The sequence below is a fragment of the Arenimonas sp. genome, from assembly GCF_041919775.1.
Taxonomy (GTDB): Bacteria; Pseudomonadota; Gammaproteobacteria; order Xanthomonadales; family Xanthomonadaceae; genus Arenimonas.
In genome coordinates this window covers 54606-111563 of sequence record NZ_JAYRTE010000003.1, presented here as the reverse complement: position 1 = coordinate 111563, position 56958 = coordinate 54606, and the positions used below count along the sequence as shown (strand labels likewise).

General features: G+C 69.9%; 48 protein-coding genes (1 of these 48 cut by a window edge). 19 read left to right on the top strand and 29 right to left on the bottom strand.

All coding sequences use genetic code 11. The features are described from left to right. Positions 1–1200, bottom strand: partial view of an amidohydrolase family protein gene (locus ACE3TE_RS03165; protein ID WP_374602098.1) — the 5' portion only. The gene continues 384 nt to the left of window position 1, outside the view; 1200 of the gene's 1584 nt are visible here — the first part of the coding sequence; it begins with the start codon at positions 1198–1200; its stop codon lies beyond the left edge, outside the window. Between the two features lie 81 nt (positions 1201–1281). On the opposite strand from ACE3TE_RS03165, the gene ACE3TE_RS03160 reads away from it, so the two are divergent. Continuing rightward, the gene (locus ACE3TE_RS03160; RefSeq protein ID WP_374602096.1) at positions 1282–1824 is read left to right on the top strand and encodes a DUF4124 domain-containing protein; all 543 of its coding nucleotides are present in this window, start codon (positions 1282–1284) and stop codon (positions 1822–1824) included. A 96-nt stretch (positions 1825–1920) separates the two neighbouring features. Here ACE3TE_RS03160 and ACE3TE_RS03155 read toward each other — a convergent pair whose 3' ends face one another. Further along, complete coding sequence (locus ACE3TE_RS03155; RefSeq protein WP_374602094.1) at positions 1921–2697, bottom strand: SDR family oxidoreductase; 777 nt, start codon at positions 2695–2697, stop codon at positions 1921–1923. A 58-nt stretch (positions 2698–2755) separates the two neighbouring features. On the opposite strand from ACE3TE_RS03155, the gene ACE3TE_RS03150 reads away from it, so the two are divergent. Next, positions 2756–2992 (top strand): hypothetical protein, encoded by a 237-nt coding sequence (locus ACE3TE_RS03150; RefSeq protein ID WP_374602093.1) that lies wholly within the window; start codon positions 2756–2758, stop codon positions 2990–2992. A gap of 61 nt (positions 2993–3053) precedes the next feature. On the opposite strand, the gene sppA is transcribed toward ACE3TE_RS03150, so the two are convergent. Together sppA and ACE3TE_RS03140 are read right to left on the bottom strand one after the other, a co-directional pair. Next, on the bottom strand, positions 3054–4919 hold the full coding sequence (sppA, locus tag ACE3TE_RS03145; protein WP_374602091.1) for a signal peptide peptidase SppA: 1866 nt from the start codon (positions 4917–4919) through the stop codon (positions 3054–3056). A gap of 61 nt (positions 4920–4980) precedes the next feature. After that, positions 4981–6339, bottom strand: coding sequence for an MATE family efflux transporter (locus tag ACE3TE_RS03140; protein ID WP_374602089.1), 1359 nt, complete (start codon positions 6337–6339; stop codon positions 4981–4983). Positions 6340–6406: 67 nt separating this feature from the next. Between ACE3TE_RS03140 and ACE3TE_RS03135 the strand changes: the two genes are divergently transcribed. Beyond that, complete coding sequence (locus ACE3TE_RS03135; protein ID WP_374602087.1) at positions 6407–7729, top strand: DUF3667 domain-containing protein; 1323 nt, start codon at positions 6407–6409, stop codon at positions 7727–7729. Positions 7730–7736: 7 nt separating this feature from the next. On the opposite strand, the gene ACE3TE_RS03130 is transcribed toward ACE3TE_RS03135, so the two are convergent. Then, positions 7737–9221 (bottom strand): DUF3106 domain-containing protein, encoded by a 1485-nt coding sequence (locus ACE3TE_RS03130; protein ID WP_374602085.1) that lies wholly within the window; start codon positions 9219–9221, stop codon positions 7737–7739. Positions 9222–9672: 451 nt separating this feature from the next. Between ACE3TE_RS03130 and ACE3TE_RS03125 the strand changes: the two genes are divergently transcribed. After that, positions 9673–11862, top strand: a complete 2190-nt coding sequence (locus ACE3TE_RS03125) for a primosomal protein N' (protein WP_374602083.1) — start codon at positions 9673–9675, stop codon at positions 11860–11862. 17 nt (positions 11863–11879) lie between these two features. Here ACE3TE_RS03125 and ACE3TE_RS03120 read toward each other — a convergent pair whose 3' ends face one another. Beyond that, positions 11880–13502, bottom strand: a complete 1623-nt coding sequence (locus tag ACE3TE_RS03120; RefSeq protein ID WP_374602081.1) for a histidine kinase — start codon at positions 13500–13502, stop codon at positions 11880–11882. Between the two features lie 114 nt (positions 13503–13616). Here ACE3TE_RS03120 and ACE3TE_RS03115 point away from each other — a divergent pair, with 114 nt between their 5' ends. Beyond that, complete coding sequence (locus ACE3TE_RS03115; protein WP_374602080.1) at positions 13617–14237, top strand: response regulator; 621 nt, start codon at positions 13617–13619, stop codon at positions 14235–14237. Positions 14238–14298: 61 nt separating this feature from the next. Here the strand turns inward: ACE3TE_RS03115 and rpoH are convergent, their stop codons facing one another. The 6 genes from rpoH to rhlB all read right to left on the bottom strand — a co-directional run bounded on the left by rpoH (position 14299) and on the right by rhlB (position 20448). Beyond that, positions 14299–15174 carry an RNA polymerase sigma factor RpoH gene (gene rpoH / locus ACE3TE_RS03110; RefSeq protein WP_374602079.1) on the bottom strand — a complete coding sequence of 292 codons (876 nt, stop codon included), beginning with the start codon at positions 15172–15174 and terminating at the stop codon, positions 14299–14301. A gap of 124 nt (positions 15175–15298) precedes the next feature. Continuing rightward, positions 15299–16030 carry a uracil-DNA glycosylase gene (gene ung, locus ACE3TE_RS03105; RefSeq protein WP_374602077.1) on the bottom strand — a complete coding sequence of 244 codons (732 nt, stop codon included), beginning with the start codon at positions 16028–16030 and terminating at the stop codon, positions 15299–15301. Position 16031: 1 nt separating this feature from the next. Further along, on the bottom strand, positions 16032–16874 hold the full coding sequence (locus ACE3TE_RS03100) for a response regulator (protein ID WP_374602076.1): 843 nt from the start codon (positions 16872–16874) through the stop codon (positions 16032–16034). A gap of 1 nt (position 16875) precedes the next feature. Continuing rightward, entirely contained in the window at positions 16876–17859 is a 984-nt protein-coding gene (gene ftsX, locus ACE3TE_RS03095; protein ID WP_374602074.1) for a permease-like cell division protein FtsX, read from the bottom strand. Next, positions 17856–18542: a cell division ATP-binding protein FtsE gene (gene ftsE, locus ACE3TE_RS03090; protein WP_374602072.1), complete on the bottom strand. Its 687-nt coding sequence runs from the start codon at positions 18540–18542 to the stop codon at positions 17856–17858. The genes ftsX and ftsE overlap by 4 nt, the downstream gene beginning before the upstream one ends. A gap of 130 nt (positions 18543–18672) precedes the next feature. After that, positions 18673–20448: an ATP-dependent RNA helicase RhlB gene (gene rhlB, locus ACE3TE_RS03085; protein ID WP_374602070.1), complete on the bottom strand. Its 1776-nt coding sequence runs from the start codon at positions 20446–20448 to the stop codon at positions 18673–18675. 172 nt (positions 20449–20620) lie between these two features. Between rhlB and trxA the strand changes: the two genes are divergently transcribed. Both trxA and rho read left to right on the top strand, forming a co-directional pair. Continuing rightward, a complete protein-coding gene (gene trxA, locus ACE3TE_RS03080; RefSeq protein ID WP_188663255.1) occupies positions 20621–20947 on the top strand; it encodes a thioredoxin TrxA in 327 nt (108 codons plus the stop codon). Between the two features lie 155 nt (positions 20948–21102). Further along, positions 21103–22848 (top strand): transcription termination factor Rho, encoded by a 1746-nt coding sequence (gene rho / locus ACE3TE_RS03075; protein WP_374602265.1) that lies wholly within the window; start codon positions 21103–21105, stop codon positions 22846–22848. A 94-nt stretch (positions 22849–22942) separates the two neighbouring features. On the opposite strand, the gene ACE3TE_RS03070 is transcribed toward rho, so the two are convergent. Continuing rightward, a complete protein-coding gene (locus ACE3TE_RS03070) occupies positions 22943–23749 on the bottom strand; it encodes a hypothetical protein (RefSeq protein WP_374602069.1) in 807 nt (268 codons plus the stop codon). A gap of 86 nt (positions 23750–23835) precedes the next feature. Here ACE3TE_RS03070 and ACE3TE_RS03065 point away from each other — a divergent pair, with 86 nt between their 5' ends. Then, a complete protein-coding gene (locus tag ACE3TE_RS03065) occupies positions 23836–25653 on the top strand; it encodes a monovalent cation:proton antiporter-2 (CPA2) family protein (RefSeq protein WP_374602067.1) in 1818 nt (605 codons plus the stop codon). Positions 25654–25659: 6 nt separating this feature from the next. On the opposite strand, the gene ACE3TE_RS03060 is transcribed toward ACE3TE_RS03065, so the two are convergent. Continuing rightward, positions 25660–28953, bottom strand: coding sequence for an ankyrin repeat domain-containing protein (locus ACE3TE_RS03060; RefSeq protein ID WP_374602065.1), 3294 nt, complete (start codon positions 28951–28953; stop codon positions 25660–25662). Further along, positions 28946–29200, bottom strand: a complete 255-nt coding sequence (locus ACE3TE_RS03055) for a YcgL domain-containing protein (protein WP_374602063.1) — start codon at positions 29198–29200, stop codon at positions 28946–28948. Before ACE3TE_RS03055 ends, ACE3TE_RS03060 begins: the two co-directional genes overlap by 8 nt. 120 nt (positions 29201–29320) lie before the next feature. Between ACE3TE_RS03055 and ACE3TE_RS03050 the strand changes: the two genes are divergently transcribed. Next, positions 29321–31666: a prolyl oligopeptidase family serine peptidase gene (locus ACE3TE_RS03050; protein WP_374602061.1), complete on the top strand. Its 2346-nt coding sequence runs from the start codon at positions 29321–29323 to the stop codon at positions 31664–31666. 40 nt (positions 31667–31706) lie between these two features. Here ACE3TE_RS03050 and ACE3TE_RS03045 read toward each other — a convergent pair whose 3' ends face one another. Further along, positions 31707–32606, bottom strand: coding sequence for a pteridine-dependent deoxygenase (locus tag ACE3TE_RS03045; protein ID WP_374602059.1), 900 nt, complete (start codon positions 32604–32606; stop codon positions 31707–31709). Between the two features lie 68 nt (positions 32607–32674). Between ACE3TE_RS03045 and hemF the strand changes: the two genes are divergently transcribed. Continuing rightward, entirely contained in the window at positions 32675–33598 is a 924-nt protein-coding gene (gene hemF / locus ACE3TE_RS03040) for an oxygen-dependent coproporphyrinogen oxidase (RefSeq protein ID WP_374602057.1), read from the top strand. A gap of 354 nt (positions 33599–33952) precedes the next feature. Here the strand turns inward: hemF and polA are convergent, their stop codons facing one another. Continuing rightward, positions 33953–36703: a DNA polymerase I gene (gene polA, locus ACE3TE_RS03035; RefSeq protein WP_374602055.1), complete on the bottom strand. Its 2751-nt coding sequence runs from the start codon at positions 36701–36703 to the stop codon at positions 33953–33955. A gap of 108 nt (positions 36704–36811) precedes the next feature. Here polA and ACE3TE_RS03030 point away from each other — a divergent pair, with 108 nt between their 5' ends. From ACE3TE_RS03030 to ACE3TE_RS03020, 3 genes are read left to right on the top strand one after another with little or no spacing between them, the layout of a single operon-like run. Then, a complete protein-coding gene (locus ACE3TE_RS03030) occupies positions 36812–37156 on the top strand; it encodes a DUF2782 domain-containing protein (protein ID WP_374602054.1) in 345 nt (114 codons plus the stop codon). After that, the gene (locus ACE3TE_RS03025) at positions 37153–37662 is read left to right on the top strand and encodes a TRAP transporter small permease subunit (protein ID WP_374602052.1); all 510 of its coding nucleotides are present in this window, start codon (positions 37153–37155) and stop codon (positions 37660–37662) included. Before ACE3TE_RS03030 ends, ACE3TE_RS03025 begins: the two co-directional genes overlap by 4 nt. Before the next feature lie 2 nt (positions 37663–37664). Further along, a complete protein-coding gene (locus ACE3TE_RS03020) occupies positions 37665–39041 on the top strand; it encodes a TRAP transporter large permease subunit (protein ID WP_374602051.1) in 1377 nt (458 codons plus the stop codon). A 44-nt stretch (positions 39042–39085) separates the two neighbouring features. On the opposite strand, the gene ACE3TE_RS03015 is transcribed toward ACE3TE_RS03020, so the two are convergent. Beyond that, complete coding sequence (locus ACE3TE_RS03015) at positions 39086–40189, bottom strand: TRAP transporter substrate-binding protein (RefSeq protein WP_374602050.1); 1104 nt, start codon at positions 40187–40189, stop codon at positions 39086–39088. 154 nt (positions 40190–40343) lie between these two features. Then, positions 40344–42524 carry a DNA helicase II gene (gene uvrD / locus ACE3TE_RS03010; protein WP_374602049.1) on the bottom strand — a complete coding sequence of 727 codons (2181 nt, stop codon included), beginning with the start codon at positions 42522–42524 and terminating at the stop codon, positions 40344–40346. A 127-nt stretch (positions 42525–42651) separates the two neighbouring features. Here uvrD and ACE3TE_RS03005 point away from each other — a divergent pair, with 127 nt between their 5' ends. Continuing rightward, positions 42652–43122, top strand: a complete 471-nt coding sequence (locus tag ACE3TE_RS03005; RefSeq protein WP_374602048.1) for a hypothetical protein — start codon at positions 42652–42654, stop codon at positions 43120–43122. 90 nt (positions 43123–43212) lie between these two features. On the opposite strand, the gene ACE3TE_RS03000 is transcribed toward ACE3TE_RS03005, so the two are convergent. The 4 genes from ACE3TE_RS03000 to ACE3TE_RS02985 all read right to left on the bottom strand — a co-directional run bounded on the left by ACE3TE_RS03000 (position 43213) and on the right by ACE3TE_RS02985 (position 45906). Continuing rightward, on the bottom strand, positions 43213–43776 hold the full coding sequence (locus ACE3TE_RS03000; RefSeq protein WP_374602046.1) for a TIGR00645 family protein: 564 nt from the start codon (positions 43774–43776) through the stop codon (positions 43213–43215). 13 nt (positions 43777–43789) lie between these two features. Then, positions 43790–44005, bottom strand: a complete 216-nt coding sequence (locus ACE3TE_RS02995; protein ID WP_374602044.1) for a hypothetical protein — start codon at positions 44003–44005, stop codon at positions 43790–43792. Positions 44006–44081: 76 nt separating this feature from the next. Beyond that, a complete protein-coding gene (locus ACE3TE_RS02990; protein ID WP_374602043.1) occupies positions 44082–45125 on the bottom strand; it encodes a trans-acting enoyl reductase family protein in 1044 nt (347 codons plus the stop codon). A gap of 1 nt (position 45126) precedes the next feature. Continuing rightward, positions 45127–45906, bottom strand: coding sequence for an SDR family NAD(P)-dependent oxidoreductase (locus tag ACE3TE_RS02985; protein WP_374602042.1), 780 nt, complete (start codon positions 45904–45906; stop codon positions 45127–45129). Between the two features lie 113 nt (positions 45907–46019). Here ACE3TE_RS02985 and ACE3TE_RS02980 point away from each other — a divergent pair, with 113 nt between their 5' ends. The 3 genes from ACE3TE_RS02980 to ACE3TE_RS02970 are packed head-to-tail and all read left to right on the top strand — an operon-like array spanning position 46020 to position 49741. Beyond that, the gene (locus ACE3TE_RS02980; RefSeq protein WP_374602041.1) at positions 46020–46781 is read left to right on the top strand and encodes a glucose 1-dehydrogenase; all 762 of its coding nucleotides are present in this window, start codon (positions 46020–46022) and stop codon (positions 46779–46781) included. Positions 46782–46791: 10 nt separating this feature from the next. Continuing rightward, positions 46792–47478: a glutathione binding-like protein gene (locus tag ACE3TE_RS02975; protein ID WP_374602040.1), complete on the top strand. Its 687-nt coding sequence runs from the start codon at positions 46792–46794 to the stop codon at positions 47476–47478. Between the two features lie 7 nt (positions 47479–47485). Continuing rightward, entirely contained in the window at positions 47486–49741 is a 2256-nt protein-coding gene (locus tag ACE3TE_RS02970) for a DPP IV N-terminal domain-containing protein (protein WP_374602039.1), read from the top strand. Between the two features lie 48 nt (positions 49742–49789). Here ACE3TE_RS02970 and ACE3TE_RS02965 read toward each other — a convergent pair whose 3' ends face one another. The 5 genes from ACE3TE_RS02965 to xth all read right to left on the bottom strand — a co-directional run bounded on the left by ACE3TE_RS02965 (position 49790) and on the right by xth (position 53692). Then, on the bottom strand, positions 49790–50821 hold the full coding sequence (locus ACE3TE_RS02965) for a TraB/GumN family protein (RefSeq protein WP_374602038.1): 1032 nt from the start codon (positions 50819–50821) through the stop codon (positions 49790–49792). A 13-nt stretch (positions 50822–50834) separates the two neighbouring features. Continuing rightward, a complete protein-coding gene (locus tag ACE3TE_RS02960) occupies positions 50835–51854 on the bottom strand; it encodes a hypothetical protein (protein WP_374602036.1) in 1020 nt (339 codons plus the stop codon). Next, entirely contained in the window at positions 51851–52507 is a 657-nt protein-coding gene (locus ACE3TE_RS02955) for a hypothetical protein (protein WP_374602034.1), read from the bottom strand. Before ACE3TE_RS02955 ends, ACE3TE_RS02960 begins: the two co-directional genes overlap by 4 nt. A gap of 77 nt (positions 52508–52584) precedes the next feature. Then, positions 52585–52734: a hypothetical protein gene (locus ACE3TE_RS02950; RefSeq protein WP_374602032.1), complete on the bottom strand. Its 150-nt coding sequence runs from the start codon at positions 52732–52734 to the stop codon at positions 52585–52587. Between the two features lie 172 nt (positions 52735–52906). Next, positions 52907–53692, bottom strand: coding sequence for an exodeoxyribonuclease III (gene xth, locus ACE3TE_RS02945; protein ID WP_374602030.1), 786 nt, complete (start codon positions 53690–53692; stop codon positions 52907–52909). Positions 53693–53804: 112 nt separating this feature from the next. On the opposite strand from xth, the gene ACE3TE_RS02940 reads away from it, so the two are divergent. Then, entirely contained in the window at positions 53805–54341 is a 537-nt protein-coding gene (locus ACE3TE_RS02940) for a cytochrome b (RefSeq protein ID WP_374602028.1), read from the top strand. A 16-nt stretch (positions 54342–54357) separates the two neighbouring features. Then, positions 54358–55371, top strand: coding sequence for a low-specificity L-threonine aldolase (gene ltaE / locus ACE3TE_RS02935; protein WP_374602027.1), 1014 nt, complete (start codon positions 54358–54360; stop codon positions 55369–55371). A 99-nt stretch (positions 55372–55470) separates the two neighbouring features. On the opposite strand, the gene ACE3TE_RS02930 is transcribed toward ltaE, so the two are convergent. Next, positions 55471–56901, bottom strand: a complete 1431-nt coding sequence (locus ACE3TE_RS02930; RefSeq protein ID WP_374602025.1) for an MFS transporter — start codon at positions 56899–56901, stop codon at positions 55471–55473. Between the last annotated feature and the right edge of the window lie 57 nt (positions 56902–56958).

Sequence of the window (56958 nt, the reverse complement as noted above, 5' to 3'; positions counted from 1 at the left end):
GTAGCCCGAATCGCTGCCGACGGTGACGCGGCCTCCGCGGTTCTTGTAATCGTTCACGAAGGCCATCCAGCGCCGGTAATTGTCTTTCCACGCGGCCTCCTCTTCGCTGCCCCAGTCGAAGAAGAAGCTGCCGTGGTTGTGCCTGCTCGGCGTGAAGAAATCCCACAGGGCCGGGTGCGTGTACGCGGCATGCCATTCGGCGGTGCGCGCGCGCATCAGGTCGCGGGTGGCCTGGTAAATGGTGAAGGTCGGGTCGAGCGTGAAGCCGAGCTCGAGCAGTTCGCCGATCACCGCCTCGTAGCGCTCGCTGCCCTTCTCCGAGGCCTGCGCCCACAGCTTGCCGGCCTCGCCGAAGCGATGCTGTTCGTCCATGTAGTTGTAGCCGGCAGGGTACTGCTGCACGGTCTGGCCGTCGAACAGCGCTTCGGGCAGGCCGTACCAGTGCTCCATCGTGGTCAGGCCCCAGCGCGCGGTGGTGAGCACGTTGACGCGGGCGACGTCGAGCTGGGCGTGGTGGCAGGCGCTGCCCATGCCCTGCTTGCGCAGTTCGTCGAAGGTGGCCTCCAGGATGTCCGGCCGGTAGCCGAAACACTTCATGCCCAGCGCGCCCTTCGACTTCATTGAACGCACCCACTGGCGCGCCTGCGCCGCCGTGGTGATCGGCCCCTCGTGGCCCTGGGCGAAGAAGACGTAGGGAAAGATGCGCGGCGCCGTGATCGCGTTGGCGGCGCTGCGCGAAGCTTCGGAAACGCACCAGTCGATGCCGTTGCCGCAGCCCGGTTCGCGCACGCTGGTGATGCCATGCGCCAGCCAGAGCTTGTAGACGTATTCGGCATCGACGCCCTGCTCGTCACCGCCGATGTGGCCGTGCATGTCGACGATGCCGGGCATGACGTAGTGGCCGGCGAGGTCAATCTCGCGGCCGCCGGGCTTCAGCGCCGGCCGGTTGGCGGCATCGATCGGCGCATTGGCGCTGCCGACGATCTGCACCCGGGCGATGCGGTCGCCTTCAATGACGATGTCCACCGGGCCGTAGGCCGGCGAGCCGGTGCCGGTGATGACGGTGACGCCGCGCAGGATCAGCTGTGGCCAGGGGCCCTCACCCTCGTCGCGCTCGGGCGCGGGCGTGATGGCCGCCCGGGCCAGCGGTGCGCAAAGGAGGACGGCGAACAGGGCGAGCAAACGCAGCGGTCGGGTCATGGCGGGCCTGGACTGGTGGGGACGACACGGGCGGCGGAGAATGCGCGCATGCACAGACCCGGCTGGCCAAGCTTAGCCATTTTGCTGGTCCTCGTCGGCCCGGCCCGCGCGCAGGACATCACGGTGTATCGCTGCACCGACGCCAGCGGTCGCGTGAGCCTGCAGGACGAACCCTGCCCCGCCGGGCAGGCCCAGCAGCAGCGCAGCATGGTGCAGCCGAAGGACCCGCCGCCGCGGCCTGCCGGCCCGGCGCCGGCGGCTTCCGCGCTGCCGTCACCGCCGCCTTCGCCGGTGCCCGCGCCGGCGCCGCTCTACCTGCCGCCGCCGCCGATTTACCAGTGCACCACCTACGACGGCGACACCCGCTTCAGCGAAAACCCCGACCCCAATCCGCGCTGTGTTCCGCTGGCGGTGCTCGGCTATGACGCCGGCCCGTTCGGGGCGGCCTGCCGCTGGGTGGAAGACTCGTGCGTGCGTCTCGACGACGCCTCTGCCTGCGAGGTGCTCCGGGAAAAACTCGATGAAGCCGAGTCGGATGCATTGCATGCCTTCAGCGACACCGCCGCGTATCGCGATTCCGAAGTGCTGCGCCTGAAGCAGATCGTGCGCGAAAGCTGCCGCTGACCCGGGTAGGAGCGCCTTCAGGCGCGAATCCCTTCTTTGCCAAAGGCAAAGTCAAAAGATTCGCGCCTGAAGGCGCTCCTACAGGTGGGGCATAACCTAGAAACCGTAGCGCAGGAAGCCGCCGTCGACGGCGATGCACTCGCCGGTGATGTAGCTGGCGGCGGGCAGGCACAGGAAGGCCACGGCGGCGGCCACTTCCTCAGGTTCGCCGATGCGGCCCATCGGCGTGCGGTCGAGTACTTCGTCCAGGTAATCCGGATCCGCCAGCTTCACCGAAGTGCGGCGGGTGCGGATGTACCAGGGCGCGACCGCGTTCACGCGTACGCCGTCCTCGGCCCATTCGCAGGCCAGGTTCTTCGTCAGCTGGTGCAGCGCGGCCTTGGACATGCCATAGGGCGAGCCGGTGCGCACATGCGCCAGGCCTGACACCGACCCGACGTTCACGATCGACGACGTCGCGTGCTGGCTGAGCAGCGGGAATGCAAACCGGCTCAGTTCGAAGGCCGAGAACAGGTTGGTCTCGAAGATGTCCCGCCACTCGTCGTCGGCGTAGTCCATCGTTGGCTTGCTCAGGTTGGTGCCGGCGTTGTTGACCAGGATCTGCAGACCGTCGCCCAGGTCCTCGACCCAGTCGAAGACCTCGCGACGCTGTTCGGTGTCGGAGACGTCGGCAGCGAAGGCGCGGACCTCGGCATCGGGGAACTGGTCCTCGAGCTCTTCGACGGCGACGTCGAGCGCGTCCTGGTCGCGGGCCACGAGCATCACGTCGGCTCCCAGCTCCAGCAGCTCGGCGGCGATCGCCCGGCCGATGCCCGCGCTCGCGCCCGTCACCAGCGCCACCTGCCCGTCCAAACGCCAGCGGTTCGTGCCCATGGCCATCTCCTCGTCGCCGGGGCTTAGGATAGCGGCCAGCGACCCCGAGGAGGAAAACATGCGCCGATCCCTGTTCACGCTGGTCGCCTGCCTGGCGCTGTGCGCCTGCTCCGACCCGGCGCCGACGCCCACGCCCGACCCCCCCGAACCGCAGACCGTCGCGGCGGCCACCGACGAGCACACCGAACTGCGCGACGCGATCCAGGCGCCGCAGGACAAGGCCCGCGCGGTGGAAGTGACCCTGCAGGACAGCGCGGCCAGCCGCGACGAGGTCCTGGAGGAAAGCGGCGACTGAATGGAAAACGCCCGGGACGAGCCCGGGCGTTTTTCAGTTCAGGCCTGGCCCGGGATCCGGGTCAGAAGTCGCACAGGCAATGCGCGACGGCCCGGTAGGGCGTGCGCGACTGGCCTTCCAGCCAGCCCAGTTCGTTGCCGATGCGCGCCGCGGTGGCGCGGTCCAGGCCCAGCGCGGCCGGCGCCAGCAGGCGCACCGCACCCTGGAATCGCGCCTGGCCACCGACGTCGACCAGGAACTTTTCGAACGGCGTCAGCGGCTTCTCGACGTAGCGCACGCCGTACTTGCCTTCCTCGAGCTTGGCCAGCTTGGCGGCTTCGGCCAGTGCGGCCTCGAGGCCGCCCAGCTCGTCGACCAGGCCGCGTTCCTTGGCCTGGGCGCCGGACCAGACGCGGCCGCGCGCATGCATGTCGATCTGCGCCGGCGTGCTTTCGCGCGCCTCGGCGACCTTGCCGATGAAGTCGGCGTATCCCTTCTCGATGACCGACTGGATGATGACGCCGACGTTCGGGTCCATCGGGCGCGCCGGATCGAACGCCCCCGCCAGCGCGGTGGTGCCGACGCCGTCGGTGTTCACGCCGAGCTTGTCGAGCACGCGCGGCGCGGTCATCCAGAGGCCGAAGATGCCGATCGAACCAGTGATCGTGGACTCGTCGGCGTAGATCTTGTCGGCGTTCATGGAAATCCAGTAACCGCCCGAGGCCGCGACGTTGCCCATCGACACCACCACCGGCTTGCCTTGGGCCTGGATGAGTTCGACCTCGCGGCGGATCTGCTCGGAGGGGAACACGCCGCCGCCCGGGGAATCGACGCGCAGCAGCACGGCCTTGACGTGTTCGTCCTCACGGGCCTGGCGCAGCAGCTCCGACGTGGACTCGCCGCCGACCGTGCCCGGCGCCTGTTCGCCGTCGGTGATCGGCCCCTGGGCAACCACCACGGCGACCTGCGGGCGACCGTCGAGTGACAGGTGCTGCAGGGACTGCTGGCGCAGGTAGCTGCGCATGTCGACCTGCTGGAAGGTGTCTTCCTCCTCGTCGAGGGCGCCGCGCGCGACCAGCATTTCCCGCATTTCCTCGCGGGTGCGCAGGCCGTCGACGAGCTTCTCGTCCACGGCCAGCTTGCCCAGGTCGCCGCCGACGGCCTGCACGCGCTGCGGCAGCTCGGCGATCATCGTGTCGATGGCGGACGGCTCCAGGCCACGCGCCGCGGCGATGTCGGCGACGTAGCGGTCCCAGAGGTCGTTCATCCAGTACAGGTCGGCTTCCTTGGACTCCGGCGAGGCGGCGTCGAGCACGTAGGGCTCGGCCGCCGACTTGTATTCGCCGACCTTGAACAGGTGCACGTCCACGCCCAGCTTGTCCTGCAGGCCTTCGCGGTAATACATGCGGTAGCGGCCCAGGCCCTCGAGCAGGATCCCGCCCTGCGGGTCCATGTAGACCTCGTCGGCGTGCGCGGCCAGGTAATAACCCATCTGGTCCATGCCGGTGCCATAGGCCACGACCTGCTTGCCGGACGCGCGGAACTCGCGCAGCGCCGCGGCGACGTCGCGCATCGCGGCGAAACCGCTGGCGCTGAAACCGTCGGTCAGCAGCACGATGCGGTCGATGCGCTTGTCGTCCTTCGCCAGTTCGATGGCGCGCAGCACGTCGCGCAGCTGCACCTCGACGCGGCCCTGGCCCATGGCCTGGTTGAGCACGCGGTCGACCGGATGGGCGCCGTACTGTTCGACCAGCGCGCCGGAGAGATCCATCACCAGGGCGCTCTGCTTGGCCACCGGCTTGATGCCCGGGCCGGAGAACAGCACCACGATGAAGAACACCAGCAACACCACGAACAGCAGGTTGAACACCAGCCGGCGGGTGAAGTTCAGGGTGTTCCAGATCCCGACGAAAAAGCGCCGGATCGGACCCGGCTTCGACTCAGACATTAGGTGGCTCCAGTGAATCCAGGCGCCAGCATAACCAGCCCGTCGTGAAGGCGCATAAGCCTCAGGTCATGGTCACGGCCGGCAGCGGGCGCCGCGCCATGCGCCAGAAGCGCCAGCCCAGCAGGGTCGCGGCGACGCTCAGGCCCAGGATCAGGCCGGTCCAGAGGCCGGGCGCGCCCAGCCCCCGGGAAATGCCCAGCCACGCGCCCAGCGGCAGCCCGAAACCCCAGTACGCCAGCACCGTGATGAACATCGGCACCCGGGTGTCCTTCAGGCCGCGCAGGGAGCCGGCCGACAGCGCCTGCAGCCCGTCCGGGTACTGGAACACCGCGGCATAGGCCATCAGCAGGCTGGCCAGCGCGATCACCGCCGGGTCGCTCGTGAACAGCGCCGCCAGCCAGGCCGCGCCGACCACCAGCACGATCGCCGACAGGGTCTGGGCGATCATCGCCAGGCTGTAGCCGGCGGCCGCCGACCAGCGCACGCCGGGCAGGTCGCCGGCGCCGACGGCATGGCCGACGCGCACGGTCGTGGCCATGGCCACGCCCAGCGGCACCATGAAACACAGGCTGGCCATCAGGATCGCGATCTGGTGCGCCGCCATCTGGGTGGTGCCCAGGGTGCCCACCAGCAGCGCGGTGGCCACGAACAGGCTGCCCTCCATGAAAACCGAGACGCCCATCGGCAGCCCCAGCTTCAGCAGCGCGTGGATCGGGGGCCAGCGCGGCGGATCGAAGCGCGCGAACAGGCCCAGGTCGGCGAACCGGGGCGCCCGCCACAGGTAGACCGCCATCGACGCCGCCTGGCACCACAGCACGATCGCCACCGCGTAGCCCAGGCCAGCGGCGCCCAGGCCGGCGCCGAACATCAGGCCCCAGCCCAACGGCACCAGCAGCGCCAGCCCGACCAGGCCGAACACCATCGACGGCAGCGTCCAGGCCACGCCTTCGCTGAGGTTGCGCAGGCAAAAGAACAGCGCCAGGCCCGGCGCGCCCCAGCTGATCGCGCGCAGGAAGGCGACGGCTTCCGGACGCGCTTCGGCGGTGATGCCCAGCGGCTCGAGCGCCACCGCGCCGGCGCGCACGACGAAGATCAGCACCAGGCCCAGCGCCAGCGCCAGCCACAGCGCCTGCCGGAACACCGGCCCGATGTCGGCGCGGCGACCGGCGCCGTTGAGCTGCGACACGGTCGGCGGCACCGCCATCAGCACGCCGATGCTGACCAGGATCACCACCGACCACACCGCGCTGCCCACGCCGACGGCCGCCAGCGTCACCGGCCCGTGGCGACCGGCCAGCACCGTGTCGACGATGTTCATCGCCATCGACGAGACCTGGCTCAGCACCAGCGGCAAGGCAAGCACGAAGCTGACCCGCATCTCCCGCAGCAGGCGGGCGAAGCGGCTTTCGGAGGCACTCATGGGTTCACGGTCGGTCCGGCCGGGACGGCGGCCCGCTATATTAGCCGCAGCCCTGCCGGAGTCCGTGATGAGCGTCGAAACCAGCCCGCCCCCGCCGACCGCCGCCGAACCCGGACGCCGGTGCGCCAACTGCGGGGAAGCGCTGCTGGGCGAACACTGCTACGCCTGCGGCCAGCCAACCAAGGGCCTGGTGCGGCATTTCAGCTCGATCATCGGCGACTTCATGGACTCGGTGTTCGAACTTGATTCGCGCATCCTGCGCACGCTCGGGCCGCTGCTGTTCAAGCCCGGCTACCTGAGCCTGGAATATTTCGCCGGCCGCCGGGTGCGCTACGTCAGCCCGGTGCGGCTGTTCGTGTTCCTGAGCCTGTTCGCGTTCTTCGCGGCGCAGCTGCGCTTCGACGCGGCGTTCGACGAAGGGCAGGACACGCCGGCGGCAAGCACCGAAGCCCCGGCTGGCGAAGACACCGGCGGGGCGACTGCCGATCCGGAGGCTCCGGACGCCGATGCGGGCGTGGCCGCCAGTACGGGCACGGAAACGGCAGACGGTGCAGACGCGGCGACGCCCGGTGACGAGCGGCAGCTCGCCAGCATGCGCCAGGCGACCACCGTGGCCGAGGTCGAGCGCCTGCGCGACCTGGCGCTGGCTGACATCGCGGAGGCCCGCGCCGAGAAAACCGGCGTGCCCGGCGTGGATTTCGGCCTGGGCATCAGCATGGACGTCGCCGAGGAAGCCGTGAAGGGCGAGGCCCGCAGCCGCATCCGGGAAATCGAGGCCGCCCTCGCCGCCGGCGAACCCGTGCCCGTCGCCCCGGCGGTCGACATGGACAACGCGATGTCCTTCAACGGCACGCCCTGGCACCCGACGGAGAACCCGGTCGCCATTGGCTGGCTGGGAGAGTCCGGCCACCGCTGGATCAACGCCCAGCTGGGTCGCGCCCAGGAAAACGCCGAACGCATCAAGAAGGACCCGAACCTGCTCAAGAACGCCTTCCTGTCGATGGTGCCGACGACGCTGTTCCTGCTGCTGCCGCTGTTCGCCCTGTTCCTGAAGCTCATCTATGTGTTCAAGAAGCGGCTTTACATGGAACACCTGATCGTCGCCCTGCACAGCCACAGCTTCCTGTGCGGCGGCCTGCTGGTGGTGGTGGTCCTGGACGCGCTGTCGGAGTGGACCCAGGCCTGGGCCTGGCTGTCGCGGCCCCTGGGATGGCTGGAAATCGCGCTGCTGTGCTGGATGCCGGTGTACCTGCTGCTGATGCAGAAGCGCGTCTACGGCCAGGGCTGGATCATGACGCTCTTCAAGTACTGGGTGCTCGGCACCATCTACCTGGTGCTGATCAGCTTCGGCGCCACCTTCGCCCTGCTCGCCAGCCTGGTGAACATGTAACCGGCGGCTACTGCGCCAGGCGCGCGTGCACCAGTGCCTCGCGCTCGTGCTCCGGTGCCTCGAGCAGGGCCCGCCGCAGGCGCTCGCGCTCGGCAGCGGGCAGGCGGCGGGCCAGCAAAGCCAGGTCCTCGCGTGCCTGCGGCGACAGCGCCCGCAGCATCGACAGCAGCGGCGGCCGCTGGTCTTCAGGGACATAGGCGAACAGCGGCTGCACCGGCGAGAACCATTCCCCGAGCGCCGGCCCCAGCCACCAGGGCTCACGCGCCTGTGCCGGCAGGGCTTCGAAGGCTTCGCGGGCGGCGACCTGCGCGGCGGCGTCGCTGGCGACGAAGCGGCTGGCCGATTCGCGCACCCAGGCCTGCTCATCCGGGGACAGCGAGGCCCAGGCCGCCAGGTGGCCGCGACGGGCGGCGCGATCGGCCGCCGGGAGTCCGTCCCACTCGGCCAGGCGCTGGCGCAGCGCCTCGCGGGCCGGGCCGTCCAGGGCCAGCCAGTGGCCGGCCTGGCCGATCAGCTGGCGGCGCGTGGCCGGGTCAAGCCGGGGCCAGGTCGACGCCAGCGACGCCAGCAGGCGGCGCTGGTCGGTGGGCAGGGCCTCGAACGCGGGCTGGTCGCGGTCGGCCGGGCCGGGGGGCGGCACCGCGTCGGCGGCGGCCGTGGCGGTGGCCTGCGGCGGCGACCCGTCGCGGGCCGCAAGCCAGCTCAGGAAGGCCAGGTCGCCGGCCAGGCCGGCGTCTTCGGGCCGGGCCAGCGCGGCGTAGTCCGGATGGATCACCTGGCTGGCGTCTTCCGGGACCTCCCCGGCGGGGTCTGCCGCCGCTTCGGCGGGCAGGTCCTGCACGGCGCCCGGAAGCAAGGGCGGCGCCGGTTCCCACCAGGTGGCCGCGAACGCCAGCACCAGCAGCGCCAGCAGCGCCCAGGCAAGCCGTCGGGGCCAGGGCGAAGGCGGCGGTGGCGCGGCCGGGGCGGGCTCGTCCTCGTCGCGCAGCACGCGGCCGCGAAGCACGGCCAGGGCCTCGACGTGCTGCGCGGGCAGCGTCTTGACCTGCCGGTGCAGGCGCTCGCGCAGCTGGCCCAGGGCGGCATAGCTGACACCCGCCTCGCGCAGCTGCTGCAGGGCGCGCTGCAGGGCGAAACGATAGGTTGGCTCGGCGACGCCCAGCACCTGGGCCGCATGCACGAAGTCCAGCCCACCCACCAGGCGCAGCAGCAGGGCCGCCCGGGGGCCGGCGCCCAGGTGGGAAAGCTCGGGTTCGGGGGCCTCGCCGCCCGACAGCTCGGCCTGGGCCAGCAGCAGGGACCAGAAGCTCGCGGGCCAGCCCGCCAGCGGCGTCACCGCCGACACCGACCGGAAGGCACGCATGGCCCGGCCCACCGAGGCCAGGGCCTGTTCGTCGCGGCCGGACTGGACCTGGGCGAACACGAAGGCCCGGCGCTCAATGCCGCGAAGGAAGGCCGCCAGGGCCGGGGAAGGGGTCGGGGAAGCAGGCATCTGAGGGTCGGAAATCACCCCCCATTCTAGCCAGCGGTCGTCCCGAAACAGTGGTTGACATGCGGGAAATTCGCGCTCAGCCAAGCCCGGCGCGGCTTCCGGCGTGGAACGTTGTGCACAGAGGCAGCCGGGGTCCGTGAATCCACGCCTTCACGCCGCGGCGACGCCTGGTTAATGATTCATGGCATTGGCAAGCCGTTGATTTATATCGAATATGTCAGCGTGGTTAAAAAATCGCCAACCCGGCGTGGGGGCCGTGGGCACGGGGGTGCGCAGTCCTGCCCGTTGTCCCTTCCACAGACTTATCCACAAGCCGTGTGGATAAAGGCGTTTCGTTTTTATGAACAGTGGCTTACCCGTGCTTTGTGATGCCCTTGGCAGCTTTGCGCTGCAAGTCGGGTTCTGGCCCCCGGCCTCCGGTCACGGGCCGGCCTCAGGCTAGACTTCGCGGATGCCTCCTGCCGCCCCCGACGTCCTGCGCGTAGCCCTGCCGGTGCCGCTGCCGCGGGAGTTCGACTACCTGCCGCCGGCCGGAACCGGGGCGGGCCCGGACTGGGTGGGTTGCCGGGTCCGCGTGCCGTTCGGGCGGGGTGGCGGCGAGATGGTGGGCGTGGTGGTTGCCACCGGCCCGGCCGACGGCGACCCGGCCGCGCTCAAGTCCATCCATGAGCGGCTCGACAAGGGCGCGCTGCTGCACGGCGAGCTGCTCGAAAGCCTGCGCTGGGTCGCCGCTTACTACCACGCGCCGCTGGGCGAGGTGGTCGCCACGGCCCTGCCGACGCTGCTGCGCACCGGCCAGCCGCTGCCCGACACCCGCCGCCACGGCTGGGTCGCCACGGCGGAGGGCCGGGCCCAGGCCACGGAGGCCGGGCGCGAAGGCCGCCCGCGCCAGCTGCTGCGGCAGCTCATCGACGGCCCCTGCGACGAAGACGACCTGGATGTGCGCCTGCCCGGCTGGCGAAGCGCGGCGCGCACCCTGGCCCGGCGCGGGCTGGCCGAACGCGTGGTGTGCGAAGGGCCGGTCGCACCGCGGCCGGTCGCCGCTCCCGAGCCGATGCCCGGCCAGGCCGCGGCGATGCAGGCGCTGCGCGGCGGCGAGGGTTTTCGCGCGGTGTTGCTCGAAGGCGTCACCGGCAGCGGCAAGACCGAGGTCTACCTGCAGGCGATCGCCGACTGCCTGGTGGCCGGCCGCCAGGCCCTGGTGCTGGTACCGGAGATCGGCCTGACGCCGCAGACCCTGGCCCGCTTCCGCGCCCGGCTCGGCGTGCCGGTGCTGGCCTTCCATTCCGGCCTGGGCGACGGCGAACGCGCGCGCGCCTGGGCCGACATGGCCAGCGGCCGCGGCCGGGTGCTGGTGGGCACCCGCTCGGCCGTGTTCTGCCCCCTGCCCGACGCCGGGCTGCTGGTCGTGGACGAAGAACACGACGGGTCCTACAAGCAGCAGGACGGCGTGCGCTACCACGCCCGCGACCTCGCCCTGGTGCGCGGCAGCAAGCTGGGCGTTCCGGTGCTGCTGGGCAGCGCCACGCCGTCGCTGGAGTCGCTGCACAACGCCCTGTCCGGTCGCTACCGGCACCTGCGCCTGGCCGAGCGGGCCGGCGGTGCCCGGCCCCCGTCCGTGCGCGTGCTGGACGTGCGCAAGCGGCCGCTGCGCGACGGACTGTCTGAAGACCTGCTCGATGCCGTGGGCGCCTGCCTGGCGCGCGGCGAGCAGGCCCTGGTGTTCAAGAACCGGCGCGGCTACGCGCCGGTGCTGATCTGCCACGACTGCGGCTGGAGCGCCCACTGCGCCCGCTGCGACGCCGCGATGACCGTGCACGCCGGAGGCCGCCGGCTCATCTGCCACCACTGCGGCGCCCGCGCGACGCCGCCCAATGCCTGCCCGGACTGCGCCAGCCTCGCCCTGCAGCCGCAGGGCGCCGGCACCGAGCGCCTGGAGCAGGCCCTGGCGGCGCGCTTCCCCGATGCCTGCCTGGTCCGCGTCGACCGCGAAACCACCCGGCGCCGCGATGCCCTGGAAAAACACCTGGCCCGGCTGGGCGACGGCCCCGGCATCCTGGTCGGCACCCAGATCCTGGCCAAGGGCCACGACCTGCCGCGGCTGACGCTGGTGGCCGTGGTGGGCGTCGACGAAGGCCTGTTCAGTGCCGACTTTCGCGCCGGGGAAAAGCTCGCCCAGCTGCTGATCCAGGTGGCCGGGCGCGCCGGCCGCGCCCAGCTGCCCGGCGAAGTCGTCCTGCAGACCCACCACCCCGACCATCCTCTGCTGGGCACGCTGCTCAACGGCGGCTACCCGGCCGTCGCCGCGCTGCAGCTCGCCGAACGCGAAGCCGCTGCCTTCCCGCCCTACGCGCACCTCGCCCTGCTGCGTGCCGAAGCCGGCACCGAAGCCCTGGTGCAGGCCTTCCTGCACGAAGCCCACGCCGCCTTCGAAGCCCGCGAGGGCGTGCACGCCAATGGTCCGATGCCGGCGCCAATGGCGCGCCGTGCCGGCATGGCGCGCGGCCAGCTGCTGGTGGACGCCAGCCAGCGCGGCGCCCTTCATGCCGCCCTGCGCGACTGGCTGCCGGCGATCCGGGCACTGCCGTCCGCGCGGCGCGTGCGCTGGTCGCTGGACGTGGATCCCACCGACCTTTACTGAATCGGTCGGCCGGAAACTCAGCGGCCGGTGCCGGGGGCGCCGTCCTCCTGGCGCACCATCAGGTGCAGGCGCAGCCCGGGCGACAGCTGGTGCAGGTACAGCGCCCCGTTCAGGGCCAGCACGCGGTCGCGCATGCCGGTGATGCCGTTGCCGGGCAGCAGCCGGTCCAGGCGCCCAAGCCCGTCGTCGCGGATGTCCAGGAACACCCAGAGCGCATTGCGCCGCCGGCTTATCCGCAGCGTCAGCTGGCAGCGGCGGGCATCGGCATGGCGCACGATGTTGGTCACCGCCTCCTGGGCCATGCGGTAGATGGCGGTGGCGTGGGTGCCGTCGAGCTGGGCCAGCAGCCGGGCATCCCCTTCGAGCCGTACGTCCATTTCCAGGCCGGCGTCCTGGGCCAGCCGGCGCACGCTGCCGCGATCGACGGCGCCGAACAGGCCGAGCTGCTCGAGGCCGGCCGGTCGCAGATCGGACAGCACGCGGCTGATGTTGCGCTGCATTGCGCGGGTGATCTCCAGCAGCAGGTCGGCCATGCCCGGACGGCCGGCGCTGGCCAGGTGCGGCGCGGCCAGCTTGAGATGGGTCTGCAGCGCGGCCAGGTTCTGGCCGAACTCATCGTGCAGTTCCCTTGCCAGGCGCTGGCGCTCGCTTTCCTCCAGCTGCAGGTTGCGCAGCGCGGCGTCCTGCAGTTCGTCGAGCAGCCGGTGTTCCTGCCGGCGCGCGCGGACGAGGTCGGCGGCCTGGCGCCTGAAGTCGTCCACCGAGGCGCCGAACAGCAGGGTCAGCGCGCCGACCACGCCGACATAGGCCTGGGTCACGATCGGGCTCATGCGCGGATTGCCCAGGGCTTCCTCCAGCGCGACCGCGGCGCTGATCATCAACATCGCCGCCACGGCGCCGCGCCACCCCTGCCAGAGCGTGAAAACAACCACCGCGGCCACCAGCAGCAGCCGGAACAGTTCGGCGAATTCGGAACCGGGAAACGCCAGGCCCAGCCACAGGTACAAACCCGCCACCGGTCCCATGACGAACACCGCGCGCAGCAGCACCGCCACCGACGGCGTGACGTGCCGGACGGGCGCGGCCGCGGCCCAGTAGGCCAGCGGCAGCACCAGCAGGATGCCGATGAAGTCGCACAGCAGGTGCCGCAGCAGCAGGTTGCCGAGCAGCGAAGCGCGGCCGCCGTCGCCGAAGGGGGCCGCACCGGCCATTTCGCGCAGGTCCGGCTGCCAGGCTTCCGGGCCCACCACCGCCATCAGCACTTCCGCCAGCGCCATCGCGACGGCCGTCAGCAGCGCCACCACGTGGATGCGGCCGATCCGGCGCAGGCTCACTTCGGCGCCGGGCCGCACGCTCCACGCGTGCAGCACGATCACGCCGGCCATCACCAGCAGCGGTTCCAGGACCGGGGCGACCAGGCCCGGATGCGGGTGCGAAAGCATGGCTGCCACCAGGGCCCAGGGCCACCAGCGGCGCGGGAAGGACCAAAGTGTGACGAACAGCAGGCCGGTGCCGAGCTCCCAGTGGTAGAACTCGAGTGCGGCGATCCCGGACAGCAGGACGCCCAGCACCAGGGCACCCAGTGCGCCGGCGATGACGTAGCGGGGGCGCGTGGAGGCCCAGGCCTGCAAGGCTTCCATGTGGTTCCGTTTCGCGTTCCGCCCAGGCATCGGCCGCTAGCTTAACGACGCGCCGGCGCTGTCGCTGGGAAATTTTCTCGCCGTTGACTGCGACGGCTTTGCCAGACTGTGTCCATGCCACGCATCCTGCTGATCGATGACCACGCCATGGTGCGCGAGGGTTTCCGCCGCCTGCTCGAGGAAGCAGACGGCTTCGAGGTGGTGGCCGAAGCCGGCACGCCGTCCGAAGCGCTGGCCGCCGTGCGTGACCTCGCCCCGGACCTGGCGCTTGTCGACCTGAGCCTTGGCAGCGAGGCCAGCGGGCTGGTGCTTTTGCTTCAGCTGCACGAATCCCATCCCGAAACCCGCTGCGTCGTGCTGAGCATGCACGACGACCCGGGCCTGGTGGTGCGCGCGCTGGAACGTGGCGCCGCCGGCTATTTCAGCAAGGCCGTCGCGGCCGAGGAGCTGATCGAGGGCCTGCGCCGCGTGATGGACGGCGAACGCGTGCTCAGCACCGACCTGGCGCCGCCAAAGGCGGACGGCGACGCGTCCGCACTGACCCAGCGGGAACGCGAAACCCTCCGCGGTCTGCTTTCCGGCCTGCCGCCCAAGGTGGTGGCGGCCGCCCTGGGCATCAGCGACAAGACGCTCTACCGCCACCGCGCCAACCTGATGGAAAAACTCGGCGCCCGCCACCCCGGCGAACTCGCGCGCATCGCCCGCGAACGCGGGCTGCTGGTCGATACGGACTGAACCAGCCAAAAAGAAACGGCCCCTCGCGGGGCCGTCGGTGTGCTTGCTTGCGTGGGCGCGGTCAGGCCGCGAACAGCGCCCGCATCTTCTTGAGCGCGTTGGCCTCGACCTGGCGGATGCGTTCGGCGGAGACGCCGTATTCGTCGGCCAGTTCCTGCAGCGTCGCCTTGGGCTCGCCGAGGAAACGACGCTTGAGGATGTCGCGCGAACGCTGGTCGAGGCCGGCAAGGCCTTCGCGCAGCAGTTCGAGCTGGTCGTCTTCGTGCGATTCGCGCTCGTAGGCCATCGCCGGGTCTTCGCCGCCGTCGCGCAGGTAGGCCACCGGCGACGGCGGGCCGTCCTCGTCGCCGTTGTCGGGCGCGTCGAAGCCGATGTCGCGGCCGGACAGGCGCGACTCCATCTCCAGCACTTCGCGCTTGGAGACATTGAGGTCCTTGGCGACCGCGGTGACCTCGGCGTCGTTCATCCAGCCCAGGCGCTTCTTGGACTTGCGCAGGTTGAAGAACAGCTTGCGCTGCGCCTTGGTCGTGGCGACCTTGACGATGCGCCAGTTGCGCAGGATGAACTCGTGCATCTCGGCGCGCACCCAGTGCACGGCGAAGGACACAAGGCGCACGCCCTGGTCCGGGTCGAAGCGCTTCACGGCCTTCATCAGGCCGATGTTGCCTTCCTGGATCAGGTCGCCCATGCCCAGGCCGTAGCCCTGGTAACCGCGGGCCACGTGCACGACGAAACGCAGGTGCGACATCACCAGGGCCTTGGCGGCGTCGAGGTCTTCTTCTTCGTGGAAGCGGCGGGCCAGCGCCTGTTCTTCCTCGACGCTCAGCACCGGCACGCGGTTGACCGCGGAGATGTAGGCATCCAGGGAACCCAGCGCACTGGGAACCGGCAGGTTGTTGGCGATCAGGGCCGTCGTGGTCATTCGATCCTCGCTCATGGGTCCGGAGTTTAGCACTCGGGCGTTTGGAGTGCTAAAGAGGCGCAAAGTTCCCTGTCCGTTCCATGAATGGAACGACCTCTCCCCTGGCCGTTTTGCTGATCTGGGGGCGTCCGGACCGGGTTCAAGGGCCTCCGGGAGCGTCCTGCGCCAGCAGGGCCTCGACCGCCTCGCGCGGCGGCAGCGACCAGTCCACCGGCGCCTTGCCTCCCCCCTGCAGCCAGCGGTTGGCCTTGGAGAAGTGGCCGCAGCCCAGGAAACCCCGGTGCGCCGACAGCGGCGAGGGATGCGGCGCCCGCAGCACGCAGTGGCGCCCCTGCAGCAGCTTGCCCTTGGCCTGGGCGTAGGCACCCCAGAGCATGAAGACCAGGCCTTCCTTCTCCCGGTCCAGGGCCTGGACGATGGCGTCGGTGAAGCCTTCCCAGCCCTTGCCCTGGTGCGAACCGGCCCGGCCCTCCTCCACCGTCAGCACCGCGTTGAGCAGCAGCACGCCCTGGCGGGCCCAGGGCAGCAGGCAGCCGTGGCCGGGCGGCGCATGACCCAGGTCGGCCTGGATTTCCTTGTAGATGTTGGCCAGCGAGGGCGGCACCGGCACGCCCGGCAGCACCGAAAAACACAGGCCGTGGGCCTGGCCGGCGCCGTGGTAAGGGTCCTGGCCCAGGATGACGACCTTCACCTGGTCGAAGGGCGTGGCGTCGAGCGCCGAGAAAATGCGCGGGCCGGGCGGAAAGATGTGCTTGCCGGCCGCTTTTTCCCGACGCAGGAACGCCGAGAGTTCCTGCATGTCCGGACGCTGCAGGTAGTCGCCGACCCGGGCCTTCCAGCCCGGCTCGAGGCGGACGCGGTCTTCGGCCACCCTACTTGCCGAGCTTGGCCCGCAGCAGCCGGCCGACGCGCAGCTGGAAGAGCAGTTTGGTCACCAGCAGGCGCTCTTCGATGGGCTTTTGCACCAGGTCGTTGGCGCCGGCGCGCAGCAGGTCGCTCTGGTTGGCCGGGTTGGCGTCGCCGGTCATCACCAGCACCGGCAGCAGGCCCTTGGCATAGCCGTAGTGCTCGCGGATGGACTTGAGCAGGTCCTTGCCGGTCAGCTCGCCCTTCAGGTAGACGTCGGTCAGCACCACGTCCGGGCCCGGTACCTTGCCCTGGGCCCTGGCCGTCTCGAGGTGGGCAATGGCGTCCTCGACGCCGGTGGCGTGGGTGACGGTGAGGCCGTGTTTTTCCAGCATGCGCCGGGTCGCCATCGCGACGACGCGGCTGTCCTCGACGTAGAGCACTTCGCCGCCGGCCTCGGATTCGGGCGCGACATAGCCCTTGATGAAGGCCGCCAGGGCGTTGAAGCCCAGCGACTTGTCGAAGTAGTCGGTGACGTCGTCGCTGATCGACCGGCTTTCCAGGCGCTCCTGCACGTCGCCGGAGACCACGATGATCGGGATGTAGGCCTGGGGCGTGTGCTCACGCAGGTAGCGCGCCAGTTCCAGGCCGTCCATGTCCGGCAGGCGCAGGGCCATGGTGACCAGGTTCACCGCGCCGGCCTGCAGGGCGGCCTTGGCCTCCTCGCCGGTTTCGCAGCCGACGAACTCCATGTCGGGCAGCTGCTGGCGCAGCACGCCCTCAATCATCTTGCGCACGACCTTGGAGCCGTCCACGACCATGATGCGCGGGCTGGTGGTGTCGAAGCTTCGGAAACTCGGGCTGTTCATGTCACACGTCCGTCGGACGGGTCCGACGTAGATGATGCCCGGTTGCGAGCCACGCGCCCAGCCACCCCATCGCCGCGGCGCCCAGGAGCAGCAGGGCGGTGCCCCGCCAGCCCGGGCCGGAAAGGGCGAACTGGCTGCCGTAGCTGGCCACCAGGGCGGTCAGGCGGCCCTGCAGCAGCGCGCCGGCAACCGCCAGCAGCACCAGGGCCAGCGCGCCCGCGGCCAGGCCATACCAGGCTCCCAGGTACAAAAACGGACGCCGGACGAAGCCGTCGGTGGCGCCCAGGTGCTGCAGGACGGCGATTTCCTCGCTGCGGGCGCCGATGTCCAGGCGCACCGTGTTGCCCACCACCAGCAGCACGCCCAGGCCCAGCAGCACCGCCACCACCTGCACCACGCGTTCGCCGAAGGCCAGCCAGGCGGTCAGCCGCTGTCGCCAGACGGCATCGTGTTGAACCACTTCGGCCTCGGGCAGGGCCCGCAGGGCCTCGGCCAGGGCCGTGCCGTCGTCGTCGCCGGCCGGCGAGACCACCAGCACGTAGGGCAGCGGGTTGCCTTCCAGCACCTCCAGGGCGCCGGCGAGGTCGCTCATTTCGCGGAACTCGGCCAGGCCGTCCTCGGGCGTGCGCACCGCCACCGCGGCCACGTCGGGGCGGGCGCCCAGTTCTTCCGACAGGACCGCGACCCGTTCGCCGTCGACGTCCGCGGCGAGGAAGACGCCGATGTCGCGCGATTCGCTGACCGTGCCGGAGAAGCGCTCGAGGTTGCCCAGCGCCAGGGCCAGGCCCAGCGGCAGCGCGATTGCCACGGCCATCACGCCGACGGTGAGGCTGGTGGCCACCGGTCGCTGCAGCAGGCGGCCGAGGCTGGAGAAAAGCGAATACAGGTGCTGTTCGCGCCAGGCGCGCAGGCGGGCGCCCAGGCCGCCGGGCTTCACCCGCTCGGCGGCGGCGGGGCGCGCGCGGTTCTCGGCCTTCGCGGTCATGCCGCCAGGTCCTCGGGCGAAATGTCGTCGACCAGCTTCCCGTGGTCGAGCACCAGCACGCGCTGGCGCATGCGCTTGACCAGGGCCAGGTCGTGGCTGGCGATGATCACGGTGGTGCCCGAAGCCGGCAGCGCGGCAAAGAGCTGCATGATTTCGGCCGCCAGCTGCGGGTCGAGGTTGCCGGTAGGTTCGTCGGCGACCAGCAGCTGCGGCTGGGCGACCAGCGCGCGGGCGATGCCGACGCGCTGCTGTTCACCGGTGGACAGCTGCAGCGGCAGCGCGCGCTCGCGCTCGCCCAGGCCGACCTTGTCGAGCACCGTGCGCACGCGCTTGCCGACTTCCGAGCGCGGCGTGCCGGCGATGAGCAGCGGCAGGGCGACGTTGTCGAAGACGCTGCGGTCGGTCAGCAGCCGGTGGTCCTGGAACACCACGCCGACCTGGCGCCGGTGCAGCGGCACCTTGCGGCCGCGCACCTTGGCCAGGTTGCGTTCGTTCACCAGCACGGTGCCCCGGCTGGGGCGCTCGGACAGGTGCACCAGGCGCAGCAGCGTGGACTTGCCGGCGCCCGAGTGGCCGGTGACGAAGAGCATCTCGCCCTCCTCCACCGCGAAGCTGACGTCGCTCAGCGCCGGCGCGCTGCCGGCGTAGGTCTTGGTGACGTTGTCGAAGCGGAGCAGGGCCATCGGCAGGAATCTAGCAGAGACAACCTGTCTGGCTGTAGGAGCGCCTTCAGGCGCGAAGCCGTGCTCTGCCGAAGGCAAAGTCAAAAGATTCGCGCCTGAAGGCGCTCCTACAGGGGATTGGTGCGTTTGGTCAGTGCTTGGCGGGCGGGTTGCGCTTGACCAGGCTGCTCAGGCCGGCCTTGATGCGGCCCAGCAGGGACGGCTTGGCGTCGCCGGCGGGCTTGGCCGCGGGCTTGGCGGCCGGCTTGGCCTCGGGCTTCTTGCGGGCCGGCTCCTTGCGCGGGGTATCGCTACGCGGCGCGGCGGTGCCGGCCTCGGCGCCGGCTTCGCCGACCGGACGGCCGCGACGACGACGACGGCGCTTGCGGGCCGGCGCATTCGGATCTTCCTGCATCGGCGACGACGGCGCCGGGCGCTTGGCCGGACGCTCGACGGCGGTTTCGGCCGGCGCGGACGACGCGGCCTGCTCGGTGGCCGGCGCGCCTTCGGCGCCTTCCGCCGGGGCCGGACGCGGACGACGCTCGCGGCGCGGACCGGCACCGGCTCCGGCACCACGGCTGCCGCCGCCGGAACGACCGCCTTCGCGGCCACCCGAACGGCTACCCGAACGACCGCCACCCCGACGCTCGTCCTCGGCGGCCTTGGCCTCGCGGACTTCGCGATAGATGGCGCTGACGCTTTCGGTTTCGCCGGCCTCGTCGCCTTCGACCGGACGCGGGGTGCGCGGCATCGGCACCAGCAGTTCCGGCGTGACCTGCTCGACCGGCAGCTTCTGCTCGATATAGGCCTCGATGTCCGGCAGCGACATCGCGTAGCGCTCGCAGGCGAAGCTGATCGCGTCGCCTTCGGCGCCCAGGCGGGCGGTGCGGCCGATGCGGTGCACGTAGTCCTCGGCGTCGAAGGGCAGGTCGTAGTTGTAGACGTGCGAGACACCGTCGATGTGCAGGCCGCGGGCGGCGACGTCGGTGGCCACCAGCAGGTCCAGCTGGCCCTTCTGGAAGCGGGCCAGCAGGGTCTCGCGTTTCTTCTGCGGCACGTCGCCCGACAGCACGCCGACGCGGAAGCCGGCGCGCTCGAGCGCCTTGGCCACGCGTTCCACCCAGACCTTGGTGTTGACGAAGACCATCGTGCGCTGGCCTTCGCTGCGGGTCAGCAGGCCGATCAGCAGCGGGATCTTTTCCTCGTCGGCCGGCAGGTAGACGCGCTGGCGCACCCGGGCGGCGGTGATCGTCTCGGTTTCGACGACCAGCTTCTCGGGCTCGTTCATGTGTTCGTAGGCCAGCTCCAGCACGCGGTGGCTGAGCGTGGCGCTGAACAGCAGGGTCTGGCGCTCGGTGCGGATCGGCATGCGCCGCAGCAGGAAGCGGATGTCCTTGATGAAGCCCAGGTCGAACATGCGGTCGGCTTCGTCGAGCACGCAGACCTCGCAGGCGTGCAGGGACACGACCTTGTGCTGCTTGACGTAGTCGATCAGGCGGCCGGGGGTGGCGATGATGACGTCCACGCCCTGCTGCAGGAGTTCGCGCTGCTTGTCGTAGTCGACGCCGCCGTAGACCAGGGCGAAGCGCAGGCCCAGGTCGGAGCCGAACTTCACGGCGTCCTTGTGGATCTGGATGGCCAGCTCGCGGGTCGGGGCGAGGATAAGGGCGCGCGGGTCCTCGGGCTTGCGGTCGGCCAGCGCGGGGCGCGTGAGCAGCCGGTTGATCAGCGCGACCAGGAAGGCCAGGGTCTTGCCGGTGCCCGTCTGGGCCTGGCCAGCGACGTCGCCGCCGCGAAGCGCGATCGGCAGGGTCAGGGCCTGGATGGGGGTGCAGCGGGTGAAGCCCGCGGATTCGAGGCCGGCCTGGAGGTCAGGATGCAGCTCGAAACTGGAAAAAGCGATATCAGTCAGTGGTTTGTCGGACATGTAGGTCTCTGGTTGCGCGTCTCTGCGCTTGCGCGGCCTGCCCGGGGGGTCGCAAACTGGCCCGGACCCGGGGCCGCCGATGGCGGTTGAATTAACGTTCGAAGCGCCCCAGTTTAACCCAACGGCAGGCCCGACCGGGCCGCTACCTTCAAGTAAATCAGGAGTTTGACGCATGAGCGACCAGGTGCTTCATGTGGGTGACGCCGACTTCGAGGCCCAGGTGCTCCAGTCCGATACCCCGGTGCTGGTGGATTTCTGGGCCGAGTGGTGCGGCCCCTGCAAGATGATCGGCCCGATGGTGGACGAGCTCGCCGACACCTATGCCGGCAAGGTCAAGGTGGTGAAGCTCAACATCGACCACAACCCGCAGGTCCCGCGCCAGTACGCGGTGCGCGGCATCCCGACCCTGATGCTGTTCAAGGACGGCAAGGTGCACGCCACCCAGGTCGGCGCGGTGGGCAAGGCCCAGCTCGCGCAGTTCGTCGACAAGGCGCTTTGAGGCGCCCCGCCCCGGCTTGCCGGGGCCCCGCGGGGGCCGGGCGCTTGTCGCGCCGCCCCCGGCGGTGGTAGTTTGAAGGTCATTCGGGCGCCCCTGGCGCCGATGTCTAGCCAGACCCCCTTTCTTCCCCCACTCGCGTTCGCGAAGTGAATCCTGTGTCCGAAAACGAAACCGACTCCGGCGCCAGCGCCGAGAAGCGTCCGCGTAAATCGCGCGCCGCTGCCCCCACCAACGACGCCCCGGCCGCCGGTTCCCCGGCACCGGCGCCCGCCCCCGCACCGGCAGCGGCACCCGCGCCGGTCTCGGCGCCGGCCCCCGAGCGCGCCAAGGCTGAACCTGCTGCTTCCGGCGACGCCGGTGGTGGTGGCGGCCAGGGTGGCGGGGGCAGTGGCCAGGGCGGCAATGACGACGGCGGCCAGCACGGCCAGTCCGGCGGCGAAGGCGGCCAGCAAGGCGGCGGCGACCGCAGCCGCGAAGGCCGGCGCAACCGCCGCGACCGTTTCCGCGACAAGCGCGACCGCTTCAAGGGCCGCGACCGCGAAGGCGGCGGCGACGACGAAGGCAATGCCAACGCCGGCAATGGCGGCAACGGCGGCCAGAACGAGCGCCCGCTGCCCCAGCTGCCGCCGGACTTCCCGGTCTACAGCCTCAACGACCTCAAGCGCATGCCCGCGCACAAGCTGCTCGAGATCGCCGACAAGCTGGGCCTGCACGAAGGCGTCGCGCGCATGCGCAAGCAGGACGTCAACTTCGCCCTGCTCAAGGTACTGACCCGCCACCCGCAGGGCGTGGCCGGCGACGGCGTGCTGGAAATCCTGCCCGACGGTTATGGCTTCCTTCGCAGCGACGACGCGAGCTACCTGGCCGGCCCGGACGACGTCTACATCTCGCCCAGCCAGATCCGCCGCTTCAACCTGCGCACCGGCGACCACATCGCCGGCCGCATCCGCAGCCCTAAGGACGGCGAGCGCTACGTCGCGCTCAACATCGTGGACACCATCAACGGCGAACCGCCGGAGGCGTCCAAGGGCAAGGTGCTGTTCGAGAACCTGACGCCGCTGTTCCCGCGCGAGCGCTTCAAGCTCGAGCGCGGCAACGGCTCGTCCGAGGACATCACCGGCCGCGTCATGGACCTGATGTCGCCGATCGGCAAGGGCCAGCGCGCGCTTATCGTCTCGCCGCCCAAGGCCGGCAAGACCATGCTGATGCAGAACGTCGCCCAGTCGATCCTGTACAACCACCCGGAAGTGCACCTGATCGTGCTGCTGATCGACGAGCGCCCCGAGGAAGTTACCGAGATGCAGCGCAGCGTGCGCGGCGAGGTCATCTCCTCGACCTTCGACGAGCCGGCCGCGCGCCACGTGCAGGTCGCCGAGATGGTGATCGAACGTGCCAAGCGCCTGGTCGAGCACAAGAAGGACGTCGTGATCATGCTCGACTCGATCACCCGCCTGGCCCGCGCCTACAACACCGTGGTGCCCAGCTCCGGCAAGGTGCTCACCGGCGGCGTCGACGCCAACGCACTGCACCGCCCGAAGCGTTTCTTCGGTGCGGCCCGCAACGTCGAGGAAGGCGGTTCGCTGACGATCATCGCCACCGCGCTGGTTGAAACCGGCTCGAAGATGGACGAGGTGATCTACGAAGAGTTCAAGGGCACCGGCAACTCCGAAGTGCACCTGGACCGCCGCATCGCCGAGAAGCGCGTCTACCCGGCCATCAACATCAACCGCTCGGGCACCCGCCGCGAAGAGCTGCTGATCGAGCCGGACATGCTGCAGAAGATCTGGATCCTCCGGAAGCTGCTGCACCCGATGGACGAACTGGCCGCCATGGAATTCCTCCTGGACAAGATGAAGAACACCAAGTCGAACGACGAGTTCTTCAGCTCGATGAAGCGCTGAGCCCAGGCTTCTGTGGGAGGGACTTCAGTCCCGATCAGCCCAAAGAAAAAGCCGGCCCCATGGCCGGCTTTTTCGTGGCCGCTCCCGCCCCGGCTCAGCCGTCCCGCCGCGGATCCAGCGGCGTCAGCAGGCGCAGCTTTGACGAAGCGCGGGTCCCGTTCGACGCCAGCTCCACCACCTGCGCCTCGCCCTCGAGCGCCTTGCCCAGCCAGGCCGGGGTTTCCTGCGCCACGGGGTAGACCCGCTCCCAGCCCGCGCGCGGCGGCGAGAAGGCCGGCGGCGTGTACTTGACCGGAATTCGCACCAGCCCGTCGGCGTCCGCACCCTCGAGGCGCCAGCGGCGGGCCGCGGCCTTCGACGCATTGGCGAACTGGGCGGCGAGGCGCCGGCCCTGGTTGCCCGGATCGCGGCCGGTCAGGTGCAGGTACTCCACCGCGACGTCCTGCGGCTCACCCTCCCCGTCCACCCGCGCGACCAGGACCACCACGGCGCCGACGCCGTTGCGGACGGCATCCGCGGGATAAACCGGGTGGCGGTTCATGCCCTCGGGCAGCGCGCGCGACTGTTCCGGGTCGGGGAACCAGGCCTGCTCAATGGCGAAATACGCGGTCTTCTCGACATCGTTGCGCACGGCCGCCAGGCGCAGGCGCATCGGGCTGCTGGCGTTGACGGGCTCGCCGTTCTCGAGCACCGGCTCGAAGCGCCAGCCGCGGATCTTCTGCTTGTAGCCCTCCACCACCGGCTCGCCCATCCAGTCGGCGTCGTCGAGCTGCACGTCCAGCACCTGGCCTTCGGTTCCGATGGTCAGGCGCCCCTGCACTTCGGCCGTGAACCGGGCCGTGTCCGTCGCCTGCACGCCGCCCGCAAGGGCCAGCAACAGGCCCACCATCCAAAGTTTCATGTGTGTTCCCCGGTAGTCCGCAGACCGGAGTAAACCATCGGGGAACGAAGGGTTCAATGCCACGCAGGCCGGCGCATAATCACCGCATGCACGATTCCAGCGGTTTCCTCGCCCTGTTGCTGGTCTTCCTGATCGCCGCGGTAATCGCGGTGCCGCTGTTCCGTCGCCTGGGCCTGGGCGCGATCCTCGGTTACCTGGCGGCCGGCGTGGTGATCGGGCCGGACGGGCTGTCGCTGGTGCCCGACCCCGACGACGTGCTGGCCGCGTCCGAGCTGGGCGTGGTGATGCTGCTGTTCGTGATCGGCCTGGAGCTGAGCCCGGCGCGGCTGTGGGTGATGCGGCGCAAGGTGTTCGGCACCGGCGGCCTGCAGGTGTTCGTTTCGGCCGCGGCCATCGCCGCGATCGCGGCGCTGGGCGTGGACGGCTGGAAGGCGCCGCTGGTGATCGGCATGGGCCTGGCGCTCTCGTCCACCGCGGTCGGCCTGCAGCTGCTGGCCGAACGCAAGGAGCTGACCACCGAACACGGCCGGGTGGCATTCGCGATCCTGCTGTTCCAGGACCTTGTCGCCATCCCGCTGCTGGCGGCGATCCCGCTGCTGGGCGCGGCCAAGGCGCTGGAACGTTCGGCGCCGCCGCTCGACAGCGTGGTGATCGCGGTCGGCGCGATCCTGGCGGTGGTGGTCGGCGGCCGTTTCCTGCTGCGCCACCTGCTGCGCGCAGTGGCCAAGGCCCGCTCCGTGGAGGTGTTCACCGCCAGCGCACTGCTGGTGGTGGTGGGCAACGCCTGGGTCATGGACCAGGCCGGGCTGTCGATGGGCCTGGGCGCCTTCCTCGCCGGCGTGCTGCTGGCCGAATCGGAGTTCCGGCACGAACTCGAGTCGCACATCGAACCCTTCAAGGGTCTGTTCCTCGGCCTGTTCTTCATCGCGATCGGCATGAGCATCGACCTCAATGTCATCGCGGAGGAACCGTCGCTGATCGCCGCCGGCGTCCTCGGGCTTCTGGCGATCAAGTTGCTGGTGCTGATGACGGTCGGGCGCTTCACCGGCGGCCTGGACTGGCGCCAGGCGGTGCAGCTTGGCGCGGTGCTGGCGATGGGCGGTGAGTTCGGCTTCGTGGTGTTTGCCGAGGCACTGAAAGCCGGGCTGATGGATGCGCAGCTGCGCGACCAGCTGTTCGTGGTGATCGGCCTTTCGATGGGGGCGACGCCGCTGATCCTGCTGGCCGTGTCGCACTGGCTGCGCGAGCACCCGTCGCAGCAAAAGAAGCGCGAACCCGACGACATCGACCACGAATATCCCCGCGTGATCATCGCCGGCTTCGGCCGCGTCGGGCAGATCGTCGGGCGCATGATGCGCGCGCAGAAGATCCCCTTCACCGCGCTGGAGAACAGCGCCGACCAGGTGGACGTCTCGCGACGCTTCGGTACCAAGATCTACTACGGCGACCCGGCCCGCGCCGACCTGCTGCGCGCGGCGCACGCCGACCGCGCCGAAGTGTTCGTGCTGACCACCGACGACCCGGACGCGAACGTGCGCACCGCCCGCCTGGTCAAGCGCATGTATCCGCACCTGAAGGTGTTCGCCCGCGCGCGAAACCGCCAGCACGCCTTCCGGCTGATGGACCTGGATGCCGACGTTACCCGCGAAACCTTCCACTCCAGCCTGATGATGGGCCGCAAGGTGATGCAGGCGCTGGGCGTGCCGGAGGAGGAAGCCGCGCGCAACACCGAACGTTTCCGCCAGCACGACGAACAGCTGCTGCGCCGCCAGCACCTGGTCTACGACGACGAAGCCGCGCTGGTCGCGTCCTCGCAGGAAGCCCTGGCGGACCTGGAAACGCTGTTCGAAGCCGACCTGAGCCCCGACGAGGCGGCCGAAGACGACGGCGACGCCGGGCGCTAGCCGGCTCTAGTCGCGCTCGCGCAGGAAGCGCGCCAGCGACGGCGGGCCGGCGCGGCCGGGTTCGAACTCGGCGGCGACGTCGACGAAACCGCGCAGCACCGCCAGGTCATGCGGCGTGCGGCCGAGGATGTCGCGGGCCTGGCGGTCGGCGCCTTCGCGCAGCAGGCGCTGCACGACGCGGGCCAGTCCGTGGATCGCGGCAAGGTGCAGCGGCGTCAGCCCGCGCTCGTCCGCGGCATCGAGCGCGACGCCTTCCGCCAGCAGGCGCTCGAGTCCGGCCAGCAGCACGTCCTCGTCGCAGGCCGTGCCGGGTTCGGCGCGGGCGCCGAGCAGCAGCAGCAGCGGCGTCTGGCCGGCGGCGTTGGGCGAATCCGGTTCGACGTCGGCCAGCAGCAGCACGTCCACCAGCGCCAGCACGCGCTGGCGGTCACGCGAGGAAAACGCATGCAGCGCCGCACAGTGCAGCGGCGACAGGCCCTGGGCATCGCGGGCCTCGGGGTCGGCGCCGTGCGCGAGCAGGCGCGAGATCAGTTCCGGCTGCCCCAGCGCGGCGGCCAGCATCAGCGGCGTGACTTCGCCGGGAAGCGGCAGGTCGGGTTCGGCGCCGGCGCGCAGCAGGCGATCGACCACGCCGGCGTGGCGCATGCTTATCGCCGCAGAAAGCGGCGTGGCGCCGGTACGCGCCGCGATGCGGGTATCGGCGCCGCGGGCCAGCAGCGCGTCGACCACTGCTTCATGGCCGCCGCCCGCCGCGCGCAGCAGGGCGGTGCAGCCCTGGGCGTCGGTGCCGTCGACCGGCAGGTCCAGTTCCAGCAGGCGGGCCACGGCGTCGGCGTCGCCGGCCATCGCGGCCGCCGGCAGGTCGGCCGGCTGCAGGGCGCGCCCGGGCAACTGCCAGTTCCGCCATTCCAGCCAGTGCGAAAGCTCGCGCCGGTCCGCTGCCAGCGCCAGGCCCAGCGGCGTCTGGCCGTCGGGACCGCAAAGCGCCGGCGATGCCCCGTGCCGCACCAGCAGCTGCAGCGCCGCCTCGCGACCCAGCGCCGCGGCGGCATGCAGCGGCGTGTGGCCGTGGCCGTCGCGGGCATTGGGATCGGCGCCGGTGGCCAGCAGGGCCTGGGCCAATCGCAGCCAGCCCAGGCGGATCGCCAGGCCCAGCGGCGGGTCGGCGGACGCACCGCCGAAGGCGTCGGCACCGCGTTCAAGCAGGGCCAATGCGAATTGCTCGTGACCGCGGCTGACATGTTCGCCCTGCAGGCAGGCCTGCAGCCAGCGCGCGAGACCACCCCGCCCGGCCACCGGCTGGCCGCGCTCGAGCAGCCGCTGCAGGGCCAGGCCGGCCAGGCCGCCGCGATCGAGCAGGTGCATGAACACGCTGTCCTGGCCATCGACGAGGGTATCGGCGTCGGCGCCATGGCGAAGCAGCCAGTCGAACAGCGCCAGGTCGGCGTCGCCGGCGAATTCCAGCAGCAGCGCCGCCAGGCCGGTGGCATCCGGGCCGGCGCCGAGCCGCTGCATGGCTTCGGCCGACTCCAGGCGGCCAGCGACCAGCGCCTCGCGCAGCAGCTCCCGAGGGCTCTTCTCGAAGCTGCCCTGGGCCAGGCCTTCGGCGACGCTGGCCGGCAGCGGGTAGCCCGGGTCGAGCACGGCGACCAGGGGCCAGCGGCCCGCGCCCAGTGCGTGCTCGAGGGCGCGACGGCCGTCCTGGTCGCGCTGCTCGGGGTCCACGCCCATCGCGATCAGGTGGCGCAGGAACTCGGGGCCGGCATCCGATCCGGCGGCGAGCACCAGCGCGTTGCGCCCGTGTTCGTCCACCGCCGTGACGTCCGGGCGCGCCTGCGCCAGCCGGGCCAGCACCGCCGACTGGCCGTGGCGGGCGGCTTCCAGCAGCGGGCTCACGCCGTCGGCGTCGCGGGCATTGCGGTCGGCGCCGGCATCGAGCAGGCAGCCGGCCACGTCGGCATTGCCGGCGGCGCAGGCCACGTGCAGCGCGCAACGCTGGCCGTGGCCGCGCGAATCCACGCGCGCCTTGTGGCGCAGCAGCAGCTGCACGCCGGCGGGGTCGTCGTCGCCGCCGGCCGCGGCCAGCAGCGCCGGCTGGCCGTCCGCGGGTTCGGGTTTGGCGCCGCGTTCGATCAAGAACTTGGCCAGGCGCCAGTTGCCGCTGGCGCAGGCGACGCCGAGGGCGCTGAACCCGTCGGCGTTGAGCGCCTCGAGGGTCGCGCCGGCGTCGAGCAGCAGCGCCGCGACGGCCGGGTCGGTGCTGCGCGCGGCGTGGTGAAGGGCGGTATTGCCATCCGCATCGGCATGGCGCGGGTCGGCGCCGTTGGCCAGCAGGGTCATCACCGCTTCCGGGCGACCGTGCCAGCTGTCGCGGGTGGCGGCCAGCAGCGGCGTCAGGCCGGCATGTTCGGCATTGAGGTCGACGCCGCGGGCGATCAGCTCCCGCAGCAGGCGCAGGTCGCCCAGCAGGGACGCGAGCATCGGCAGGCTGCGCTGGTCGCGGTCGGCCGGCGCCGGCAGGGTCTCCGGGTCGGCGCCGTCGGCCAGGGCGGCCAGGGCTGCTTCGATGCGGCCCGCGCGGGTGGCGGCAAGCAGGCGTTCGTCCGGGTCCTGGTCCTCGTCGGCCGGCGCGGGCACGGTCTCGTCATCGTCGCCAACAATCGGAAGGCTGGCCGGCAGGCGGTTACCGGTCGCGTCCGGCGCCCTGCCGAAGGACTGCACGAGGCCATGGCCCAGCAGGGACAACAGCACGAAGCCCGGCACGGCCAGGAGCCGGGCCGCCGGCGGAACCAGGCCGGGCCAGGCCAGCGCCAGAAGCCCTGCCAGCACGACGAATACCGCCACCGCCACCACGAAACCGCGCCCGGCCTCGGCGAGGCTGCCGGTGCCCACCTGGGCGGCCAGGACCGGCCAGGCCCCGCCCGTGCGTCCGGCAAGACCGAAGGCCGGCCAGGCGCGCCAAAGCCCGAGCAAGGCCAGGCCAGCCAGCGTCCCCAGGCCCAGCGCGGCGGCCAGCGTTCCGGTTTCAATCAGTGCCTGCAGTGGCCAGGCCACGGCCAGCCAGAGGCCGGCCAGGCCCAGGGCCCAGAGCAGCGCCAGGGCGCCCGCGTCACGGCGCTGCGCCGGCGCCGGCAGGTCGGCGCGCAGGCCGCGCAGCCGCGCCAGGCCCAGGGCGAACGCCGGCTGGGCCAGCAGGCCCGCGACCGCCGTCCAGGCCTGGCCCAGCAGCAGCGCCGCCGACAGCGCGGCACCCAGCGCCAGCCAGGCCCAGGCCTGCCAGGCTCGGGACGGCTCAGCCATCGACCATCGGGTCCAGCACGGTGGGCGGGAACTGCAGGTGGAAACCGTGCGCCTGCAGGTTCGCGCGCACCACCGCCGGGTCGGCGCGGGCCAGGCGGCGGTTTTCGGTCAGCGCGAACTCGAGCACGAAGACCAGTTCGCCCAGGGGTTCGCGCACCGCCGGTGGCAGCACCGTGAAGTCGTCCCGCTTGCGCAGGTAGAGGTACGTGTCGGGCTTGCGCAGGGATTTGTAAACGTAGGCTTGCATGGCATCGCCGCGCTGGGTTGGGCGATTGTCGCCGCAAACGCCGGGTGGGAAAAGTCGCACACGCGCCGGCTGCGCCGGCTTTGTTAGGCTTGCCGGCCAGATTCGACTCCCGGAGCCCCCATGCGACTTCGCCTTGCCGCCCTCGCCCTGGTTGCCGCCTGCGTCCCGCCGGCGCTGGCCCAGGAACCGCTCACGCTCGACCAGGCGATGGCGAATCCCGACTGGATCGGCCCGCCGGTGGAGTCGGCCTGGTGGTCGCTGGACGGCCAGCGGGCGCTGTACACGCTCAAGCGCGAAGGCAGCCCGGTGCGCGACACCTGGACGGTGCCCGTCGCCGGCGGCGAGCCGGCGAAAGTCGAAGGCGCCGCCCTGGCCGACATCGACGCCGCCCGTCCGGTCTTCGACCCCAGCCGCCGGCAGGCGGTTTTCATCCGCAACGGCGACGTCTTCCTGCGCGTGCTGGGCGGGCCGCTGCTGCAGCTGACCCGCAGCACCGACACCGAGGCCGAGCCGCGCTTCGGCGCCGATGGCCGCAGCGTCATCTGGCGCGTGGGCAACGACTGGTTCCGCTGGGCGTCGGATACCCGCCTGGTGCAGCCGGCTGCGTTGCCGCGCGCCGAAAAGGACCCCGCCGCCGATCCGGAAAAGGACGCGCTGCGCGACCACCAGCTGCGCCTGAGCGCGCAGCTGGCGCGCGAGAAGGCCTTCCGCGAGGCCCAGCGCGACAACGCCAAAGCCCTGCGCGAAGCCGACCCCAGCCGGGCCGCCGTGCCGGTGTACCTGGGCGAGAAGGTCACGATCGCCGACAGCGCGATGTCGCCGGACGGGCGCTGGCTGCTGGTGGTCACCGAAGCCAAGGACCACGAGGAAGGCCAGGCCGGCAAGATGCCCAAGTACGTGACCGAGTCCGGTTACGAGGAAGTCGAGGACGTGCGCGTGCGCGTCGGCCGCAACCCGCCGCAGGGCCAGCAGCTGCTGCTGGTCGACCTGCGCGACGGCAGCCAGCGCGAGCTCAAGCTCTCCGCCCTGCCGGGCATCGATCGCGACCCGCTGGCCGAGCTGCGCAAGGCCGCTAAGCTCGATCCGCTCAAGGGCGAGCGCACCGTGCGTTTCGACAGCCTGCTCTGGAGCGACGACGGCGCCAACGTCGCGCTGATGGCGCGCGCGGTGGACAACAAGGACCGCTGGATCGCCACCGTCGACCTCGCCGGCGGCAAGCTGGTGCCGGCGCACCGCCTGACCGACCCGGCCTGGATCAACTGGGGCTTCAATGATTTTGGCTGGCTGCCGGGTGGTCGCACGCTGTGGCTGCTCAGCGAGGAGTCCGGCTTTTCACACCTCTACACCGTGGTGCCCGGCCAGCGCGCCAACCGCCTGACCAGCGGCCGCTGGGAAGCGTCGTCGCCGCAGTGGTCGCCGGACGGCGTCACCGCGTATTTCCTGTGCAACCGCGAATGGCCGGGTGACTACGAAGTCTGCGCGGTGCCCAGCACCGGCGGCGAGGTTCGCGAGCTGACCGCACTCGACGGCGTCGAGGACTTCGTGCTGTCGCCGGATGGAACGCAGCTGCTGCTGCGCTGGTCGCAGTCGCACGTGCCGCCGCAGCTGGCGGTGCAGCCGGTGGCCGGTGGCGACGCGCGCAAGCTCACGGATACCCGCAGCGCCGGGTTTGCGTCCCGCGACTGGCTGGCGCCGAAGTTCGTGCAGGTGCCTTCGAGCCACGGTGCCGGCGACATCTGGGCCAAGCTTTACCGTCCCGAGACGCTGGAAGAAGGCCGCAAGTACCCGGTGGTGATGTTCGTGCACGGCGCCGGCTACCTGCAGAACGTGCACGAGCGCTGGCCGGCTTACTTCCGCGAGCAGATGTTCCACCAGCTGCTGGTCGAAAACGGCTTCATCGTGCTCGACATGGACTACCGGGCCTCGGAAGGCTACGGCCGCGACTGGCGCACGGCGATCTACCAGCGCATGGGCCACCCGGAGCTGGAGGACTACCTGGACGGCGTGAAGTACATGGTCGCGCAGCACCAGGGTGATCCGGAGAACGTCGGCATCTACGGCGGCAGCTATGGCGGCTTCATGGCCTTCATGGGCCTGTTCCGCGCGCCCGAGGTGTTCAAGGCCGGCGCCGCGCTGCGGCCGGTGACCGACTGGACCAGCTACAACCACGAATACACGTCCAACATCCTCAACACGCCGGAGCTGGACCCGGAGGCCTACAAGCGCAGTTCGCCGATCGAATACGCGGAAAACCTGCGCGGCCACCTGCTGATCAGCCACGGCATGATCGACGACAACGTGTTCTACCAGGACTCGGTGCGCCTGGCGCAGCGCCTGATCGAACTCAAGAAGCACGACTGGGAGCTGGCCAGCTACCCGCTGGAGCGCCACGCCTACCAGCACCCGGAAAGCTGGTACGACCAGTACCGCCGCATCTACGAGCTGTTCGAAGAGAATTTGAAGTAAGGGCGCACCGGCCGCGGATCCACGCGGCCGGGAGACGGCCTCAGGCCGCCACGAACACGCCTTCGAGTTCGACGTCGAGTTCGCGGCGGCAAACGTCGCCGCGCAGGTAGCTGATGCGCTCGCCCGGCAGGCCGGCCGTGGCCAGGATCGCCTGGGCGGCGGCCAGGTCGCCGGGGTGGCGCAGGTAGACGCGCAGGGCCTCGCAGCGGGCCAGCGGGAAGTCGCGGCCGGTGGCCTGGTGGCCCTGGTCGAGCAGCGTCGCCAGGTTGTCCAGGCTCTCGCGCAGCTGGGCGGCGAAGTCACCGACGTGTTTGGAGACATGCCCGACGATGCTGGCCGTGCCCGAGGCCAGCAGCCGCGGCTGCACCGTATCGCCATCGAGCACCGCGCCGCGCGAGAAACCCGGCGAGACCGGCCCGTGCTCGCGCGGATAGCGCCAGGCCGGGGTCTGCCGCGGGTTTTCCAGCGCGATGCCCGGCGCCTTCGAACACAGGGCGACGACCTGCAGCCGGCCCGGCGCGCCGTCGCTGCCGATGGCCGTGGCCGCCGGCGGCGGCTGGTTGAACATGTCGTCCACCGCACCGGCGCGGCCGACGCAGAAGCGCCGGTAGCGCTCCTGGTCGCCCTCGCCTTCGTTGATGGCGGCGAAGTAGTTCCAGATGCGGATCAGGTAGGGATGGGTCGAGGGCCGCACCTCGGCCAGCAGCCGGGCATAGGCCGCGGCGGTGGCGGCTTCGATGTCGCCGCCGGTTTCGGCCTGCTCGATCACGCGCACGGCGTAATGGCCGTTGCCACCCCAGGCTTCCACCGGCGGACCGGCCAGCAGGCCGCAGTCCACCGCGCTGGGCACGGCGGCGGCGGTTCCGAAGATGAAGGCGACCAGGGCGTCGGGACCGGTGTCGGCCGTGACGCGCAGGCGCGGGGGCGTGGGGGAGTTCATTGCTGGCGTGGATTATAGCGGCCGGCGCGGGCGGCTATCATGGCCGCCGACCCGGAACGGACGCCGCCATGACCGATTTCAACGCCGTGCACGCCTTTCTCCGCGAGCTGCAGGACCGCATCTGCGCGGGCCTGGAGTCGGTGGACGGCGGCCGCTTCGAGCAGGATGAATGGACGCGCGAGCGCGCCGATCCCAGCAAGGGCCCGTCCATGGCCGGGGGTGGCCGCACCCGCGTCCTGAAGGAAGGCGCGGTGTTCGAGCAGGCCGGGGTGAACTTCTCTGACGTCTCCGGGCCCTCGCTGCCGGGCTCGGCCAGCGCGCACCGGCCGGAGCTGGCGGGCGCGCCCTGGCGGGCAGCGGGCGTGTCGCTGGTGATCCACCCGCGCAACCCGCACGTACCCACCTCGCACGCGAACGTGCGCTTCTTCGAGGCCAGGCCGGAAGGCCGGGATCCGATCTGGTGGTTCGGCGGCGGCTTCGACCTGACGCCCTTCTACCCGGTGGACGAGGACGTGCGGCACTGGCACCAGGTCGCCCGCGACCTGTGCGCGCCCTTCGGGGACCAGCGCTACGCCGAGCACAAGGCCTGGTGCGACCGGTACTTCTTCCTCAAACACCGCGATGAAACCCGCGGCGTCGGCGGGCTGTTCTACGACGACCTGCACGCCGACGGCTTCGAGGCCTGCTTCGACTACACCCGGGCGGTCGGCGCGGGCTTCCTGGACGCCTACCTGCCGATCGTGCAGCGCCGCAAGGACACGCCCTACGGGGAGCGGGAGCGGGAGTTCCAGCTCTACCGGCGCGGGCGCTACGTGGAGTTCAACCTGGTCTGGGACCGGGGCACCCTGTTCGGCCTGCAGAGCGGCGGCCGCACCGAATCGATCCTGATGAGCCTGCCGCCGCGCGTGCGCTTCGAATACGCCTACAGCCCGGAGCCCGGCAGCGCCGAGGCCCGGCTGGCCGACTACCTGAAGCCGCGGGACTGGCTGTAGCCGCTCTCTGTAGGAGCGCCTTCAGGCGCGAATTTCTTCTTGGCCAAAGGCCAAGTCAAAAGATTCGCGCCTGAAAGCGCTCCTACAAAGGTAAGGCAAATAAAAACCCCGCGGGCCAGGGGAAGCCCGCGGGGTCAGGGGGTGGAGCAGCAGGTTGGGGAGAACCCGGTGCTCCGATGGATCCACTCAGGGGAGGGAGTGATTGATCCTGCGCCGGACCTTGCATCCGACGCGCCTAGTAGACCCCCCTGTGCATGAGAAGTTCGTGAACAAACGCGTTAAACCAATGTTCGGTTCAGGACGCGTTCACTTGCCTCCAAGCGGTTGATATTGCAGCGGATTTCTGCACCCAAATCAGTGCGCTTCGTCCCAGTTTTCGCCCACCCCGACGTCCACCACCAGCGCCACCTTCAGCTCGGCCGCGGCGGACATGCGCTGGCGGACCTCGGCGACCAGGGTCTCGACGAATCCGGCCTCGGCCTCGAACACCAGTTCGTCGTGCACCTGCATCAGCATCGCGGCCTGGTCGCGATGGCCGTCGAGCCACTGGTCCACGGTGACCATCGCCCGCTTGATGATGTCGGCCGCGGTGCCCTGCATCGGCGCGTTGATCGCCGCGCGTTCGGCGCCGGCACGCTGGGCCTGGTTGCGTGAGTGGATTTCGTTGAGCTGCAGGCGGCGGCCGAACACGGTTTCAACGTAGCCCTGCTCGCGCGCCTGCTGGCGCACCCGCTCCATGTAGTCGCGCACGCCGGGGTAATGGCTGAAATACAGCGCGATGTAATCCTGGGCCTCGCCGCGGCCGATGCCGAGCTGCCGCGCCAGGCCCCAGGCGCTCATGCCGTACATCAGGCCGAAGTTGATCGCCTTGGCGGCCCGGCGCTGGTCGCCGCTCACTTCGTCCACGGCGACGCCGAAGACTTCCGCCGCGGTGGCCTTGTGCACGTCCTGGCCGCTCGCGAAGGCCTGCAGCAGTCCTTCGTCGCCCGAGAGGTGGGCCATGATGCGCAGCTCGATCTGCGAGTAGTCGCAGGCGACGATCCTGCGGCCCTTCGGCGCGATGAAGGCGGTGCGGATGCGGCGGCCGTCGGCGGTGCGGATCGGGATGTTCTGCAGGTTCGGATCGTTGGAACTGAGGCGGCCGGTGGCGGCGCCGGCCTGGTGATAGCTGGTGTGCACGCGGCCGGTGTCGGGGTTGATCATTTCCGGCAGCTTGTCGGTGTAGGTGTTGCGCAGCTTGGCCAGGCCGCGGTATTCGAGCACCAGCTTCGGCAGCTCGTGCTGGTCGGCGATCGCTTCGAGCGCCTCTTCGTTGGTGGACGGCGCGCCGCCCGGAGTTTTCACCACCACCGGCAACTTGAGCTCGTCGAACAGCAGGGCGCCGAGCTGCTTGGGCGAGTCGAGATTGAAGGCGCGGCCGGCGATCTCGTGCGCGCGCTTTTGCGCGGCCATCATGCGCTGGGACAGGTCGGCGCTCTGGCGCCGCAGCTCGTCGGCGTCCACCAGCACGCCGGTGGCTTCCATGCGCGTGAGCACGGGCACCAGCGGCATTTCGATGTCGCGGTAGACAGCCTGCAGGCCGGGTTCAGCGGCCAGCTTTTCCGACAGCACGCCGTGCAGGCGCAGGGTGACGTCGGCGTCCTCGGCGGCGTAGTTCGTGGCGTCGTCCAGGGCGACCGCCGAGAACAGGATCTGCTTGGCGCCCTTGCCGGCGACCTGTTCGTACTTGATGGTTTCGTAGTCCAGGTACTTGCGCGCAAGCGTGTCCATGTCGTGGCGCAGGCCGCCGGCATTGCAGACGAAACTCTCCAGCATCGTGTCTTCGGCATAACCGCGCACGTCGAGGCCGTGGCGGCGCAGTACGTGCAGGTCGTACTTGCCGTGCTGGCCGAGCTTGGGCTTGCCGGCGTCTTCGAGCACCGGGCGCAGCGCGTCGAGCACCGTTTCGCGCGGCAGCTGTGCCGGCGCACCCGGGTAGTCGTGGCCGACCGGGATGTAGCAGGCCTTGCCGGCTTCGACCGCGAAGCTCAGGCCGACCAGGTTGGCGCGCATCGGGTCGAGCGAATCGGTTTCGGTGTCGAAGGCCACCAGCGGGGACTCGCGCAGGCGCTGCACCCAGGCGTCCAGCGCGGCCTCGTCGGTGATGCACTCGTACTCGCCCTTGGCGGCCAGCGCCGGATCGGGCGCGGCTTCGCCTTCCGCGCTGGCCTGCGCGGCGGCGGCCAGGCTGGCCTGGGCCGGGCGCGTGGCCGGGTCGGGCTTGCCGCCCTCGAGTTCGCGCAGGGCGGCGGTGAAGCCGTAGCGGGTGTAGAGCCCACGCAGGGCCTCGACGTCGCGGCCGCGCAGCTTGAGCTCGCGCGGGCCCTGGTCGAGCGGCACGTCGGTCTTGATGGTCACCAGGTCGCGGTTGAGCGGCAGGCGGTCGAGCGCGGCGCGCAGGTTGTCGCCGATCTTGCCCTTCACCTCGGCGGCGTTGGCCATCACGCCGTCCAGGCTGTCGTACTGCGCCAGCCACTTGGCGGCGGTCTTGGGGCCGCACTTGTCGATGCCGGGCACGTTGTCGACGCTGTCGCCCATCAGGGCCAGCAGGTCGATGATCTGGTCCGGGCGCACGCCGAACTTTTCCATCACCCGGGCTTCGTCGGTGATGCTGCCGGTCATGGTGTTGGTGAGCGTGATGCCCGGCCGCACCAGCTGGGCGAAGTCCTTGTCGCCGGTGGAAATGGTGACCGGGATGCCGTCGGCCTGGGCCTGCAGGGCCAGGGTGCCGATGACGTCGTCGGCCTCGACGCCGGACACGCGCAGGATCGGGAAGCCCAGGGCTTCGACGATCTGCATCATCGGTTCGACCTGGGCACGCAGCTCGTCGGGCATCGGCGGGCGGTTGGCCTTGTAGTCGGGGTACATCTCGTCCCGGAAGGTCGGCCCGGAGGCGTCCACGACGAAGGCCGCGAAGTCCGGGTTCTCCTTCAGAGTGGCGCGCAGCATGTTGACGATGCCGAACAGCGCGCCGGTGGGCGACCCGTCGGGCGCGGTCAGCGGCGGCAGGGCGTGGAAGGCGCGGTAGAGGTAGGACGATCCGTCGATGAGGACGAGGCGCGACATGGCGGTGTTCCGGTTCGGCAGGGGCCTGATTCTACGCGCCCCGGCCTGCCCGCTTGAGCGGCCCCTGCGCATTTGCCATGCTGCGGATCCCGCGTGCAGGAGCCTGCCATGAACGCACTGATCCCCCTGCTTCTTGCCCTGGCCGCCCAGGATCCGGCACCCCCGGCGGAACCGGCGGCGGCGCCCCCGGCACGTGAGGAAGCGCCGATCCCCGACAAGGTGAATGCCGCCCCGGACGACGACGCGCTGCCTGCCGTCAGCATCCGCACCGAAGCCAATGGCGACAAGGTCGAGGAGTACCGGCAGAACGGTGTGCTGTACATGGTGAAGGTGACGCCGGCGCGCGGCGTGCCGTATTACCTGATGGATACCGACGGCAACGGCAAGTTCAACCGCCAGGACGTCGTCGAGCACGTGGCGCCGGTGTACTGGACGATCTACGAGTGGGATTGAGTTCCCGGGCCCCGGACTGGGCCGATGCGCTGAGCGAACTCGCCGGCCGGCTAGCGGCGCTGATGGCGCTGGCGCTGGTGGCGCTGGTGTTCGGGCTGGTGGTGGCGCGTTACGTCCTGGGCATCGGTTCGGTGGCGGCCCAGGAGGCGGTGCTGTGGCTGCACGCCGCGATCTTCCTGCTCGGCCTGGCCTACGCGCTGCGGCACGGCGCGCACGTGCGCGTGGACGTGTTTTCGCAGCGCTGGTCGCCGCGCACGCGGGCCTGGGTCGAGGCCGGTGGCGGCGCACTGTTGCTGCTGCCGCTGTGCCTGTTCATCGTCGCCGTCAGCGGCGACTACGTGGCCGCCAGCTGGTCGGCGCGCGAAGGGTCGCGTGATCCCGGCGGCCTGCCGGGCTGGTACCTGCTCAAGGCCCTGCTGCCGGCGTCGGCCGCGCTGCTGTTCCTGCAGGGCCTGGCCGAAACAGCGCGCGCGCTGCGCCGCGCCACCTCGCGCCAGGACTCCTGACCGTGTTCGAACCCCAAGCGTGGATGCTGCTCCTGCTGCTGCTGGGTCTGTTCGCGGGCCTGGCCAGCGGCTATCCGGTGGCCTTCGTGCTGGGCGGCGTGGCGCTGCTGTCGGCGGGCGCGGGGATCGCGCTGGGCCTGTTCGACGCGAGCTTCCTGGAGGCGTTCCCCAATCGCATCTTCGGCGTGATGACCAACGAGACGCTGGTCGCAGTGCCGCTGTTCGTGTTCATGGGCGTGATGCTGGAACGTTCGCGCATCGCCGAATCCCTGCTTGAAGCGGTGGCCTCGCTGTTCGGCCGCAAGCGCGGTGGCCTGGTGGTGGCGGTGCTGCTGGTCGGTGCGGTGCTGGCGGCGTCCACCGGCATCGTGGGCGCCACGGTCGTGGCGATGGGCCTGATCTCGCTGCCGACGATGCTGCGCCACGGGTACTGCCCGCGGCTGGCCAGCGGCGCGATCTGCGCCTCGGGCACGCTCGGGCAGATCATCCCGCCCTCGATCGTGCTGGTGCTGCTGGGCGACCAGCTGGGCAATGCCTACCAGCAGGCGCAGCTGCAGCAGGGGGTGTTCGCTCCGGAAACGGTTTCCGTGGGCGACCTGTTCGCGGGCGCACTGTTGCCGGGGCTCGGCTTGGTCGGCCTGTACCTCGCTTACGCGCTGTGGGTGGCCTGGCGACAGCCCGAGCGGGCGCCGGCGCTGCGCGACCTGCCGCCGCGCTCGTGGCGGGACCTGCTGAAGGCGATCGTCCCGCCGCTGGCGCTGATCGGCCTGGTGCTGGGCGCGATCCTCGGCGGCTTCGCGACGGCGACCGAAGCTGCCGCGGTGGGTGCGGTGGGCGCGACGGTGTTCGCGACGCTTTACGGCCGGCTTGGTTTCGCACGCCTGGCGGAAGTCGCGCGCGAAACCGTGAAGGTCACGGCGATGGTGTTCGCGATCCTGGTCGGCGCGGCGCTGTTTTCGCTGGTCTTCCGCGGCTACGGTGGCGACGAGCTGGTGCACGCCGCGCTGACCGGCCTGCCCGGCGGCACCTGGGGCGCCATCGTGGCGGTGATGCTGCTGATGTTCGTGCTGGGCTTCGTGCTCGACTTCATCGAAATCGTGTTCGTGGTGGTGCCCATCGTCGGGCAGGTGCTGCTGGCGCTGGGCGTGGACCCGGTGTGGCTGGGCGTGATGATGGCGATCAACCTGCAGACCAGTTTCCTGACGCCGCCCTTCGGCTTCGCGCTGTTCTACCTGCGCGGCGTGGCGCCGCCGGAGCTGCAAACCAGCGACGTCTATCGCGGCGTGCTGCCCTTCATCGGCCTGCAGCTGCTGATGCTGGCGGCGGTGGCAGCCTTCCCGTGGCTGGCCACCGCGCTGCCCGATTACCTCTACGGCTGAGCCCGCAGGCTTCAACCCGGCGCCCGGGCATGAAACCGGTGGCCTCAGCCGCGGGTGGCGTAATAGGCCTCTTCCGACACCGCGTGCCAGGACTTGGACTGCGCGCGGAAGGCACGCATCGAGTCGAGCGCACGGCGGGCCAGCGGATCGGCGCCCGCGACCTCCTCGAGCACCTTGTCCGAGGCTCGGCGAAGCGCGAGCAGCACGTCGTCGGGCAACTGGCGAAGCTCGACGCCGTGTTCGCGCACCAGGCGATCGAGCGCCTGCTGGTTGCGGGCGGTGAACTCGGCCAGCATCGCATCGTTCACCGCGCGGCAGCAGGTGTCGACGATGCCGCGCAGGTCCTGCGGCAGCGCATCGAACGCGGCCTTGTTGACCATGCACTCCAGGGTCGGACCCGGCTCCTGCCAGCCCGGGTAGTAGCAGTACTTCGCGGCACGGTGCAGGCCGAAGGCGAGGTCGTTGTACGGGCCCACCCACTCGGCGGCGTCGATCGCGCCGGTCTGCAGCGAGCTGAAGATCTCGGCGCCGGGCAGGTTCACCGGGGTCGCACCGACGCGCGCCATCACCTCGCCGCCGAGGCCGGGGATGCGCATCTTCAGGCCCTGCAGGTCGGCCAGCGAATCGACCGGCTTGCGGAACCAGCCGGCCATCTGCACGCCGGTGTTGCCGGCCGGGAACGGCACCAGGCCGAAGTGCGCGTAGAGCTCGCGCCAGATCTCCAGGCCGCCGCCTTCGTACAGCCAGCCGTTCATTTCCTGGGCGTTGAGCCCGAACGGCACCGCGCAGAAGAACGGCGCCGCGGCCGCCTTGCCCTTCCAGTAATAGCTGGCGGAGTGGCCCATTTCGGCGGTGCCGCGACCGACGGCGTCGAAGACCTCGAAGGCCGGCACCAGTTCGCCAGCGCCGTAAACCTTCACCGTCAGCCGGCCGCCGCTGGCGGCGGTGATCATCGCCGCGAGCTTGGCGGCACCGGTGCCGAGGCCAGGGAAATTGGTGGGCCAGGACGTGACCATCTTCCACTGCAGGCGTTCGGTGGACGCGGTGACGCCGCCGTCGGCCGCGCCCTCGGGCCGGGCGCCGCAGGCGGCCAGGCCGGTGGCCACGGCGGCCAGGCCGGCGCCGCGCAGGAGTTCACGTCGTTTCATTCGGTTTCCCCAGAGAAAAACTGCGGTTGCTTTGCCGCGAAGTATGCCGACTTCCCCTAGCCTGTTGTAGGAGCGCCTTCAGGCGCGAATTCCTTCTTTGCCAAGGGCAAAGCCAAGAGATTCGCGCCTGAAGGCGCTCCTACAAGGAAAGGGTCTACGCGGGTTGGAGGTTGGCGTAGCCGAGGACGAGCCATTTGGCGCCGCCGTCTTCGAAGTTGACCTGGACGCGGGCGTGCGAGCCGCTGCCTTCGGCGTCCATCACCACGCCGACGCCGAAGCTGGGATGCACGACGCGCTGGCCCAGCCGCAGCGCGAGGCCGGACGGGGTTTCCAGCGCGGCCGGGCGCGGCGGGCCAAAGCCGGTGGGGCGACTGACCTGGACCTTCGGGCGCACTTCGCGCAGCAGGCCCGACGGGATCTCGCGCAGGAAACGCGAGGGCGTGCCCAGCATTTCCATGCCGTGCAGGCGGCGCGATTCGGCGTAACACAGCACCAGCTTCTGGCGCGCGCGGGTGAGGCCGACGTAGGCCAGGCGGCGCTCTTCCTCGAGCCGGCCGGTTTCCTCGAGTGAACGGCCACTGGGGAACAGGCCCTCTTCCATGCCCACCAGGAACACGTGCGGGAACTCCAGACCCTTCGCGCTGTGGAGGGTCATCAGCTGCACGCCGTCCTCGCCGGCTTCTGCCTGGCCTTCACCGGCCTCCAGCGCGGCGTAGCCCAGGAAGGCGACCAGGTCGGACATGCCGGCCAGCTCCTCGTCGTCCGGTCGTTCGAAGCGGCTGGCCACGGACACCAGTTCGTCGAGGTTGTCCACGCGCGAATCGAGCTGGCCGCGCGATTCATTGGCGTAATGAACGCGCAGGCCGGACGTGGTGATGACATGGTCGAACTGATCGTGTAGCGGCGAATCCTGGATGTCGGCCTCGAGGCCGGCCATCAGGTCGATGAAACCGCGCAGCGCATTGCGGGCGCGGCCGGCCAGGCCACTGCCCTCGCCCGACATGGCTTCGGCGGCGGCAAACAGCGGCACCGCGCTTTCGCGCGCGTGGCGGCGCACTTCGTCCAGGGTCTTGCCGCCGATGCCGCGCGGCGGCGTGTTCACTGCGCGCTCGAAGGCAGCGTCGTCGCCGCGGTTGGCGACCAGGCGCAGGTAGGCCAGCGCGTCCTTGATCTCCATGCGGTCGAAGAAGCGCTGGCCGCCATAGACGCGGTACGGCAGGCCGGCCTGAACGAGCTGTTCTTCCATCGCTCGCGACTGCGCGTTCGAGCGATACAGCACGGCGTTGTCGCCGGCGCTGCCGCCGTCGCGGATCCAGGCCTGGATGCGTTCGACCACGAAGCGCGCTTCGTCGACTTCGTTGTAGGCGGCGAACAGGTCGATCGGCTCGCCCTCGCCGTCGGCGGTCCACAGCTGCTTGCCGACGCGTTCAGGGTTGTGGGCGATCACCGCGTTGGCGGCGGCCAGGATGTTCCCCGAGGAACGGTAGTTCTGCTCGAGCTTGATCGTGCGCGCACCCGGGTAGTCGTGCAGGAATCGCTGCACGTTCTCCACCTTGGCGCCGCGCCAGCCGTAGATGGCCTGGTCGTCGTCGCCGACCACGAATACTTCGCCGGTGTCGCCGGCCAGCACGCGCACGAAGGCGTACTGGATCGAGTTTGTGTCCTGGAACTCGTCGACCAGCAGGTGCCGGAAGCGCTGCTGGTAGTGGTGCAGCAATGCCGGGTGCTGCAGCCACAGCTCGTGCGCACGCAGCAGCAGCTCCGCGAAATCCACCAGGCCGGCGCGCTGGCAGCGCTCTTCGTAGGCCTCGTACACGCGCTGCATGGTCTGGCCGTAGAAGTCGCCGCCGGCGGGCTGGATGTGTTTCGGACGCCGGCCCTCGTCCTTCTGGGCGTTGATCCACCAGGCCATCTGCCGCGGCGGGAAGCGGCCGTCGTCGAGGTCGAGGTCGGCGCCGATGCGCTTGAGCAGGCGCACCTGGTCGTCCTGGTCGAGCACCTGGAAGGATTCGGGCAGCTTCGCTTCCTGCCAGTGCAGGCGCAGAAGGCGATGGGCCAGGCCGTGGAAGGTGCCGATCCACATGCCGCGGCTGCCGTGGCGAAGCAGGGCCTCGACGCGACCACGCATCTCGGCGGCGGCCTTGTTGGTGAAGGTGACCGCCAGGATGCCGTGTGCCGGCACGCCGACGACTTCGTTTAGCCAGCCGATGCGGTGGGTCAGTACGCGGGTCTTGCCCGAGCCGGCGCCAGCGAGCACCAGCAGATGGCCCGGCGGGGCCGAAACAGCCTCGCGCTGGGCGGGATTGAGGTCGTCAAGCAGGTGGGAAACATCCATGCCGCCATTCTAGTTCCAATCTGAATGAGCGTCGGCCCATTGGAGGACGGTGCCTGTCCGATGGAGAAGGAAATGGGCGTTCATCCGGTTGGGCAGGCCGCCCCATGACCACCCCTGGAGTTTCACCATGAAAAGGCTGATCGCAATTTTCGCATCCATTCTGGCGCTGGCTGGTGGAACCCAGGCAATGGCCAGCGACAAGACCCAGGTCCACGTTGTTGACGCCAGGGTTCTGATCGACGACAAGGAGGTGATGGCACCAAACATGCAGCTTGTCCCGGGCAGGAGAGCATACGTGAGCCTGTCTGACGAAGACCGGAACCCCTTGTTTTCGCTTGAAATGGAGATCCTGCCCGACCTGGAGATCGGTAGCGTCAAGGGCACCGGCCTCAGGACGCGCCTGTGGAACGGCGACATCGGCAAGGGCGTTGAGTTGATGGATTCGACGCTGGTCCTTTCACCCGCCCCGAAGGACGCGAAGGATCCGATCTCCGCCACGGTTGTGTCGGCGGATGGGAAGAAGATCCAGGTCCAGATCATCTCCAGCGCGGTGACGTACGTGGAGACCGCCGCACTTGGGCAAGCTCGAGGTGATTGACCGAATGACGACGGGCGAAATGCCGGCCCGGGTGAGGCCTCGAGCCTCGCCCGTGGCGCAGTCGGTGCGCCACGGGCAAGCACGAGGAATCTAGTGCTTTTTGCTGGCCGCGGCGGCGTGCGACATCAGTTTGTCGGTCCACGCAATGCCGATGGCCGACACGATGAAGGCCATGTGGATGATGGTCTGCCACATCACGCCTTCGGTCGTGTAGTTCGAACCCGGCGAGCCCAGGCTGCCCGCCTCGATGAAGGTCTTGAGCAGGTGGATCGAGCTGATGCCGATGATCGCCATCGCCAGCTTCACCTTCAGCACCGAGGCGTTCACGTGGCTCAGCCACTCGGGCTGGTCCGGATGACCCTGCAGGTTCAGGCGCGACACGAAGGTTTCGTAACCGCCGACGATCACCATCACCAGCAGGTTCGAGATCATCACCACGTCGATCAGGCCCAGCACGATCAGCATCATCTGCTGTTCGCCCAGCGTCGTGATGTCGGTGACCAGGTGCAGCAGCTCCTTCAGGAACAGGAACACGTAGGCGCACTGGGCGATGATCAGGCCCAGGTACAGCGGAAGCTGCAGCCAGCGCGACGCGAAGATCAGGGTGGACAGCGGGCCGAGCTTCGGCGCGCCCAGGGGAGCAGGGTTTGACATGGGTTTCCTTGGATTATTTCTTGCTCGCGACGCCGATCACGACAGCGACCGCGCCGGCACCCAGGAGGATCCAGCCGAGGTTGAGCGGCGGCGACTTTTCCTTGGTGACGCTGAGTTCGATGGGCCCGATTTCGGCGGTTTCCTTGCTGTCGTACTTGAACATGCCGGCAGAGATCAGCCCGCCGATGATAAGCAGGATGACGCCGATGACGATGGCAGGCATGCGCATGGTGTACTCCAGGAAGGCGCCCGGGACCGGGCCCGGCAAGCGTAGTGGCAAGGGCCGGCTCTGCCAAGCGCTGCCTTCAGGCCAGGCGCACGCCCGGCAGTGACAGCACGTAGTCGGCGCCCATCAGCTGTGAGGGCGTGTGGAAGCCCGGCGTCGGGGCCGGCTCGACCAGCAGCCGCTGAACGATGCCCAGCGACGCCGTCACCGTGAGTTCGTAGCCATTGGGCGTGCGCAACTGGCGCTTGAGTTCGCCTCCCTGGTCGTCGCGCACCTCGCCCCAGACCACGCAGCCGGTCTTGCCGCGGGTGGCGTCCGAGGGCCCGCGCACACGTTTTTCGACCTGGCGCTTGAGCAGCGACTGCACCGGGCCCAGGCCCAGCAGCGGACCCAGCAGGCGCAGCCGGCGCAGCTTGATCGCGCTCGAGGGCGGCACGCCCATGTAAACCTCAACGTCGGGGATGCCCGTGGACAGGTAGGCGGTGTAGACGTCGCCCCAGGGGATGGTCATCGCGAAGCGCTGCTCGCCGTCGCGTTCGAAGGTGCGGGTTTTCCAGGCCAGCGGCACGCGCCGGAGTTCGCCGCCGATGCGCGCGCGCCCGCCCTTGCCCAGGCCCTCGACGCTGGTCTTGGCGGTACCCGGGCTGGGTCCGCCGCCGGCCTCGAAGGCGAGCACCAGCGAGGTGGCCGACGGCAGGTCACGCTTGAGCATCGCCGCCAGGCAGTCGGTCGGCACCACGTCGAAGCCGGCGCCGGGAAGCACCACGATGCCCTTCTGGCGCGCTTCGGCGTCGCGTGAGTGACAGTGCGCGAAGACGTCGATCTCGCCGGTGATGTCCAGGTAGTGCGCGCCGACGTCCAGGCAGGCATCGAGCATCGGCGCGCTGGTGGCGGAGAACGGCCCCGCGCAGTGCAGCACCAGGCCGATGCCGTTGAGCCCCGAACGCAACGCCTGCGGATTGTCCAGGGCGAAGGCGCGCACGGGCAGGCCATGCTGCTGCGCCAGGGGTTCAAGCGAGGATGCGTTGCGACCCGCCAGCACCGGGCGAAGTCCTCGCCGCACCGCTACTTCCACGACCATGCGCCCGGTGTAACCGTTGGCGCCGTAGATCATCCAGTCCATGTCATTTCCCTGCGCCCCTGGCCTTGGCCAGCTTCAGGAGCTGATTGAAGTAGGTTTCCGGGAACCAGCGCTTGAGCCGCCAGCGCATCGGTTCGCGTCGCGTCGGCAGCACCAGGAACTGGCCGCGTTCGACCGCCGCGAAGCAGCGGTCGGCGACGCCGTCGAGGGTGTCCGGCGAGGTGTCCATCATGCGCCCCGCAAAGGCCTTCAGACGCGGGTCGCCCTGCCAGCTTTCGAGCAGGTTGGTGCGGAAGAAGGCCGGGCACAGCACGCTGACCCGGATCCCCTTGTCATGCAGTTCGGCGCGAAGCTGTTCGCTCAGCGCCACCACGGCGGCCTTGGAGACGCCGTAGCTCATGATGCTGGGCGCGCCGGCGAGGCCGGCGAAGCTGGCGGTGTTCACCACCTGGCCGCTGCCGGCGGCGATCATGCCCGGCAGGAACAGGCGGCAGCCGCGCACCACGCCCATCAGGTTGATGTCCAGCGCGTTTTTCCACTCGGCCGGCGTGGTGTCGACCATCGCGCCGCCGGTGGCGATGCCGGCGTTGTTGACCAGCACGTCCAGGCCGCCCCACTCGCGGGCGATGCGCTCGTGCACCTGTTCCATGGCGTCGTCGCTGGCCACGTTGGCGGCCATCGCCAAATGCCCTTCGCCGGCGAGCGCAGCACGCGTGAGCTCTGCGCGTGCCGCGTCGAGGTCCACGCAGGCGACCTTGTCGCCGGCACGCGCATACCGATGCGCAAGCGCCTGGCCCAGGCCACTGCCCGCCCCCGTGATCAAGACCCGCCGTTGCCCCATGGTGTTGCTCCCGTGTGCCGGGCCCCGGACGGGGCCTGTGCTAGATTCCCGAGCATATCAATCCTGCCGTTAACCCCTTGTCCCCGGAGCCTTTCGTGACCGACCCCCTGTTCAACCTCGCCGGCAAAACCGCGCTGGTAAGCGGTGCCTCCCGCGGCATCGGCGAGGCCATCGCCCACCTGCTGGCCGCCCACGGCGCGCACGTGATCTGCACCAGCCGCAAGCTCGACGGCTGCGAAGCGGTGGCCCGCGCCATCCGCGACGCCGGCGGATCCGCCGAGGCCCATGCCGTGCACGTCGGCGACACGGCGGCGATCGAAAAACTTTTTGAATCCCTGGATGCGGCCGGCACGCGGGTGGACATCCTGGTCAACAACGCCGCCGCAAATCCCTACTTCGGCCCGGCCGTGGACATGACGCTCGATGCCTACGAAAAGACCGTCGAGGTGAACCTGCGCGGCTACTTCTGGACCACGGTGCAGGCGGCCCGGCGCATGAAGGGCCACGGCGGTGCGATCGTCAACGTCGCCTCGGTGAACGCCGAACGCGCGGCGCCCGGCCAGCTGGTGTATTCCATGACCAAGGCCGGCATCGTCAACATGACCGAAGGCTTCGCCAAGGAACTGGCGCCGCTGGGCGTACGCGTGAACGCCGTGTTGCCGGGCCTCACGGATACGAAGTTCGCCTCGGCGCTCACCGGCAACCCCAAGATCATGGACATGATGCTGCGCCTGATCCCGCTGGCGCGCATGGCGCAGCCGGACGAGATCGCACCGGCCGTGCTGTTCCTCGCCTCCCCCGCCGCGTCCTACCTCACCGGCGCCGCCCTGCCGGTCGATGGCGGCTACCTCGCCTGAGGAGGTAGCCATGATCGACCTGCATTACTGGCCGACGCCCAATGGCCACAAGATCACGCTGTTCCTGGAGGAAGCCGGTTTGGAATACCGGATCCTGCCGGTGGACATCGGCGCCGGCGACCAGTTCAAGCCGGAGTTCCTCGCGATTTCACCCAACAACCGCATGCCCGCGATCGTCGACCATGCGCCGGCCGACAGCGGCCAGCCGGTGAGCGTGTTCGAGTCGGGCGCGATCCTGGTCTACCTGGCGGAGAAAACCGGCCAGCTGCTGCCTTCGGCACCGCGCGAACGCAAGACGGTGTTCGAATGGTTGAACTGGCAAATGGGCGGATTCGGGCCGATGCTGGGCCAGAACCACCACTTCAGCCGCTACGCCCCGGAAAAGATTCCTTACGCCATCGATCGCTACCAGCGCGAGACCAACCGGCTCTATGGCGTGCTTGACCGCCGCCTGGCCGGCCTGGAATTCATCGCCGGCGACGCCCTGTCCATCGCCGACCTGGCCTGCCATCCCTGGGCGCACGCCCATGCTTGGCACCATGTCGACCTGTCCGGATTCCCGCAAGTCCGACGCTGGCACGACGCCCTCGCCGCCCGTCCCGCCTTCGTCCGTGCCTACGCGCTCGAAGACCAGTACCAGCGCCCCACCGAAATGACCGACGAGGCGCGCAAGCACCTGTTCGGCGCCAAGCCTTGAAGAAACCATGAAGACCCTGCTGCTTATTGCCGCCATGACCCTCGCCCCCGCCGCACACGCCGACAAGCTGACCCTGGAAGCCATCACCGGCGACAAGCCGCTGTCCGGCCCCAGCCTGATGAAGCCGGCGATCTCGCCCGACGGCGCGCGCGTCACCTTCCTGCGCGGCAAGGACGAGGACCGCTTCCAGCTGGACCTGTGGGAATACCACGTCGCCAGCGGCGAAACCCGGCGCCTGGTGGATTCGAAGGTCGTGTTGCCGGGCGAGGAGACGCTGTCCGACGAAGAAAAGGCACGGCGCGAACGCCAGCGCATCGCCGCCTTCAGCGGCATCGTCGATTACCAGTGGGCGCCATCCTCGCAGGCGCTGCTGTTCCCGCTGGGCGGCGAACTCTACCTGTACGACCTGGGCGACGACGTCGCCGACCCGGTGCGCAAGCTCACCTCCGGCACCGGCTTCGCCACCGACCCGAAGCTGTCGCCGGGCGGCCGTTTCGTCGGCTTCGTGCGCGAGCGCAACCTCTGGGTGATCGACCTGGCGACGGGCCGCGAGCTGCAGCTGACGGAGGATGGCAGCGACACCATCGGCAACGGCGTGGCCGAGTTCGTCGCCGACGAGGAAATGAACCGCCACACGGGCTACTGGTTCGCGCCCGACGATTCGGCTGTCGCCTTCACCCGCATCGATGAATCGCCGGTGCCGCTGCAAAAGCGCTACGAAATGTACGCCGACCGCACCGAGGTCGTGCAGCAGCGCTACCCGGCCGCGGGCGACCCGAACGTGCGCATCAGCCTGCACGTCGCCGACCTGGTGTCGATGCGTGCGGGCAAGGCGGGCGTGGATCGTCCGGCGACGCTGTCGGTTTCGGAAGTGGACCTGGGCAAGGAAACCGACATCTACCTGCCGCGCGTGCAGTGGCGCGCGCCCGGAGTGCTGACCTTCCAGCGGCAGTCCCGAGACCAGCGCAAGCTCGAGCTGATTGAAACCACGCTCGCCACCGGCCGCCAGCGCACGCTGCTGACCGAAACCAGCGACACCTGGGTGCCGCTGCACAACGGCCTGCGCTTCCTGGCCGACGGCCACTTCCTGTGGATTTCCGGGCGCAGCGGCTTCGAACACCTGCAGCTGCATGCCGCCGATGGCTCGCTCGAGCGCGTGCTGACTTCCGGCGACTGGGTCGTCGACGCCTTGCTGGGCCTGGACGAGGAGGCCGGACTGGCCTACATCGCCGGCACCAAGGATTCACCGCTGGAAAAGCACGTGTACGCCGTGCCGCTGGCCGGTGGCGAGCCGCGCCGGCTCACTGCCGAAACGGGCATGCACGAGGCCAGTTTCAGCGCCAACGCCGCGGTGTTCGTCGACCTGTGGTCGAACCCGGCGACGCCGCCGCAGACCGGACTGTTCAAGGCCGACGGCAGCAAGCTGGCAACGCTGGTGGTCAACGACCTGGCCGACCCGGCCCACCCGTATGCGGGCTACCGCGCCGCGCACCGGCCGGTTGAATACGGCAGCTTCGACGCGGCCGACGGCAGCGAGCTGCACTACAGCCTGGTCAAGCCGGCCGGCTTCGACCCGGCCCGCAAGTATCCGGTGGTCGTGTACGTGTACGGCGGTCCCGCCGCGCAGACGGTTACCCGCGCGTGGCCCGGACGCAGCGACCATCTTTTCAACCAGTACCTTGCCCAGAACGGCTACGTGGTGTTCTCGCTCGACAACCGCGGCACCCCGCGCCGCGGCGCGAAGTTCGGCGGTGCGCTGTACGGCAGGCAGGGCACGGTGGAGGTCGAGGACCAGGTCGCCGGCGTTGAATTCTTGCGCAGGCAGCCCTGGGTGGATCCGGCGCGCATCGGCGTGCACGGCTGGTCCAACGGCGGCTACATGACGCTGATGCTGCTGGCCAAGGCCAGCGATCACTACGCCTGCGGCGTCGCGGGCGCCCCGGTCACGGACTGGGCGCTCTACGACACCCACTACACCGAACGCTACATGGACCACCCGGCGCGCAACCCGGACGGGTACCGCGAGGCCTCGGTGTTCACCCACCTCGACGGCCTGCGTTCGAAGCTGCTGCTGGTGCACGGCATGGCCGACGACAACGTGCTGTTCACCAACTCGACCAAACTGATGTCGGAGCTGCAGAAACGCGGCACGCCTTTCGAACTGATGACCTATCCGGGCGCCAAGCACGGCCTGCAGGGCGCGGATGCCCTGCACCGCTATCGTTTGGCCGAAGACTTCTTCGCGCGCTGCCTGCGCGACTGAGCCCCGCGTGCCGGCGCCCGCTGGCGCCGGTGTCGCATCGCGGCAGGTTTACTGGTCCGGCGCCCTGACGGTGAAACCCTCCGCCTGCAGGGCAGCCGTCACGCCGTCGTCGTCCAGCAGCCTGGCCACCGGCAGCGTCGCGAATACTACGTCGTGCGCGGCCAGCGCGCTGCGGACCGACTCGAGCCACTTCGCCTGGACCTGCGCGTCCAGGTCCACGATGCCCTGCTGGCGCGCAATTTCATTGCTGGCCATGGCCCGGCGGCAGGCGCGCTTCTGGTCCACGTAGGGCAGCGCGCGCAGGACGTCGAGCTCGCCATTGGCCCAGGCATTGGCGCGCACCACCATCGTGGACAGGTCGTCCTGGAGGCGGTCCATGGTCTGGACCAGGCACTGCTCGTCGCCGAGTTCGATGGCGTTGAACTGGCGCAGCGTTTCCTTCGGATCCTCGATGGTCAGGCGCAGGGACGTCGACTGGATCGGAATGTCGTTGGCCTTGGCCACGCGCTTCACCACCGGATCGACCAGGCTCTTGTCGGTCATGCCGGCGTCGCGCACGGCGGCGTCGAAAAGTTCCCTGGCGGCATGCAGCGGACGCAGCTTGTCGACCTTGCGGTTGCCGGCGAGGTGGCGCTGCTTGAACGCCGCCCAGCGTGCGAACACGTCCGGCGACAGCACCTCTTCCAGCGTCTGGCCGTCGGGATTGCGCTTGCTGCGGCGCCAGGCCGGCCAGAGCATCGCGCCGCCGAAGAAGCCGACGTCGGCGGACACCGAGACGCCCGGTGGCCCCAGGATGAGGTCGGCCCCGGCGATGCGCGACTCGACGCGCTCGGAGCTCCAGACCATGCGCCGCGGCGCCGGCGACAGCGTACCCATCACCAGCAGCGTCTTGCCCTCGCGCGTGAACTCCCACAGGCCGGGAGCCGGGTAGGTGCCGGTCACCACCACGGCATCCAGCATGGGGGCCGCGGAATCGGTACCGGCCGCGGCGCCGGTGGCATCGACAGCCGCGTCGGCGTCGCCGACGGAGGGACTGGCCAGCGCGGCGGCCAGCAGCAGGGCGGGAAGGGACAGGCTCATCGGGACATCCTTTTCATCGCGACGGTTGCAGGCCGGGCGCCATCGCCGCCACGGGATCGATGCGGACACGCGGGTCCTGGAGGAAAAGCGCGGACAGCCTGGTGAACTCCTCGCCTTCCAGGCGCGGCGGCGCGGGGTCGCCGAGGAAATGGCCGCGGCAGTACTGCCAGTGCAGCAGGCGCGTGCCCATGAAGGCTTCGAACTTCGCGAACAGCTCGGCGGTGACGCGGTAATCCGCGCACAGGGCCTGCACCTGGCCATCCGCTTCGGGCTGGGCGTCGCCGGCAACGGGCTCGATGCGGGTACCGAAGCGCGTGCGAAAGCCAAGGCCCGCGTCCGACGGATCCGACAGCATCGGCAGGATCGCCGTGCCCGTGCGCCGCGCCAGCACTGCGGTTCCCAGCATCACGTTGCGCGAGCGACCGCAGAAAGGCACCTGGTAGGTGTTCTCACGGCCCTTGTAGACGTCGGGCATGATCACCACGAAAGCGCCCTGCCGCAGCTGCCTTATGGCCGTCGCCAGGCCGTTGCGGTTGTTGTGCAGCACCGTGACGCCCGAGGACGGGTCGGCGAACAGGCGCTGGTAGAGAATGTCGAAGATCTGGTTGGCGGCGTGCGCCTCCGGGGCTTCGTAGAAGACGAAGACCGGGCGCCTTTGGCGGATCCGTTCGGCCAGGGCGACGATCGAGAACACGAAGGCGCCGTGGTGCGGCGTCGCCACCAGCATGCCGCGCGGGTCGTCCAGGCAGGGCTCGAACGCGGCATAGTCGGTGCCATCGCAGCGCGCGATCAGCGCCAGGGTGGCGCGCTTGTCGAGTTTGCGGAAGGTCATCGACTGCGCCACCTGGGTGAGCTTCCAGTAGTAGTACGCGCCCAGCGGCTTGCCGGCGGCCGCGCAGGCGGCGCGCACCGAACCCAGTTCGTCCGCCGACAGGTCCAGGCCCAGCAGCCATTCGATGGCCATCCAGCGGCGGTCGGAGCGGCGAAGCGGTCGCAGCAGGTAAAGCGCGAAGACCAGCAGGGCCTGCGTCATGGCGCAACGCTCCGGGGAAGCTGCTGCTGCAAGTCCACGAGCGCCTTCAGCACCTCCATGCGCGAGCCTGCCGCGGCGGCGTCGACGTCCGCCAGCATGACCACGGACTGGTAATAACGAAGCCGGCTCCTGGCAGCTTCGACGCGGCCGGCCAGGCTGCGCTGGTGCTGGCGGGCGCGCATCAGCCAGGCCTCGCCCAGCCCGTCGCAAGCCTGGTAATACCCGGCGAGCGCCGTCAGGAGCGCGGCCTGGTCGCCGGCCGGGAAAGCCTCGACCACGCGGTAGCCTTCCGGATGCCAGCAGGCGATGCGGAAGCCGTACTGCGCCGCGGCGACCAGCTCCAGGGTCGGGATGAATTGCTCCCCGTCGCCGAGGGTGGCGCGCAGCGGCGCGTGTTCGGCCGAGACGAACTGGTCGGTGAAAACGATCGTTTGTCGGGGCCGGTCGCAAGCGGGGCGTTCGCGGCAGGCGGCAAGGAAGCCCGCGGGCGATTCGGGCCCGGTAGCGTCTTGCCCGGCCATGGCGAAGGCGTCGGCCAGACCGATCACGCACCAGTCCGGGTCGTGCAGCCGGCCTGCGGCGTCGGCCAGGGTGGCGTGCGTGCTGGGAAGCAGATGCAGGGTGCGGGTTTCGCCCGCAGGAAGAAGGGTCATAAGCGTCCGGTCGGCGTTCCAGGGTTGCCCCGGGGAAAGCGCCAGGCGGCGACTTCCCCGGGGCAGGTGTTACTGGATCACGCCCACTCGCAGCGGCAGATCTCGCAGGTCGCTTCGTCGCCGGCGACGTAGGCGCCCTGGGCGACGCTGCCGATCTGGTCAACGACCATGGCGCCGACGCGCATCGCCGCTTCGATCGACTCGATACCAACTCCCATCATTTCCATGACTCTCTCCGTAGTTAACGATCACGCGTCCGCAAGGATTGGCGGACGCCGCGGAATCGTGCACCACGTCACATTTTTTCGCCCCGTGATTATTGTTCACGCAGATAGCGATGGCTGACAGTTTGACCAGCGATAGTGTCGGGCTGCGGAAATTGTTATCGCTGCAGGACAGTCAGCCCGCGAGCTGCACCATCGCCGGCGCGTGGTCGCTGGGGCGCTCCCAGGTCCGCGGCTCGCGGTCGATTTCGGCGCCGGTGCAGTGTTCGCGCAGCGCGTCCGATACCAGGCACAGGTCGATGCGCAGACCCAGGTTCCGGCGGAAGCCGGCGGCGCGGTAATCCCACCAGCTGAACACCCCGCCCTCGTCACTGTGCAGGCGGAAGCTGTCGTGCAGGCCCAGGTCCATCAGCCGTCGCAGCGCCGCGCGCTCGGCGGTGGAGGTGAGGATGTGCTCGTCGTTCCACACGGCCGGGTCGTGCACGTCGCGATCGTCCGGCGCGATGTTGAAGTCGCCCATCACCACCAGCTTCGGGTGCGCCTTGATCTCCTGCGCCAGCCAGGCGTGCACGGCCTCGAGCCAGCGCAGCTTGTAGTCGTACTTGTCGGTGCCGACGTCCTGGCCGTTGACCACGTACAGGTTGACGATGCGCAGGTCGCCCACGGTCGCGGCGATCACGCGCTTCTGCTCATCCCCGAAACCCGGGATGCCCATCACGCAGCTGGCTTCGTCGATCGGCCGGCGCGAAAGGATGGCGACGCCGTTGTAGGTCTTCTGGCCACTGAAAACGCTGCGATAGCCCAGCCCGGCCAGCACCGAATCGGGGAAGCGCGGATCCTCGAGCTTGGTTTCCTGCAGACCGACGATGTCGGGCTGGCGAAGTTTCAGCCACTCCTGCAGATGCGGCAGGCGCACGTTGAGGGAGTTGACGTTCCAGCTGGCGATGGTGGTGGTGTCCATGGCGCGAATGCTAACCGTTCGCGCGGGCCGCGGCGATGGCTTGACCCCAGTCAAGGCGGTACGCGCCAAAGGGCGCAGGCTGGGGCTGGATGTTTCCGCCCGGAGAAACGTGATGAACAGCTTGCGATCGCGATACGCGCCCTCCCGCCGCGCCCTGCACTGGGGCATTGCGCTGCTGATGGTGCTGGCCTATGTCTTCATCCTCGGCCGCGAGAACTTCGAACGCGGCTCCGAGGCCCGCCTGGCCATGGTGCAGGCGCATTTCTGGATCGGCATCGCGATCCTCGCGCTGATGCTGCCGCGCCTGCTGCTGTTCTTCTCGCGCCCTGCGCCGGCAGTGCAGCCGCCCCTGCCCGCCTGGCAGGCCATTCCGGCCAAGGGCATCCACCTGCTGCTGTACGCGATGCTGGTGGCGCAGCCGGTGCTGGGCCTGCTGACGGCCTGGACCGATGGCAAGGAGCTGCTGCTGCCGTTCACCCAGGTCGTCGTGCCGGCCCTGCTGGCGCCGGACGAGGCGCTGGCGCATCGGTTCGAGGACCTGCACGAACTGATCGGCACCGCGTTTTACTGGGTCGTTGGCCTGCACGTGGTGGCGGCGCTGTACCATCACGTCATCCGCCGCGACGATACCCTGCGGCGCATGACCTGACCGGAGGCGTTCAAGCATGAAGTGGGTGGACCTGCGCAGCGACACCGTGACCCAGCCCACCCCGGCGATGCGCCAGGCCGGCCTGGCTGCCCCGGTTGGCGACGACGTGATGGGCGACGACCCCAGCGTCAATGCGCTGCAGGACCGGGTTGCGGCCGAGCTGGGTTTCGAAGCGGCGATCTACGTGCCCAGCGGCACCCAGTCCAACCTGCTGGCGCTGATGGGCCACTGCGAGCGCGGCGACGAATACCTGGTCGGCATGGACGCGCACACCTACAAGTACGAAGGCGGCGGCGCGGCGGTGCTGGGCTCGATCCAGCCGCAGCCCATCGTGCATGCGCCCGACGGTACGCTGCCGATCGAGTCGCTGGATGCCGCGGTGAAACCGCTGGGCGACCCGCACTTCGCCCGCACCCGCCTGCTGGCGCTGGAGAACACCTGGCACGGCCGGCCGCTGCCGCTGGACTACCTGGCCCAGGCCGGCGCCTTCGCACGCGAGCGCGGGCTGGCGTTCCATCTCGACGGCGCGCGGCTCTACAACGCAGCGGTGGCCTGCGGGGTGCCGGCGGGGCAGATCGCCGGGCATTTCGATTCGGTGTCGGTGTGTTTGTCCAAAGGCCTGGGCGCGCCGGTCGGTTCGGTGCTGGCCGGTTCGCGGGCGCTGGTGGACAAGGCCCGGCGCTGGCGCAAGGTGCTGGGCGGCGGCTGGCGCCAGGCCGGCATCATGGCCGCGATGGCGCACCACGCTCTGGACCACCACGTGGCGCGGCTGGCCGACGATCATCGCCGTGCCGGCGAACTGGCTGACGCACTGACGTCATTCGGGCTGGTCGTGGACGGCGCGCACACCAACATCCTGTTCGTCACCGTGCCCGACGGCCGCCAGCTCGAGCTGGCGAAGGCGCTGGAGGCCCGCGGCGTGCGCATTTCCGCAGGCCGCGGCGCGCGCGTGCGACTGGTGACGCACCTCGACATCAACGACGCCGGCCTGGAACGCGCCATCACCGGCTTTCGCGAGTTCTTCGCCTGACCAACTGCCTGGAGGAGCGCCTTCAGGCGCGAATTCCTTCCTTGCCAACGGCAAGGTCGAAAGATTCGCGCCTGAAGGCGCTCCTACAGAATCTGTCGCTCACGTCCCCGTGCGCTGCTCGGCCTTCTGCTCCGACACTTCCTTTCCCACTTCAGCGCGACCGGCCATCTCTGCACCGGCGTCATGCGGCAGCCGGAACATCATCCAGGCCGACAGCGCCGAGATGACGCCGACGGTGAGGAAGGCCCAGCCGAAGTTCGCCGGGTCGGCGTAGTCCTGGCCGGTGAAGCTGCCGGCCACCTGCAGCGCGTAACCGCCGATGGCCACGCCCAGCGCCAGCGAGAACTGCTGCAGCATGCCCGACAGGCTGCTGGCCTGGCCCATGCGCGCCTGGTCCACTTCGGCGTAGCTGATGGCGTTGAGACTGGTGAACTGCAGCGAACGGAAGCAGCCCGAAACCAGCAGCACCGCCATGATCACCCAGTGCGCGGTGTCGGCGCGGAACAGGCCGAAACCCGCCAGCATCGCTGAAGCCAGCAGCGCGTTGATCCACAGCACGCGCCGGAAGCCGAAACGCCGCAGCACCGCCGCCGCCATCGTCTTCATGAAGATCGCGCCCACCGCGGATACGAAGGTGAGCAGGCCCGACTGCAGCGGCGTCAGCCCGAAGCCGAGTTGCAGCATCAGCGGCAGCAGGAAAGGCGTGGCGCCGATGCCGATACGGAACAACATGCCGCCGACCACGCCGGCGCGGAAGGTCGGCAGCCGCAGCAGGCCCAGGTCGATCAGCGGATGCGGATGCCGGCGCGCGTGCCAGACATAGGCGGCCATCGCACCGAGGCCCACGACCAGCGTCGCCAGCGCCACCGGCGTCGACACCAGGTGCCGGCCCAGCGTCGAAAAACCGAACAGCGCCAGCGCCAGGCCCAGCCCGGACAGCGCGAAACCGGTCCAGTCCAGCGGCTTGACCGGCTCGCGCAGGTCGGGCACGAAACGCCAGGCCAGCGCGATGCCGACCAGGCCCATCGGGATGTTGATCAGGAAGATCCAGCGCCAGTCGCTGTAGGTGGCGATGAAGCCGCCGACCGGCGGCCCCAGGATCGGCGCGACCAAGGCCGGAATGGTGAGCCAGCTCAGGGCCTGCACGAGTTCGTTCTTCGGCACCGTGCGCAGCAGCACCAACCGGCCCACCGGCACCATCAGCGCGCCGCCCATGCCCTGCAGGAAACGCGCGGCGACCAGCTGTTCGAGGCTGGCGCTGACGGCGCAGGCCAGCGAACCGATCAGGAACACGGCGATCGCCAGCATGAAGGTGCGCTTGGCGCCGAATCGGTCGGCCACCCAGCCGCTGACCGGAATGAACACCGCCAGCGCCAGCAGGTAGGCGGTGAGCGCCAGCTTCAGCGCGATCGGCTCGGTGCCCAGGTCCTCGGCGATGACCGGCAGCGAGGTCGCGATCGCCGTCGAGTCCATGGTCTCGATGAACAGGGTGGTGGCGACGATCAGGGAAAGGCGGCGGCCGGCGTCCATGCCCTCCCATTCTCCCACCCCGAATGGGGTCAGAGAACATTAACGGTTGAAGTGTGC

Bases quoted from the DNA above. Each gene is read 5' to 3' on its own strand.
- ACE3TE_RS02930 (WP_374602025.1), bottom strand. From the start codon at position 56,901: ATGGACGCCGGCCGCCGCCTTTCCCTGATCGTCGCCACCACCCTGTTC.
- ACE3TE_RS03115 (WP_374602080.1), top strand. From the start codon at position 13,617: ATGCCACGCATCCTGCTGATCGATGACCACGCCATGGTGCGCGAGGGT.
- ACE3TE_RS03140 (WP_374602089.1), bottom strand. From the start codon at position 6,339: ATGAGTGCCTCCGAAAGCCGCTTCGCCCGCCTGCTGCGGGAGATGCGG.
- ACE3TE_RS03065 (WP_374602067.1), top strand. From the start codon at position 23,836: ATGCACGATTCCAGCGGTTTCCTCGCCCTGTTGCTGGTCTTCCTGATC.
- ACE3TE_RS02965 (WP_374602038.1), bottom strand. From the start codon at position 50,821: ATGAGCCTGTCCCTTCCCGCCCTGCTGCTGGCCGCCGCGCTGGCCAGT.
- rpoH (WP_374602079.1), bottom strand. From the start codon at position 15,174: ATGAGCGAGGATCGAATGACCACGACGGCCCTGATCGCCAACAACCTG.
- polA (WP_374602055.1), bottom strand. From the start codon at position 36,703: ATGTCGCGCCTCGTCCTCATCGACGGATCGTCCTACCTCTACCGCGCC.
- xth (WP_374602030.1), bottom strand. From the start codon at position 53,692: ATGGACACCACCACCATCGCCAGCTGGAACGTCAACTCCCTCAACGTG.
- ACE3TE_RS02970 (WP_374602039.1), top strand. From the start codon at position 47,486: ATGAAGACCCTGCTGCTTATTGCCGCCATGACCCTCGCCCCCGCCGCA.
- ACE3TE_RS02975 (WP_374602040.1), top strand. From the start codon at position 46,792: ATGATCGACCTGCATTACTGGCCGACGCCCAATGGCCACAAGATCACG.
- ACE3TE_RS02950 (WP_374602032.1), bottom strand. From the start codon at position 52,734: ATGGAAATGATGGGAGTTGGTATCGAGTCGATCGAAGCGGCGATGCGC.
- ACE3TE_RS03125 (WP_374602083.1), top strand. From the start codon at position 9,673: ATGCCTCCTGCCGCCCCCGACGTCCTGCGCGTAGCCCTGCCGGTGCCG.
- ftsX (WP_374602074.1), bottom strand. From the start codon at position 17,859: ATGACCGCGAAGGCCGAGAACCGCGCGCGCCCCGCCGCCGCCGAGCGG.
- ACE3TE_RS02960 (WP_374602036.1), bottom strand. From the start codon at position 51,854: ATGACGCAGGCCCTGCTGGTCTTCGCGCTTTACCTGCTGCGACCGCTT.
- ACE3TE_RS03070 (WP_374602069.1), bottom strand. From the start codon at position 23,749: ATGAAACTTTGGATGGTGGGCCTGTTGCTGGCCCTTGCGGGCGGCGTG.
- ACE3TE_RS03100 (WP_374602076.1), bottom strand. From the start codon at position 16,874: ATGAACAGCCCGAGTTTCCGAAGCTTCGACACCACCAGCCCGCGCATC.
- ACE3TE_RS03050 (WP_374602061.1), top strand. From the start codon at position 29,321: ATGCGACTTCGCCTTGCCGCCCTCGCCCTGGTTGCCGCCTGCGTCCCG.
- ACE3TE_RS03000 (WP_374602046.1), bottom strand. From the start codon at position 43,776: ATGTCAAACCCTGCTCCCCTGGGCGCGCCGAAGCTCGGCCCGCTGTCC.
- ACE3TE_RS03045 (WP_374602059.1), bottom strand. From the start codon at position 32,606: ATGAACTCCCCCACGCCCCCGCGCCTGCGCGTCACGGCCGACACCGGT.
- ACE3TE_RS02995 (WP_374602044.1), bottom strand. From the start codon at position 44,005: ATGCGCATGCCTGCCATCGTCATCGGCGTCATCCTGCTTATCATCGGC.
- ACE3TE_RS02955 (WP_374602034.1), bottom strand. From the start codon at position 52,507: ATGACCCTTCTTCCTGCGGGCGAAACCCGCACCCTGCATCTGCTTCCC.
- rhlB (WP_374602070.1), bottom strand. From the start codon at position 20,448: ATGTCCGACAAACCACTGACTGATATCGCTTTTTCCAGTTTCGAGCTG.
- ACE3TE_RS03155 (WP_374602094.1), bottom strand. From the start codon at position 2,697: ATGGGCACGAACCGCTGGCGTTTGGACGGGCAGGTGGCGCTGGTGACG.
- sppA (WP_374602091.1), bottom strand. From the start codon at position 4,919: ATGTCTGAGTCGAAGCCGGGTCCGATCCGGCGCTTTTTCGTCGGGATC.
- ACE3TE_RS03130 (WP_374602085.1), bottom strand. From the start codon at position 9,221: ATGCCTGCTTCCCCGACCCCTTCCCCGGCCCTGGCGGCCTTCCTTCGC.
- ACE3TE_RS03015 (WP_374602050.1), bottom strand. From the start codon at position 40,189: ATGAAACGACGTGAACTCCTGCGCGGCGCCGGCCTGGCCGCCGTGGCC.
- ACE3TE_RS03030 (WP_374602054.1), top strand. From the start codon at position 36,812: ATGAACGCACTGATCCCCCTGCTTCTTGCCCTGGCCGCCCAGGATCCG.
- ACE3TE_RS03150 (WP_374602093.1), top strand. From the start codon at position 2,756: ATGCGCCGATCCCTGTTCACGCTGGTCGCCTGCCTGGCGCTGTGCGCC.
- uvrD (WP_374602049.1), bottom strand. From the start codon at position 42,524: ATGGATGTTTCCCACCTGCTTGACGACCTCAATCCCGCCCAGCGCGAG.
- hemF (WP_374602057.1), top strand. From the start codon at position 32,675: ATGACCGATTTCAACGCCGTGCACGCCTTTCTCCGCGAGCTGCAGGAC.
- ACE3TE_RS03005 (WP_374602048.1), top strand. From the start codon at position 42,652: ATGAAAAGGCTGATCGCAATTTTCGCATCCATTCTGGCGCTGGCTGGT.
- ACE3TE_RS03055 (WP_374602063.1), bottom strand. From the start codon at position 29,200: ATGCAAGCCTACGTTTACAAATCCCTGCGCAAGCCCGACACGTACCTC.
- ltaE (WP_374602027.1), top strand. From the start codon at position 54,358: ATGAAGTGGGTGGACCTGCGCAGCGACACCGTGACCCAGCCCACCCCG.
- trxA (WP_188663255.1), top strand. From the start codon at position 20,621: ATGAGCGACCAGGTGCTTCATGTGGGTGACGCCGACTTCGAGGCCCAG.
- ACE3TE_RS03120 (WP_374602081.1), bottom strand. From the start codon at position 13,502: ATGGAAGCCTTGCAGGCCTGGGCCTCCACGCGCCCCCGCTACGTCATC.
- ACE3TE_RS03060 (WP_374602065.1), bottom strand. From the start codon at position 28,953: ATGGCTGAGCCGTCCCGAGCCTGGCAGGCCTGGGCCTGGCTGGCGCTG.
- ftsE (WP_374602072.1), bottom strand. From the start codon at position 18,542: ATGGCCCTGCTCCGCTTCGACAACGTCACCAAGACCTACGCCGGCAGC.
- ACE3TE_RS02990 (WP_374602043.1), bottom strand. From the start codon at position 45,125: ATGGACTGGATGATCTACGGCGCCAACGGTTACACCGGGCGCATGGTC.
- ACE3TE_RS03135 (WP_374602087.1), top strand. From the start codon at position 6,407: ATGAGCGTCGAAACCAGCCCGCCCCCGCCGACCGCCGCCGAACCCGGA.
- ACE3TE_RS02940 (WP_374602028.1), top strand. From the start codon at position 53,805: ATGAACAGCTTGCGATCGCGATACGCGCCCTCCCGCCGCGCCCTGCAC.